The sequence below is a fragment of the Pseudomonas veronii genome (assembly GCF_001439695.1).
In the GTDB taxonomy this organism is placed as follows: domain Bacteria; phylum Pseudomonadota; class Gammaproteobacteria; order Pseudomonadales; family Pseudomonadaceae; genus Aquipseudomonas; species Aquipseudomonas veronii.
Genome location: NZ_JYLL01000032.1, coordinates 1 through 56,024, shown reverse-complemented (window position 1 = coordinate 56,024; position 56,024 = coordinate 1). Strand labels below are relative to the sequence as shown.

Here is a 56,024-nt window from a genome sequence, read left to right as displayed (position 1 = left end):
TGGAAATAATATCTGTAAACAATAGGCAGCTGACTCCAGGCTCAAGCTCTCGGGTCGGGAAGCCATCAATCCGCCCTCCTATTACTAGAATTTTTATTGGCTTAGCGCTATACCCGGTAAGCTCATGCCGATACCGAGTTGCTTGCTGGTAATCCGCAAAGCTCAAAGGATGCGAGGGACGCTTAAACTCGATCAGTAAGAACTCCCCCAGCAGGCTTTCATTCAACAGCAAGTCTGGACGGGTCGTGCCTAGCGCTCCGGAGTACTTCTGTTTCAGCAGCTCCTCAATCTGCCGTTTCAAAGTGATATTGGAACTAAAGATCGTGAATGCAGCACCCAAAATCCAAAGATTTACTTCTATAGCTTTGTGTACCGTTGACTCAAGGCAGCCTTCATTTCGGACTAGGCGCTCCAAGTCATCCAAGAACTGCAGTCTGGCTTTAGCTTGGTCGACCAGAACGGCCATGTCGGCAAGGCCAAAGCTCTCCAGCGCATCAGCAAGGTTAACGATATCGCCGCGATTTGCTTCAGCGAGATGCTCGATGATAGAGCGGTATTCGGTACGTTCTACGGCCTCAAGAACGACAAATGCGAGAGCCTGTACCTTGTGGGCAGGTTCGTCGTAATACTTTTTCAAAACCTTCTTGATTGCTCGATCTGCAAACTCGCGCTTGTGCTGGGGCAGTTTTTCCAATCGGCCGGCGACCGCTTTTTGCAAGCGAGCATGCGCCATCCGCATTTCCATACCGTGTGTAGAGCGGAAAGCCTCAACCAAATTTGCCTGCACGAAGGTGACGATCTGTAGGTAAGCCTCGCTGTTTTCGATTACCGAGTCCCAACCGGCAGTTACATAGTCCATCAGCCCGTCAGCTTCGACCTCGCCATACAGCTTTCTCAGCAGACGAGCAGGAATCTCATCACTGTTCTCCAAGCCAAAATAACTAGGCTTACCGACTGCCTTTCCTTCCACCATCAAAGTAATGCCGGGGCGTCTCAGACCACTTTTCTTTTTGCTAATGGCAAAACGAAGAGTTGCATCCCCCGCATCAGGAAACGTACCTTGCACCTCAGTGAATTCGCCTTCAAGATCATCAATGCCCAGCGGTTTACCATTGATGATAATTTTGAAGTCCTTCTGCCGACCGTACTCCATGATCAGTTCTTGGCGTAGTCGATCAGCACTTGGGTAACGTAGCCCTTGACGAAGATGCGTCAGTGTCACGCAGGTTCCATGATCTTCGAAGCTGCATTCGCTCACCTCAAGTGGTAGCGTCAAGTGCTCAATATCGGACGCCGACTCAAGGTCCTCAATACCAAGCGTGAACGAAATCTGTTGGCCACGGGCCATTGTGGTGAGACGCATCACCGAAGCGGACATCAACCCAGCAAATTTTCCGATCCCTTTCTTGCCTTTGATCGGACGCCGTTTTTTTGAGGTACGTCCATTAGTCCGCATCCGTCGATCAGATGCAATTTTCAAATAATGAGACTCAAGCTCCCGGCGAGTCATCCCGTTACCATCGTCGCGTATAACAATAGGGCCATTGGTCAATGGCTCAGGTAGTTCGATAACCACCTCTTCTGCATCCGCATCCCATGCGTTATCAACCAACTCTTTAAGAGCTTTTTCTGTCGTCGAGTAATCTTGGCTGAGCAACGTTGCCAGTCGGGAGTCAACCTGAAAATTTGCTTGCTGCATCTCGCATTCCATCATGGAAGGTTGTCGGCCCCGAGCACATCAACGATTTGCACGAATGGCTGTTTCGGCTCATTCTACACGGGGATGGCCTAATAATGGCTCGCCGCGTAGGGAAAGAAGTCCCTGCAATGTCGCCCCCTCCCGAGCCCCTCCCCCCGCCCGATGCATATCAACGCTGAAAGCGATTGAATTACTACGCTGCCGGCCTTCATGCTTTGCGCTGTAAAGGCGTCTGCGTTGGTTTAGAACTGAATGACCCGTTGATTCAGAAACGAGGAAGGAACCTACCCGAGGCAGGAGCCGTATGCGGTAGTTCCGCATGTACGGATCTGTGCGGGGGGCGGCAGGTAACTGCCGTCCCTACCGCGACCAACAATGTGCACGGACGAGGCGTACTTCAGATGGCAAAAATCAGGCGGGATGCTACTCGGCTGCGTCGTAGTCAAAGGCACATGCGAATAGGGCCTCTGTAGCCGCATAGTTCCCATAGCGACCTTGGGGACGTCCGCTCTCAGAAATCAGGTGTAGATGTTTGCGGGCACGGGAACCTACGACGTAGAGCAGTTTGTTAGCGGAATCCAAGCTTGCTGCCTCAGTGAAATGAGGCACCATCCCCTCAAGAAGGCCGAACGCGATGACCACATCGTACTCGGCACCTTTTACACCGTGGATCGTCGAAACGGTGATACCTGTCCGCTCGCGAAATACCTTCCTGAAGAAAGAGATGTCGTTGATGTACGGGGCTCCGTCCTTTTGGAGCCTGTCGATCCGAGATTGTGAGCTGCGAAAGAACGCATCGCGATGCTCCACCAATGCGGGGAAACTATTCAAGGCTACACCGAGTCGTTCAAGCAGTGCGGTGAAGGCTTGGTCAAGGTAGGCAATCCCATCCATCTCGGAGATTGAAATTGCGTTGCATTCCCTCAACAGGAGCCGCTGCGTCAGACGCGATGTATCAACGCCAAGATCAACCAAGTCGCTGATCACATCTCTTGCCCATCGCATGCGGCGAACAAGCATCTTCGGCGATGACTCAGTCAGGATGATTTTCGAAACTTTGAACCAGAAATTGTCTATATCGTTGCTAAAGGGGACTAAACCAGGGCCGTCAAACTGTTGATCCGGAAGCATCCGTACTAATTGACGCGTCGTCGATGCCAATAAAATCCACCATGGGGCTAGCACGCAGATCTCCTCAGGTGGATACCCTGCAGCGAGGCTTGCCTGGATCAGTCGTACTAGCTCGTCATGCAAATCGGGGAGTGTTACGTGCTGGTTGTACGAAACCTTGCTCGGAAACGACGCATTCGATCCTGCGCTCTCGATTGATGTCGGATAAACGTTGAAATTCAAGAAATGGGAAATGATCCTCTTGCTCGAACGGTAATTTCGGGTAAGTGCCATTTCTCTTATCGGGATGCCAGCTTTAGCACGAAAATCAGCCACCGGAATTGCGTAGCCACCGAGCGAGCCGTAGATAGCTTGGTTCGGATCGCCGACGATGAAGGTCTTCGTTCGCCCTGCTCCGGCACGCAAAATAGCAGTAAGAAGACCATACTGAATTTGCTTCGTGTCCTGATACTCGTCTACCAGAACATATGAGAAGACCGAAGCGAGAATCGATGCAATTTGCTTTTGATCGCGCATTAGTATCTGCGCATACCAAAGGATCAGCTCGAAATCGATCTGACGCGCGTCCGTGAGTTCGCGAAAATACTCGCCAAGAATTTTATGGAGTGTCTCATGCTTCCAAACATCTTTGCAGCCTAGGTGATAGCCCGTTTCGCTGAAGTAGTAATCGCAATCCCAGTGGGTGATCTTTGCGTAGGGCGCGCATAGCCGATCAAGCATGAGTTCGCGGTCGTGCTTGTCTAAAACTCGATAGCCGCGGGAAAGTTCTGGAAGGTAGATGCCATATGGCTTAATGATCCACTCGAGGCAAAATGAGTGAATGGTCCCGATCCACAGCTTTGACGTGTCAACGCCGAGATCTTCTATGCGCTCCTGGATTTCATCTGCAGCGCGGTGCGTATAAGTAATCGCCACGACAATCCGCTTGTCCATGCTCCGCGAAAGCTCATAAGCGATCTTATAGGTCAAAGTCCGAGTTTTTCCGCTACCAGGACATGCGATGAGGAATACGCTCGAAGGTTCTTCCACTGCGGCTGACTGCTCCGCGTTCAATTCACGGGGATCCCAGGCAAACATTAGGCAATGCCCGCCATGAACGAATTAATGGCATCGCCTGGTAACGCAAGGGCGACCGCAGCTTTTAGGAACATCAGATCGATTTCGCCGCGTTGGAAGCGCTCAACCTGCCCCCCGAGGAGTGCTAGTCGTGGTTGCCCTGAGGGATCGGCATGGATTTGGCGGGCAACTCGATAGTGTAGGATTCTGGTGAGCAGCAGAGGGGATATGTGCCCATGTGCGAAGTGAATGGCCTGCAGGATGTAGGGAGGGATCGCTACCTGATGGTCCAGTTCTTCGGCGAGCATGATTGCAAACCAGCCTTTCCCTTCATGCTCAGCCATCAACAGTGCACGAAAACCTACCAGATGAGGCTGACCTGATCGAAGGGCCTCCACCGCTTCATTGATAGTGTGCGGCGCTTTATAGATCTTACTCACTGCTCGAACAAACGCTTCCTCGTTGCCCGCTGACACGAGGTCAACTTCAAAGGTGTGTGGTGCATAGTAGACCGAGATCCAAGGGTTTCCAGCGACAAAGGCATCGAGGCCAACCTTGCGTTCGGCGCCAGCTTTTTGGGAACCTATCGCCTTGCGCTTCTTGCTTGCCAGAAATTCAAGGTCAGTTGGCTGCGGCGTCACATCAAAGAAGGTGGTATCAAGGTCAGTGACTATCGCACAGCGCTTGCGGATTCGGAGGTCGTGAAAAAGGACCGCGACGTTTTTGAACCCCGTGCTGCGTATGTTGATGACGCTAATACCCAACTCATCAACGCTCAGCCCTAGCAGCTTCTTCACCAAGACTGGGATCAGTATCTCCTCCGCATCGCCTTCAACGAGCAGCACGCTTTTAGCGAACAGCAAATTGCTACGAACGGCATCCAGATATCTCTGGATGCTTCTCACCTCTGATGGCTCGAGCCCCGTAGCGGGTTGATAAGCCTCGCAATATGAGCCTTGCCGTCCCAGAATGTTGACGTTACTCACATTGCTCACTTCGGAGATGTGGGCCGAATGCGTCGTGTAGATGATCTGGGCATCGCTGTAGGAAATACGGTCGAACAGAGTTTTCTGGATGTGGGTGTGGATGTGCGCTTCGGGCTCCTCTATTAGCAGAAAATTGGCAATGGCAAGCTTCTCGCGCTGATACTTGAACTCAAGGAGTTTCAGCGTCAGGTAGATAAGGTTCGCTCCGCCCAAGCTCAGCTCATGGATACCACCCTCATACCCGTCATCGGTCTCGCCGACGAAGAGGCGCAGCGACTGAAATAATTTTTCTGCTTCGTCTGGTAGGTCAGATTTGATCGAAAGCGAAGCAGGCGAATAGGTTTCTCCGGCCGCATCCTTGATGGTTTCCCGAATGTGGTTACGAACCGACTGCACGTCTTCGAGGCCTTCGATAGAGGCATTCAGGTTCCTGACCATCTCGGTTATGGGAAGCATCGACACTGGATCGATCTCGCCGCTCTTGCTTTTAAGAAGCGTAAACAACGGGTTCGTTCGGTTGTTGTGAAACTCGGCCACGACATCCCGAAGGGCCTGGATGAAGGTCAGTGACACTTCTTTCGTAACCGAGAGAAATCCGGGGACTTTAGCCCCTATCTCAGGAAATTCAGTCTCGGCACTGAAAATACACGTATCGAAATCGCCCACGATCGATTGGTAGACGGAGGGGTCACTGAAATCGGCACCGCTTCTTCCTGTGAACACAGTTTCGTAGTCGTCAATCGTGATGGCATTACGTATTCTCGTAAGCTCTTCATCATCAAAAACATCGAGAGCAGCCAGCTTGAGCCGGATCTCCTTTTTCGGACGGAAGATGAGGTTATAGGTGGCCTTCGCCAGCGGTCCGCCTTCGAGCGCAGCCGTGCCATGAAGGAATAGCGCCTGCACGGCTTCGTCAGCGCTGATCTCTTCGAACTCAACACTGATGATGATCCAGTGGCCTCGCCATTCGCCGAGCGATCGGCAGAAGTCCGATTCCTCCAGTCGATAGGCGGCACGCACCATGGTGTCATCCAGTAGTAGACGGATTGCGCGTAGGATATTGGACTTACCTGCGCCATTCTCGCCGATGATGGTGTTGACGCCCCGCTGAAACTTCAGCGTTGTATTGCTGAAGTTTCGGTAGTTGACCAAAGTCATTTTGGAAATGTGCATAATTCTCCAGAGCGCCAACACTCATAAACAGCCTTGTTCGTTTGTGAGCGATGGTAGCGTGAGGGGGAATGATTTTCCCACAGAAACCGCTTGCAGGCGCCAGCAGTAGGCGCAGCGATTGCGCTGCTTCGCAATAGCTTTATCACATGATTGCAAGTGTTGGGGCGCAGGCCAAAACGTGCTCCAGCTGACGTCATCGTATTCGTCAGGGTTGACGGACATGAAGATTTCCACCGACTCGCCTAGCCCTTGCAAGTGTTTTTCTATTTCCTAAAGAAATTTGCTCGTCCCACAGGAGAAGCTTAATTAGGGCCTCCTGGATAACATTGGGCGGCCATAAAGCCAGGACGCTGACTACTGCAACTCGCATCTTTATATACGCACTGATGTCATCTGCCGAACACTCAACGCTCTGTTCAGTTCCATGGTCATTCTGGCTAGACACCATATAGGTTCTTTGATTCGGTGATGGAACTTGCGAAAAGAAAACTGATGATGCTCGAAAAGCCAGACAGGCCAGGCTAATCTTGAGTTCCTCCAGATTGCGGATCAAGAATGTCGAGTAGCATATTGTCGTGCGATGCGCGTGTTGCCCTGTAGAACATGCACCGAGCTAGAAGGATCCTTTTCATGCTTCGGGCGGAGGCAAGGTGCCTGGGCTCCACAGAGATTGTCGCGGTACTGCCACTCCTGATATCGGTCACCTTTAGGTGGTAGCGCCCAATCAAGCCGTCCTCACGCATGGTGTGGCCTAGGCATTTGAAAGTGAGAGAGGTTTCTGACAAGTTGGTCTCCGATAGCCTAGGCATGGCTAGGGTAGTAGCGGGTACACAGGGCCTTAGTTGATCGAAAAATCTTCAGGGTTACAGCTGTTGTCTACCTGACATTTATTGGCCGGTACCCAAGGACCCTTTGGCTCTACTGCGTCAAGGCGATGTATTGTCAGAACGCCGGCGTAATAACTGCCGGGTACTCCCGGGAAGCCAGCTTTCTCACCGTCTTTGAAGTGGCCTTCATAAATTGGAACGATCTGGCCGTTTTGTGGAGCAAGGCTTACCGAAACACGCCCCGAGGGACTGCAATGAATGATCATTACGGCGTTCGTGCGATGAGCGTTTGCTGACTCGTCAAATACGCGAACGATGTCATGTCCACCAGACTTGCGACAGCTTCTTCCTGGGATGGACGCTGAGACGCCTTCAGCGCTGGTTTCACTGCCCAGGGTCGAAGGCATGTAGAAGTCCAAACTTAGTCCGATCAACGCGTGTTCTGGAAGGGGCGAGAGTCGATCCTCAAAGCTGTTTCGTACGCTGATCAACGCGGGCTCGAGGTTTTTCTTGATTATGTCGGTAGTGGCTTCAAGGCAGGCGCCACCAACTGAGGCGATTACGGCTATGAGGCTTTTCGAAAGACTTTTCTTGAGCACGGGCATTGCTCGCATCCTTGCGTATGTGTGAAAAAGCTCGGTGGGTCAGCCTTAGTACATATCACTCGTGGACGGGGCAATTCGTCGAGTCAACAGTGAGCTTGTTGGTCGCTGAGTTGAACTGAAAGGTACGCCCCTCAACGTAAAGGCCGTTCTTGATAGCATCAATTTCTTCTGCCTGACGCGGCTTCAAGGTGAGGGTCGTAACCTCCCCTTGGTAACCAATCTCTAGGCGAATGTTGTCCAGAAGTAGATTGAGTTCGTCGGCAGTCATGGTTTCGCTCATCGTAATAATTCCTTATGAAAAGGCTGGCGTACTGGGCTCTTAGCTACCTATGAATGGGCATGTTACGGAAGTATTCGCCGATAGCGCTGACAGATCCGGGCTTCAGACCTACATCATCAGTCCAAAAAGATGCCTTCAATGGGATGTCCACATCAAATAGGCAGACGAATTGTTCCTCATCCAAGTCGTAGATGACCTGCTCAACAGATGGAGCAAGCTCCGAGCCAGTCATCGTTTTCCACAACGTGCAACTGGTTCCTTGCTCAAAACGAAGGCCTGGGAACGGTGCGAAGGGAAGGGTGAGTTGATGGCTGTAATAGCCGAACACATCACCTTTCTGGATGGCTCTGACGGCAAGCAAAACCTTGTGCATTGACTCTCCTGTTGAAGTGCATCGTCGAAAAAAACTACGGTACCGAGCTTAACTGAATTGAAGAAAAATAGTCGATTGGCTGGCAGCCTCATTCGGATGTATATCTTATTGATACTGCATGCTTGCAGCAGCCGCTGGTCATGGGGCGTGAAGCCGCCACTTCCCAATCAACTAGCTTGATGCTTGAGGCTGTATTTGACGTTTGAGATTTTGCTTTTCCCGCCAAACCCTCCGATCCAGCGATCTTTGATCGCGCCGGTTGGAGGGTTCAGCCGTTTTTTTCGAGCCACTTCGTTCCACAATCTCATTTTGAATTTCAATAAGCATCAAGCCTTCGTTACCCATCAGTAATCACTTTTCGAGTGCCGCCACATTGTAAGAACGGATCTTGCCGTGGTCATGGCTAGAGCAGTGGCGACACCGGCGACACCGGCGACAACCCACGTCGGACATGCCCTGCAGCGTGGCGACAAAAGTGGCGACAGTCGCCACTTTTTGCACGCTTTGGCCGTGACGCTTGACCGTCTTTTCGAGTGGGTATAAAAATTGGCGCATGGATCGCTGTCGTTGACAGCACCTGCCCAGGTAGCCAGAACCTTCAAGGCTACGCCACTTGCGTGATGGTTCTTCCCCAAGTGCGATTAGCGTCCGGCGGTTCGCACGGTCACTCCCCAAGAGTGATGGATGCCTACTCGACTGATCTGTCCACTGCGGCAGACGATGGACCTACCTCGCTGCGCTGCAGCAACCTCACCTCTCTGCACACCTCGCTGCGCCAGACTGCGCCCGTCTCTTTCTCCTGGAAAGAGACGGGCGCTCGTACCACTGCTGCAAGCCACGTCGTACAAGGCATTGCCGCAACTCTCCTCGTGACAATCGGCCTGACAAATCCGATTCGTCGCCATCCACAACGACACAGCCACTGGTGCCGCAACCTATGGAAAGGCTGCACCTGACTGACAGTCAGGCATGCGCCAGATGTCGATGTTGTTGCCTTCTCTCACCCAGGATCTCTAGGTGCCGAACTCGTCAGTCGGCACAGCCTCCACCCGCCCGCATCTTCGGATGCGTCTAAGGAGGCCAGATTCATGGGTTTATGCCCTCGCTCCCGGTCGTAAGGAGCCGTGCGTTCCGCGTCAGTGAACACCTCACAGGCCGCAGGGGCCTTGATCCCTGATAACACTCAACATCCGTGGCGGGACTACGTGAGGGCAACCAGCAATGAACGAGGAGAGGGCCCATGCAGCAGTTAGATCCGAAGCTTGAACAACCACGACGACCTCGACCGCTGATTGAGTCGAATCCCGTCGCCCAGGCTTATCCGGTGCAGGCACTGGGTGGAATTCTTGGGCCTGCGGTAGAGCGCATGGCCGAGGTCATCGGCGTGCCCCAAGCACTGGCCGCACAATCGATGTTGGCTGCCTCGGCTCTGGCCACTCAAGGTCATGCGGGCTTACAGCTCGACGGGCGCAGTTATCCGCTGTCGCTGTACCTGATCACGGTGGCCGCGTCAGGGGATCGTAAAACGGCGGCAGATCGATGTGCATTGCTGCCAGCACGGCAATGGGAGCGTGAGCAGTGGCAGCGCTATCGCGAACAACTTACCCGGTACCGTGCCGCACAGCGACAGGCGCAGCGTATCAAGCCTGCCGATCCTGAGTCCGCGAACGGAATGTCACTCGAAGCGGAGCCCTCAGCCCCTCGGCTGATCACCACGGACCCGACTATCGAGGCCCTAGTGAAGGGGCTTTGTCATGACCTGCCTAGCATGGGGCTGTTCTGTGATGAGGGTGGACAATTCCTCGGTAGCAGCACCATGAGTCGGGATAACCGCTTGAAAGCGGTAACAACCTTGTCGTCACTCTGGGATGGCAGTCCGATAGATCGCGCGCGCTCCATGGCAGGTGAAAGCCTGCGAGCCTATGACCGACGCGTGAGCCTGCACCTGATGTTGCAACCGTACTTGGCCATACAGTTACTAAGTGATCCGTTGCTCCAGGGGCAAGGCATCCTCGGACGCTGCCTGATGACCTGGCCCACCAGCCTGGCTGGACAACGTAGCTATCAGGCTGTCGACTTGTCGAAAGACGCCGTCCTAAAGCGATATCACCACCGCCTTTCGGCCCTGTTTCATAAGCCTTGGTCACTTTCCGCTGACGGTGCTCTGCAGCTGTCACCGCTGACCCTCAGTCCGTTGGCCCGCCGTCGCTGGATTGATTTGCATGATGCTATCGAAGCTCAGCTGGGGGAGTTTGGCGAGCTGGCCAGCGTACGGCCCAGCGGATCAAAGGCCGCCGATAACCTGCTGCGCGTCGCCGGCATTCTTGCAGTTGTGGAGGAGAGCAGCGCCGTGGAGGTCGACCATATCCAGCGTGCCTCCGCTTTAGTCGGCTACTACCTCACCGAGATCCAGCGCCTGACTGAGCAGGAGCCAGTGTGTCGAGTAAAAGAGGAGGCAGACCGGCTGCTGCGATGGCTACAGGTCAAAGATTGGAAGCGTTTCAGTATTCGTGAATTGAATCGCAACGGTCCCCGCTTTGCCCGCAAGAGCAGTCGTCATGCCGCCAAGCTGCTGGTCGAGTTGATTGATCATCAGTGGCTCATCACCGACGGCCACACCTTCGAGGTGCGCCATGTTCAATCTTGATGAAGCGCTGCGCAACCATCTGGCTCAGCGCGAAAAGGAGCCGAAAGCGCAATTTGTCGCCGCTACTGTCGCCACTTTGTCGCCACGCTCAAAGCCAAGCAGGGCAAGGGATGTCGCCGCTGTCGCCGGTGTCGCCACCACCCGTAAAACTATCACCTCGACGACAGCCATCATTCAGTTGTTGAAAGAGCAGGGCGTGCATCTCTACGTCACTGACAACACGCTGTGTTTTCGCCCGACTGATTGGGCTCAGTTCGCGATTGTAAGTGCGCACTGGCGAGCCCTTTTGCATGATCTCGCGGCAGTCGATCAGGAACAGAAAAATGGCTCGGGTCGGTAAGCGAGCGGGGCGCAATTTCGGCTTCGGTCGCCAGCTTAGCTATGCTGGACCGCAAGCACTGAAAGACCTGTTTGGCGACGGCCATTTTGCTACCGTCAAAGCCCATAGTGATCGCTGGCAGGCGTTCGTGCATTGGTGTCGATCCGATGAAGGGCCGAGGGTCAACGACGCGCGCCAGATAGACCGCGAGATCCTCATGCGGTACGCCGTCCACGTGCGGGAGCAGGTTGATCAGGGCAACGTCGGCATTGCCACCGCGCAGAACCGACTGTCCAGCGTGAACCGAACGATGGCCGCGCTGCGCGGTGATCAGTACGTCAAAATCCCGAGTCCGAGTAAGGCGCTTGGCTTGCAGCGCTCAAGCGTGCGTAGTGAGGCTCCGCAAGGCCAAGACCGTGCGCAGGTCGAGTTGATCGCGCGGACTCTGTCAGATCGTCAGCAATCGAGGGTGAGTGCCATTGTGCTCCTCGCCCGTGAGACTGGTATGCGCCTGCGCGAAGCGATCCTGGCCGATCTGCCCCGACTGCAACGTGAGGGTCGGCAACTGGGCAAGATCAACATCCAGGATGGCACCAAAGGCGGTCGATCAGGCGCATCGGCACCGCGCTGGATTACGGTAACGGATCAAGTTCGCGATGCCCTGGATTGGGCCAGCGCGAACTCACCCAATGGCAGCCGGAATTTGTTGGCGCCCGACGAAAGCTACAAAGACTTTATGCAGGTAGTTGTGCGACCGGCACGGGACATTCTGCATGAGCATGGATTGAAAGGTTTTCATGAGCTGCGGGCGGCTTACGCCTGTGAGCGCTATGAGCAACTGACCGGCTTCTCCGCGCCCATCAATGGCGGTCGTTGTCATCGAGAGGATCGAGCACTCGATCAGTGTGCACGCCAGCAGATCAGCCACGAGTTGGGGCATAACCGCATCGACGTTGTGAGTGCCTACATCGGAGGTCATCGATGAAGTCCGAGTTCGATATGGAGTTGTTTTTGAGCCCTCTGCTTAAAGGTGCGCATGCCACGCGGCAGCGGCACATCAGGCAAGCAGAAAGGATGCACGAGGCGATTCGTGAGCGTTGGGGTTGCGCGACGCCCTGGTCCTGGAGAGAAAAGCACGTGAGATGGTTTCTGAAGCACTACCTGCGATGCTCAGCTCCAGCTACCGTCTACTATTACGAGTTAACAACAGCGCTAATTCGTAGGCGGTGTGAAAGTATTAAAGCTGACAGTCAGCTCAATTTGGATAAATGCTCACCAAGCTGTGGCATCCCGCAACCTAAATGGTCGACTTCAAGCTAAGCCTATCAGGACGCTCTGCGGACTCTCTTCACTGGGCAAGAAGCTAAGAGGCCGTAGTTTTATACGGCTCTGATATTTCCTGTTCAAGCCCGTCAAGATAATCGGCGTACCACTGCATCATTGTCGTACGTTGCTCCAGGTACTGAGCCTTGTTATAGATCCCTCGGACACCTGACGGCTTGTGACTGAGCTGGGCTTCAATGTGGTCCGCTGGAAAACCGTGCTCGTTGAGTACGGTGCTTGCAATATGACGGAAGCCATGTCCGGTCTGTCGTCCTTCGTAACCAAGGCGCCTTAGCGCCATCAGAAAAACGGTATCGCTGCGAGGCTTGGTTCGATCACTTCGACCAGGGAACAGCAATGGGTACGCTCCCGTGATTTTCCTTAGTTCAGTAAGAGCGCTTAGTGCCTGCTTGCAGAGTGGTACAAGGTGTTCACGCCCTTTTTTACGGCCTTTGCGTTCAACGGGGATGGTCCAAAGCCGTTTGTCAAAGTCGAACTCAGCCCAGTATGCCTCTCGAAGCTCGCTGGGGCGGACAGCCATGAGAGTAAGCAGTTGGAGGCCAAGCTGGATATCCCTGGCGTGTGGGTATGATCGTATTGCTCTGAGCAGTGCGGGAAGTTCTTCCAGGGAGACATGGGCGTAGTTCTCGGCCTTTCCCGATGACAGAAATTTATGAACCCCCTCTAAGGGGTTGTTCATCGCCCTGCCGGTTACGCGAGCCAGGTCGTAGATGTCTTTGCAGTAAGCCCTCACGCGACTCATCTGCTCGAGGATTCCCTGACGTTCGAGCCCTCTCAAAAGCTCCATCCATTCCATCGACATGATGGAGACATAAGGACGTTTTCCGACAAGAGGGAACACGTGGCGTTCCAAGGCTCCAAGGACTCTTTTTGCTGTGCCGACATCCCAGCCAGCCAAGCGAGACGTATGCCATTCACGAGCCAAGACTTCAAAGGTTTCGTTTGTTGCTGCTATCTCCGCAGCTTTTCTAGCTTTCTTGGAGGCTATCGGATTTTTGCCTTCTGCTGCATCCGATCTCAATTCAGCAGCTTTTTGCCGAGCAAGGGCGCCGCTGACTTCTGGGTAACCGCCAAGCCCGAGCCACGACCATTTGCCGTCGGGCTTCTTATAGCGCAACTCCCACGACTTCTGCCCGTTAGGCTTTACTCTGAAATACAGCCCCGAGCTGTCTAGCTCACGGTAGGCCCCCGCTTCGGGAGCGAGATTGACTAGTGCGGTATCGGAGAGAGGACGGCGTTTAATATCGCTGCGTTTCACTCGTGTATGCCTCCAGTTCAATTTTTATTGAAGCATACATGGAGGCATACAAGATGTGAAGGATGTAGGTGGACCAGCTTGGACGTCCAGATACAAGAAAGCCCGCACGAGGCGGGCTTCTTGAGGTAATTTATAGACATCCTTGGATCTCTATAAATCGGTACTTGGTGGCTACACAGGGACTTGAACCCCGGACCCCAGCATTATGAATGCTATGCTCTAACCAACTGAGCTATGTAGCCAAGTGGCGCGCATTATTCGCGGAGAACGACAAAGCGTCAAGCGTTTTTATTGAATTTTTATCTACGCTTTCAATTGTTTAACGAAAAGCCCTGGTTGGGCCGACGGGTGGCAGGGGGATTTGCAGGTCTTTATGGCACGCCCCGGTCTCCCACATTTGATCGGCGTTGGCTGTCAGGACGTGCGGGGCATGCAGTCGATGGAGCGGTCGATCACGGTCTTGGCCATTTCCAGCAGGTGCCACACGGCGTGGATCTTGGCGCGGTCGTGGGGGGGCAGGTGGTCGCCGCAGTCCAGCACGGTGGCCGAGGCGCTGTGGATCAGGTGGGCGATGTAGAGCTGGGCGTCTTCGAAGCTGAGGTGTTCGTTGACGGCGAGGCAGTCGCTAGGCGGATCGGGGAGTGCTTTGGTCATGGTGTAGCTCCTATTGAACGAGAGAGCGACCCCCCACGCTGCTAAACGAGGGGTGGTAGCTGTACGCGGGTTAGCAGACCGGTCAATAGGAAAACCAGCGCACCCGAAGGCGCCCCACGCACAGCCACCATAAGCGGTGACATGAACCATGCGTCTATTGAAACGGGCTGCTAAACCCGATCACTGATTCCAGTGACGGATCGAAGACTAGCCAGCGGTTTCCACAGGCACAAGGCGCCGGGGATTGTCTAGGAAACATCCTTCAAATTAAAGCGATCCACCCTGCTGGCCTTTTACAAAGCGTGACCGCTACAGTCGTTAGCTCCCTAACGGGATAGCCTTGCCATGGGCAAAAGTGGCACATTGTCGCACCTGCACCTGTGCATTCCCCCGCTGTACGGAACCCTCTTATGGCTCTTAGCAATTCCCCCGCCGCCGGGCAGACCAGCCCGCTGGTCATGCGGATCATCGGCGCGGTGGCGCTGGCGCATTTGATCAATGACTTGATCCAGTCGGTGCTGCCCTCGATCTACCCGATGCTCAAGGCCAGCTATGGCCTGACGTTCACCCAGGTCGGGCTGATTACCCTGACGTTCCAGCTCACCGCGTCGCTGTTGCAGCCGTGGGTGGGTTATTACACCGATCGGCATCCCCAGCCGTTTCTGTTGCCGTGCGGGATGGTCTGCACCCTGGTGGGGATTGTGATGATGTCCCAGGTCGGCAGCTTCCCGCTGATTTTGCTGGCGGCGGCGTTGATCGGGATCGGTTCGTCGACTTTTCACCCCGAGGCGTCCCGCGTGGCGCGGCTGGCGTCGGGTGGGCGCTATGGCCTGGCGCAGTCGACGTTCCAGGTCGGCGGCAACGCGGGCTCGGCGTTCGGCCCGTTGTTGGCGGCGGCGATCATCATTCCGTTCGGCCAGGGCAATGTGGCCTGGTTCGGCCTGTTCGCGGTTTTTGCGTTGGTGCTGCTGTATGCGATCAGCCGCTGGTATCGCACGCACTTGAACCTGTTCAAGCTCAAGGCCGGTCAGGCGGCGACGCATGGCTTGTCGAAACGGCGCGTGATGGCGGCGCTGGTGGTGCTCGGGCTGCTGGTGTTTTCCAAGTATTTCTACATGGCGAGCATCACCAGTTACTTCACGTTTTACCTGATCGAGAAGTTCGACCTGTCGGTGGCCAGCTCGCAGTTGCACCTGTTTCTGTTCCTCGGCGCGGTGGCGGCGGGCACGTTCTTTGGCGGGCCGATTGGCGACCGCATCGGGCGCAAGGCGGTGATCTGGTTTTCGATCCTCGGCGCGGCGCCGTTCACGTTGTTGATGCCCCATGTGGACCTGTTCTGGACCAGCGTGCTCAGCGTGATCATCGGCTTTGTACTGGCCTCGGCGTTCTCGGCGATTGTGGTGTACGCGCAGGAGTTGGTGCCGGGCAATGTGGGGATGATCGCCGGGGTGTTCTTCGGGCTGATGTTCGGGTTTGGCGGGATCGGGGCGGCGCTGCTGGGGCACCTGGCGGACAGTCACGGCATCGAGTACGTGTACCGCTTATGCGCGTTCTTGCCGTTGTTCGGGCTGCTGGCGATCTTGCTGCCGCGCACGAAAAAGGTCTGATACGGTTGGGCAGATATCCCTCTCGCCCAACGGTTGCCAGCTAGGCTGGACTACGGTTGCAACGGGTTGCGGGTGGCGCGCTTGAGGTGTTCGCGGGCCCGGGACAGGCGTGAACGCACGGTGCCGATGGGGATGTCCAGGGCGTCGGCGGTGTCCTGATAGCTGCCGTCGGTTTCCAGCGAGGCGTACAGGGTTTTGCGCATCTCGGTGGGCAGGTCCTTGATGGCGACCAGGGTTTTTTCCAGGCGGCGGTTGACCTCGAACTCCCAATCCAGGTTCTGGCTGTCTTCCTGGCCGTGCCACAGCGCTTCATCGAATTCGCAATGCACCGGTTTGGCGTACATGCGCCGGAAGTGGTTGCGGATCAGGTTCTGCGCAATGCCGCACATCCAGGTGCTAAGGGTTGCCTGGCCGCTGAAACGCTCCCTGCTGCGCCAGGCCTCCAGGTACGTCAACTGCAGAATATCGTCCGCATCTTCCGGGTTGAGTACGCGCTTGTGGATGAAGCGCCGGAGTTTTTTTTGCTGGTCGTCCGTCAGGTGGAGCATGAATTGAGGCGAGTCGCCAACAAAGTGAGCTAAAGCACCAATAGGGATATCCATGATTTTTTCCTCAGGGTGGGCGCGATCGAAATGGTTTCGATGGGAACCCCTTTAGCACCGGCTGTGCCAAACAGAAAAAAATCGCAACTGGTTGATTTATATAAATAAATATTTTTTGTTCTGAGGGTTTTGTGCGGTTTCTTGCAAAAGCCCAGGCGGGTTTGTGCCGGTAATTTCAAAACACCGCAGAGGGGAAATTTGTTGGAACCGTAAAGCCAGCGTTTGCCACATAGGGACACAATCTCTTTGTCCTGGCCTGCCCCATGAAAGTCGAATCGATCAACGATGTGCAACCGCTCCAACGCGTGGACCCACCCCGCGTCAGCCCTGAAAAAACAGCGGCCGTGGCGACGGGTTTCGATGAGGTTGCGCAGGTTTTCAATCAGGAAGTCGCGCTCAACAATCAAGCGTTGAACCGGCGCTCGATGGGCCTGGCGGTGCCTGCCGTCGAGCAGCTCGTGCGGCTCTATGATCAGCTTGGCCATCCGGCCCAGGAGACCATCGCGTCCATGGCGCGCCGGGTGCGTTCGCAACTGGCGCACAACGTCAGCGCGGACAAGTGGCTGGCGCTGACCGGCGGCGACCCGGCGCGGGCGTTCGTGGTGCTCAAGTATGTGGCCGCGCAAGCCGAAGCCCGCGCCGCCGACGTGGCCTTGGCGCAAGAGGCGATCGATCGGTTGCAGGTGCGCTACAGGGGCGAGATCCAGGCCGGCCTGAACATTGCCGCCGTGCTGGAGCAGGCCGCCGGCGACCCGCAAGAGCGTCAGGCCGTGCGTGGGCTGTATTACGCCAGTGTGGTCACGCGCCAATCCCTGACTTCGATGATGCAATCGTTGTTGGGGCTGTTCGGCGGGGACCGCTTCGCAGACGGCCTCAACGTGATGCGCCGGGCCCTGGCCGATGACATCGCCGCCCACTCGCCTTCGGTGCCCACGGCGCAGTTGCGCACGCTGCTGTTGGGGTTGCAAAGCTGCGCTCAGTTGGGCGGGGCGTTAGCCAATTGCCAGGCATTGCTGCAGCGCCTGAGCACCGATCAGGACTCGGTGAGTCTGTTGCAGCGCCTGTTGGGGTATACCGCCACGGGTGTCGATTCGGGCGAGGTATTGCGCCTGGCCGAAGACCTCGGTGGCGAGCTGGCGAGCGGCCAACTGGTGTCCCTCAACGCCCTGTACCCGGTGATCCAGCGCCTGCCGCAGACCTTGTGGCGTGACAACCGGGGGCGCCAGGAGGCGCTGCACAAATTCTTGTTGGTGATGGACGAGTTCGCGCGCGTGGAGCGGGGCAGCCCCCGCATTGCCGGCGAGTCGAGGGGGAACGCATGACGGTGCTGGCGACCATCAACGCTGCGTTGCTCAAGGTGGCGCGGCGTGCCGAAGTCTTGGGCGCGGTGGTGGTCATGGCCATTGTGTTCATCTTCATCGTGCCGTTGCCGACCTGGCTGGTGGATATTCTGATCGCGCTGAATATCTGTATTTCCTGCCTGTTGATCGTGCTGGCGCTGTACCTGCCCGGGCCGTTGGCGTTCTCTTCCTTTCCTTCGATTCTGCTGCTGACCACCATGTTTCGCCTGGCGCTGTCGATTGCCACCACGCGCTTGATCCTGTTGGAGCAGGACGCGGGCGATATCGTGGAAGCGTTCGGCAACTTCGTGGTGGGCGGCAACCTGGCAGTGGGGCTGGTGATTTTCATGATCCTCACGCTCGTCAACTTCCTGGTGATTACCAAGGGCTCGGAGCGGGTGGCCGAAGTGGCGGCGCGCTTCAGCCTCGACGCGATGCCGGGCAAGCAGATGTCCATCGACAGCGATCTGCGCGCCGGCTTGATCGACGGCGGCCAGGCCCGCGACAAGCGTGAACAACTGGGCCGCGAGAGCCAGTTGTTCGGCGCAATGGACGGCGCCATGAAGTTCGTCAAGGGCGATGCGATTGCCGGGCTGGTCATCGTGGTGATCAACCTGTTGGGCGGGTTTTCCACCGGCATGTTCCAGCACGGCATGAGCGCCGGCGATTCGATGGCGCTGTATTCGGTGCTGACCATCGGTGACGGCCTGATTGCGCAGATCCCTGCGCTGCTGATCTCCCTGACCGCCGGCATGATCATCACCCGTGCGGCGCCGGATGGGCGCAAGGGTGCCAATAACATGGGCGCGGAAATTGCCCGGCAGATGACCAGCGAGCCCAAGAGCTGGATGATCGCGTCGGTGGGCATGCTGGCTTTCGCCGCCTTGCCTGGCATGCCGACCGTGGTGTTCATCCTCATTTCGCTGATGACCGGCGCCCTCGGTTATTACCTGATGCGCCAACGCCAACGCGAGGAACAGCCCGAAGCCGAAGCCACCGAGGCGGTGCGCCCCGAGGACAACGGCGACGAGGATTTGCGTGGGTTCGACCCGTCGCGGCCCTACCTGTTGCAGTTCTCCCCGGTTCTGCAAGGCTCGCCAGAGGTCACGGAACTGATCCACGGGATCCGCCAGGCGCGCAACGCGATGGTGGCCCATATCGGTCTGACGCTGCCGCCGTTCGAGGTCGAACTCGATGCCTCGCTGGCCGACGATGAGATGCGTTTTTGCGTTCACGAAGTGCCGATGATCAAGGCGTCGGTGGTCACGCTCGTCGCGGTGGAGCGCAAGGCGCTGGCGTCCGAGCCGGCCCACGCGGTGCCGGGGTTGCCCGAGCGCGACGAGCAGGACTGGCTCTGGCTGCCGCCCGACGATCCGCTGCTGGATGACCCGCAGTTGGAACGCTTCAGCGCCACCAGCCTGATCATCGACCGCATGAAGCAGGCCATGATGCTCAGCGGCCCTCAGTTTCTCGGGATTCAGGAGAGCAAGGCGATCCTCGGCTGGCTTGAGCACAACCAGCCGGAGCTGGTGCAGGAGCTGCAACGGATCATGCCGCTGTCGCGCTTCTCGGCGGTGCTGCAGCGCCTCGCGGGCGAAGGCGTGCCGTTGCGTGCCGTGCGCCTGATCGTCGAGTCGCTGATCGAGTACGGCCAGCATGAACGTGAGCCGGACGCCTTGGCGGACTATGCGCGCATCGCCCTTAAATCGCAGATTTTCCACCAGTACAGCGAGGCGGACGGCCTGCATGCCTGGCTGTTGTCGCCGCAGACCGAAAACGTGCTGCGCGAGGCACTGCGCCAGACCCAGACCGGGGTGTTCTTCGCCCTCGATAACGACAGCAGCGCTTCGCTGATCAACCTGCTTAACCAAGCGTTTGCCGTGCGGCCCAAAAGCAAGCGCGTGATGTTGGTCGCCCAGGATCTGCGCAGCCCCTTGCGGACCTTGCTGCTGGAAGAGTTCAGCCATGTGCCGGTGCTGTCGTTTGCTGAGCTGGGAAGTGCATCGAAGGTCAAGGTGCTGGGGCGCTTTGACCTGGGCCAGGACGAACTGATGCGAGGAGCGGCAGCATGAGTGCAACGTACATACCCACGCCAGGGAGGGCTTGCTGATGTTTGAACTGCGCGTGTTGGAGGGTTTGAATCAGGGCGCTGCGTTGCCGTTGTTTGGCGAGCAGTGGAGCCTGGGTTGTCACACGGACGCCGACCTGCTGCTGACCGACGCCGGGGTGGTCGAGCATCATGCGCGGCTGCGGTTGATCGACGGGTTCTGGTCGGTGCAGGCGGAAGCCGGGCTGTTGCAAAGCAGCACCGGGCAGGCGCTGGCACAGATCGCCGACCTGGCGCTCAATACGCCTTTTTCGCTGGGCAGCATTCGCCTGTGCGTCGCCTTGGCCGACCAGCCTTGGCCCCGGGCGGCGGTCGCGCAGGTCACGCCAGCCGCCGAGCCGCGCCAGGAGGCGCCGCCCGCGCTGGTGCTGTCGTCCATCCCGCCGTTTCAGCAGAAGCGCCTGATCAGCCTGGTGCTGGTGTGTGCGGTCATCATTGTGGCGGTCGGCATGGCGTCCACCGGCGAGCATGAGGCCCAGGCGTCGTTGATGCCCGTCGAGCCGCAAAAGCCCAACCTCGGTTCGCCGCTCGAGGTGCGTCAGCAGTTGCTCAAGATGCTCGGCGAGCGCGAGCTGGACCATCGCGTCGGCTTGCAGGTGATCAATGGGCAGATCGCCCTCAATGGCGATGTGTCCCAGGAAGAGGTCGAACTCGTGGCGCGCATGCTCAGCCGCTTTGCTGAACAGTTCGATACCGCCGTGCCGGTGATCAGTCGTGTACGGGTACGTGACAGCATCCTGCCGTTCAAGATCTTGCAGATCGTCGGCGGGCCGAGCGGTCATGTGGTGTTGGAACACGGCGACCGTTTGTTCGTCGGCGATGAAGTGGATGGCCTGCGGCTGGTGCTGATCGACAACAGCAAGGTGGTGTTCGACGGCGCGCAACGCTATGAGGTGCGCTGGTGAGCGGCACGGTGCAGGAGCGTCTCGACGCGTGGCAATTGATTCAGTCCCAGGGCCTGGCCCGTTTCGCGCCGGTGTCGATGCGCGGGCGTATCCAGCGTGTCAACGGCATGCTGTTGCAGTGCCGGCTGCCCCAGGCGCGTATCGGTGATCTGTGCCAGGTCGAAAAAAAGCCTGGCGATTACATGCTGGCCGAAATCATCGGGTTCGATCAGCAGGATGCGGTGCTCAGTGCCCTGGGCAATCTGGAGGGGGTGCGCGTCGGCGCCGCGGTGGAGCGCCTGGGGGTGCCGCACCGGGTGCGGGTCAGCGACGAGCTGTTGGGCCAGGTGCTGGATGGTTTTGGTCGGCCGATTGCCGGCGAGGGCCCCAGTGCGTTCGTCGAGGCGGATACGCCCGACGCGACCACGGTGTTGTGCGAGGCGCCATTGCCCACGGAGCGCCCGCGCATCAGTCGCGCGTTGGCCACTGGCGTGCGCTCGATCGATGGCTTGCTGACGTTGGGCGAGGGCCAGCGCGTCGGGCTGTTCGCCGGCGCCGGTTGCGGCAAAACCACGTTGTTGGCCGAGATCGCCCGTAACGTGGAATGCGATGTGATTGTGTTCGGCCTGATCGGTGAACGGGGCCGCGAATTGCGCGAGTTCCTCGATCACGAACTGGATGACCAGTTGCGTGCCAAGGCCGTGCTGGTGTGCGCCACGTCCGACCGCTCCAGCATGGAGCGCGCGCGTGCCGCGTTCACGGCGACGGCGCTGGCCGAAGGTTTCCGGCGCAAGGGCAAGCGGGTGTTGTTGCTGATCGACTCGTTGACCCGTTTCGCCAGGGCCCAGCGTGAAATCGGCCTGGCCGCCGGCGAACCGTTGGGCCGCGGTGGTTTGCCGCCGTCGGTGTACAGCTTGTTGCCGCGCTTGGTGGAGCGCGCCGGGTTGACGCGCGAAGGCGTGATCACCGCGATCTACACCGTGCTGATTGAGCAGGACTCGATGAGCGATCCGGTGGCCGATGAAGTTCGCTCGCTGCTCGACGGCCATATCGTGCTGTCTCGCAAGCTGGCCGAGCGGGGCCACTACCCGGCAGTGGATGTGCTGGCCAGCCTTTCGCGAATTTTGAGCAACGTTGCCGAGCCTGGGCACATCCAGTCGGGCACGGCGTTGCGCCGCCTGTTGTCGGCTTACCAGCAGATCGAGTTGATGCTCAAGTTGGGCGAGTACCAGCCCGGCAACGATGCGCTGACCGATCTGGCCGTGGACAGCCGCCAGGCGGTGGATGACTTCCTGCGCCAGGACCTGCGTGAACCCTCGCCCATCGCCTCGACCCTGGATCACCTGATGGAGCTGACTGCCTATGTCCCTTTCTGAAGTATTGCCGAGTGACATCGACACCTTGCGGCGCTTGCGTCGATACCGCGCAGACCGCGCCGAGCGGGCGCTGCGCGAGGCCAAGCGGGCGCATCAAACGCTGGTCGCGCATATCCAGCAGGCCCAGGAGACGCTGGAGCAAACGCGCCAGGAAGAGGCCCGGCAATGCGCGCAACTGTTGAGTGAACACCAGGGCCAGGTGGTGACCTTCAAGGCGCTGAAAACCTGGAGCGCCAAGGAGCAGCACTTGTCGGCCGGCACCCGCCGCGAAGAAAGCCAGTTGAAGACCCTGCAAGGGCAACGCGAAGAGCAGGCGGTGCAGGTCGGCAGTGCGCAAAAGCACGTGACCTTGTGTCTGCGCCAGGTGGAAAAAATCCAAGAACTCTCCCATTTACTCGCGCAGGAACCGCTATGAACCACGTTTCAGTCAACCCGTCTGAGCGCCAGTACCCGCTTGAGTTCTGGGGCGACCGTGTGCCGGCAATCGACGCGCTGGCGCCTTGGGAGCAACGGCTGTTTGCCCAGTTGTTGAATGATGACAGCGACGACGCGAGCCAATGGCAGTTCCTGGCCGGAATCAAGGCTTCGGGGGAAACCGCCAGGGTCGATGCGTTGAGCGAGCAATTGGTTTCGCGGATGGACGGCGTGTCGCAGTGGCCGCTGACGGCGGTCTTGTATTTGCCGCACCTGGGGCGGATCGACAGCAGCATCGGCCGAGAGCAGGGCGCCTGGAGGGTTGAGTTGCGCGCCGAGCGAGAGGGCACGACGCGCTGGCTCAGCGGGGTACGGCAACAGTTCGAGCAAAGGCTCGCCGCGAGCCTGGCACGGCCGGTCAGCGTGCATTTGGCACATACGGCGCTGGCATGATGATGCCCTCCCTGGCGTTACCCACGGTCAAGGGCGATGTGGTGGCGGCCCGGCAACGGTTGGGGCGCGGATTGCGCATGTCGTACCAGGTTGGCGAGCTGCGCGGAGAGTTGCGGCTGGAACCCGGGGCGGCCCCCATGGGCGTCCAGCCGCTCTGTTTCGAAACAGCCTGCGGCGTATTGGGGTTCAGTGAGCCGGGGCCGCAATTCAGCTTGCTGGGCGAATGCCCGGTGACGTTGGCGCAGGCGGGCAACGATCCGGACTCCTGGTTCTGGGCCCTGTTTCAACATCATTTGAGTGCCCAGGTGCGGGCGCTGTTGGGGCATCTGCGGCTATTGCCCTCTGCCCGGCCGTTGAACTTCGGTTGCCGGTTGTGCGTGACGCTCGGCGCTTCCCACGTGGTGGGCTATCTGTGGCTGTCGACCGAGAGCTTTCTGGCGTTGTGCGAGGCCGGGCCGTGGCGCCGCATGGCCAGCCCGATGCCGACGCGTTTTCAGTTGGCGCTGCCCGTGACGATCGGGCGCCTGCGCGTGCCCCTCAGCCAATTGCGCGGCCTGCGCGCCGGCGATGTGCTGATGTTCGAGCAGGTGTATTTCCAAGCCCATGGCAACGGCCATGTGCAGGTCGGCAGGCAACGCCTGTGCGTGTTTATTGATGATGAATCCGGGCCTGTCTGCCTGACCCTTACTTCGATCGAGGAAGCGCCTTTGGAAGAGGATTTCGCAACACCGCCCTATGCAGGGCATGAAGACGACACGCCGGTGGTGGATGTCTTCGGGCATGAACCGTTCGACGAACTGAGCATGGCGCTCAATGTGCGATGCGGCACGCTCAACCTGACCCTCGGCGAGCTGCGCAACCTGGCGCCCGGCGCGGTGCTGGGCATTTCCGGGTATGCGCCGGGCATGGCCGGGTTGTATTACGGCGACCGCCCGCTGGGCGTGGGGCAATTGGTGGAGGTGGACGGTCGCCTGGGGTTGCAGATGTCTCGTGTGATTTTTTCCCGATGAGTTTTCAAGGCGTAGACCCGATTGTCCTGGCCGTGTTCGTGGGGGCCTTGTCGTTGATGCCCATGCTGTTGATCGTCTGCACCGCGTTCTTGAAGATCGTGATTGTGCTGATGATTACCCGCAACGCGATCGGTGTGCAGCAGGTGCCGCCCAGCATGGCCATCAACGGCATCGCATTGGCGGCGACGCTGTTCATCATGGCGCCGGTGGGCTATGAGATCGCGGAGGTCGTCAAGGTATCGCCCCTGGACTTGAGCAACGTGAGCACGCTGCAACAGACCGGGCTTGAGGCGGTGCAGCCGTTGCGGACGTTCATGGTGCGTAACAGTGACCCGGACATCCTCACCCACCTGCTGGAAAACACCGCGCGCATGTGGCCGCCGGCCATGGCGCAGGAGGTCCAGCGCGAAGACCTGATCCTGCTGATCCCGGCGTATGTGTTGTCGCAGTTGCAGGCGGGGTTCGAGATCGGCTTCTTGATCTACATACCCTTTATCGTGATCGACCTGATTGTCTCCAACCTGCTGCTGGCGCTGGGGATGCAAATGGTCTCGCCCATGACCATTTCCCTGCCGCTCAAATTACTGCTGTTTGTGATGGTGTCCGGCTGGTCGCGGCTGCTGGACAGCCTGTTCCTTTCCTATCTCTGAGCTGCCTATGGAACCGATCGTACTGTTCAAACAGGGCATGCTGCTGGTGGTGGTGCTGACGGCGCCGCCGCTGATTGTCGCGGTGATCGTGGGCGTCCTGACGTCACTGATCCAGGCGCTGATGCAGATACAAGACCAGACGCTGCCTTTCGGCGTCAAGCTGGTCGCCGTTGGCGTCACGTTGGTGGTGACCGGGCGTTGGATTGGCCTGGAGTTGGTCCAGTTGATCAACCTGACGTTCGACATGATCGCCCGTTCGGCCTTGAATTGAGGCGTGCCCATGCTGCTCTATCTTGATTTACTGCCAAGCCTGCTGATTGGCATGGCACGCATCTACCCCTGCGCTTTTCTGGTCGCGGCGTTCTGTTTCCAGCACATTCGCGGCATGCCCAGGCACGCCGTGGTGATGGTCATGGCGTTGATGCCCGCGCCGGGTATTCATGCGGCGCTGATGGGGCAGGAACTCTCCGCGATGATGTTGGGCGCGCTGGTGCTCAAAGAGGCGATCCTGGGCGTTTTGCTGGGGGTGTTGCTGTCGATGCCGTTCTGGATGTTCGAGTCGGTCGGGGCGCTGTTGGACAACCAGCGCGGGGCTTTGGCCGGCGGTCAGCTCAACCCGTCGCTGGGCCCCGACGCCACGCCGATCGGGCATTTGTTCAAGCAACTGGCGATTTTTTTATTGATGGCCAGCCTGGGCCTGGGCGCACTGACCCAGGTGATCTGGGACAGCTATCTGATCTGGCCGCCGACCGTGTGGTTTCCGTTGCCGGCGGCCAATGGCCTCAGTGTGTTTGTCGAGTTGGTCGGCGACACCTTCACTCACATGATGCTGTACGCCGCGCCCTTTATCGCCGTACTGCTGTTGCTCGAGTTCGGCGTGGCACTGTTGGGGATCTACAGCCCGCAACTGCAGGTGAGTACGCTGGCCCCGCCGATTAAATGCCTGGCCGGCATCGGTATTCTGCTGCTGTATTTCGCCCTGCTGCAGGACTTGATCGTCGGGCGCATGGCGCTGCTGAGTGACCTCAAGCATTCCCTGGGCCTGCTGTTCAAGGGGCCTTTTACATGAGTGACTCAGGGGAAAAGAAACACCCCGCCAGTGCCAAGAAACTGCGTGACCAGCGCAAGAAAGGCCAAGTCGCGCAGAGCCAGGACGTGGGTAAGTTGCTGGTACTGACGGCCTTGAGTGAGATCGCCTTGTTCACGGCCGACACCAGCATGCAGCGCTTCCAGCAGATGATCGCACTGCCGCTGGCGCGCATAGGGCAACCCTTTGCGCGCGCCCTGGAAGAAGTGCTGACGGAGGCGCTGGTGTTGTTTTTCTCCTTCGGCCTGCTGATGGTCGGGGTCGCGATCGGGGTGAAACTGATCAGCAGCTGGATGCAGTTCGGCTTGCTGTTCGCCCCCGAATCCCTGAAGTTGGACTTCAACCGGTTGAACCCGCTCACCCAGCTCAAGCAGATGTTCTCCGCCCAATCCCTCATGAACTTGTTGATGGGCATCGGCAAGTCATTGCTCCTGGGCTTGATACTGTACGTGGTGATTGGCCCGTCGCTGGGGGCCCTGATCAACCTTGCCAACAGCGATCTGCAAACCTACATCCTCGCGCTGATCACACTCTTTCGGCACTTGTTGCATGCGTGTCTGGGGGTGCTGCTGGTGCTGGCGCTTATCGACCTGACGTTGCAGAAGTACTTTTTTGCCAAGCGCATGCGTATGACTCAGGTCGAGGTGGTCAAAGAGTACAAAGACATGGAGGGCGATCCCCACGTCAAGGGCCAGCGGCGCTCGTTGGCTTATCAGTTGGCCCAGGAAGAACCCAAGGTCAAGCTGCCCAAGCTGGAGGAGTCGGACATGCTGGTGGTCAACCCGACGCACTTTGCCGTCGCGTTGTATTACCGCCCCGGCCAAACGCCGCTGCCGAAACTGGTGGCCAAGGGCACGGACGCGAATGCGCGTAAGCTGATTGATCGAGCCAAGGCGGCGGATGTCCCGGTGATTCAATGCGTATGGTTGGCGCGCACGCTGTACGAGGCAAAACTGGGGGCGGGCATTCCGCGCGAGACCTTGCACGCGGTGGCGTTGATCTACCGTACCTTGCGCGACCTCGACGATGAGGCCAAGCGTGAAACCCTCGAGTTGCCGGAGCTGGAGCAGCGCTGATCAGCGGTTGGCAAAACCATCCAAGGCGTCGAGGTCGGCCAGCGACAGCATTCGGCTGAGGACTTGATCCACGGCCTGAAGCTCGGCGGGCAGGGCGTGCCAGATCACCAGTGCGCCCTGGGCATCGAGGTAGATATAGCAGCCATCAAATACCACTGCCTGATCGAAACGGCGTTCCAGCACGCGTTGCAGTTGCCCGGCTTGCAAGGCCGCCTGGCTGATGTGCAATGCCAACCCCGGGCGGGCGTTGGCGTGCCGTGTGTGCAGGGCGATGCCCAGGCACAACGGCAGGTGAGCGGCATCGCCGCTCACCAGGCTATCGAAGAATGCCTGCCGATGCCGCTCATCGTCCGGCACCCTCCCGGCGTTCATCGTTCCAGCGACACCGTTTGATAGTCCGAACGCTCCCCGGCCGGGCCGGGTTCGACGCGCATGTGCGGCGGCCACCAGATCACCAATTTATCGCTGGTCGATTGTGGGCGTGAGCAGGAGTCCCCTTTGCAGGTCGGGGTGCAACCGCTGATGAACAACGCGGTAATCATCAGGGTGGCGCACAACAGTCTTGGCTTCATGGCGTGGTCTTCCGGGTTGGCGTGAGCAGGGACGGGCGCGGCACACTCAGGTGTTCATCCTTCACCACCGGGCGCATGGCGATGAACACTTCGGCTTCTTCGCCCGGCTTGAGCCAGGCGCGTGGCCAGACGGTGACCGCCAGGGTCTCGGAGTTGCTGCATTCTTTTTCATCGATGCGGACGTTGCGCTTGTACTGATTGCGCAGCACCACCACCGCCACGTTGAACTGCGGGCCGGCGTACCACTGGCTGCGCTCGGTATTGAGCGCCAACAGCTCGCGAGGGGTACACAACGTGTTCAACGCCAGCGGCATCGGTGCGGCCTTGAAGGCTTTGGGCACTTGCCCGCTGACCAGATGCGCCAGGATGCTGGTGATGTCGCTGCGGTTGATCACCGGCTGATGTGGGGCCAAGCGCCGTGCCAGGGGTTTGAGTGCGGCCTGCAACTCGCTCTGGTCGGCCTGCGGCAAGTAACGCGATGGGTCGGACTGATCGCCGATCACGCGCGGGGTGAGAATGAACAAACGTTCGCGCCGGTTGTTCTGGCGTTCCGTCGAAGAGAACAGCGCTTTGCCCAGCAACGGAATGTCCCCCAGCAAGGGGATCTTGTTTTGCTTGTCCGCGCTGTTCGTTACATGGAAACCGCCCACCACCAGGGAGCGTTTTTCCGCCATGACGGCCTGGGTGCTGACCTTGCCCCGACGCACATCGGGGCCGATGCGTTCGGGGTTGGACTCGTCGAAGTTACCGTCTTCGATGTCCACCGCCAGGTGGATCTGATGGCCACCGCGGCTGGTGATGACGCGAGGCACGACCTGGAAACTGGTGCCGACGGTGATCGGCAGGATGGTCGCGTTCTCGCTGCCGGCCGTCAGGTACTGGGTGCGGTTGAAGTCGATCACCGCCGGTTGGTTTTCCAGGGTGAGCACCGATGGGTTGGAGACCATGGTTGCCAGCCCGCGCGCTTCCAGGGCGCGCACGTCGGCGTAAAAGCGGTCGCGGTTTTCGATCGACAATTGTGATGAGGTGCCGGGCGCCATGTTGACCCCGCCGCGGAAGCGACTGTTTTGAAAGCCCCAGTTGACGCCGAACTCACGTAATTGGGTGCGTTCGATGTCGAGGATGATGGCGTCGATTTCCACCAGTTTGCGCGCCACGTCGAGCTGACTGATCAGCTCGCGGTACATCCCCTGACGCTCCGGCAGGTCATAGATCAGAATCGCGTTGTTGCGCACATCGGCCTCGACGCGGATTCGGCTGGGGTTGACCGGCGCCCGCGACGTCAGCGCTATGCCGGCGTCCACCGGCCCGGTTGGCGCGGGTGTGCCGAGCATCTGCCCCAGCAGCGGGTTGCTCAGGCGCGGGAACGCCGGCGTCAGGGGCGCGGGCTGGGACTGCGCGGGGGAGCGCTGAGTCATGCCGGTGAGCATCGCGGGATTGCGTGGGTCGAGCAGCCCGCGCAGCATGGTAGCCACGCCGGGGATGGTGATTCTTTCGTTGCGGTATTCCATTTGGCGGTCCGCGGCGTTGGCGAACTTGAGCGGATAGCTCAACACGCTCTGCTTTTCGTCCGGTGAACGGCGCTGGCTGCTGAACTGCTTGATCTGTTCGATATAGCGCCGGGGGCCGGAGACCAGGACGACACCGTCCTCCGGCAATTCGCCCCAGCCGAAACGACTGTCGAGCAGGCCGATATCGGTCAGCGCCTGCTTGAGGTCGGCAATGGTTTCGGACGACACCTCCAGGCGTGCGGACTCTTGCTGATCGAGGGTGCTGATGTGCAGGGTGTTGTTGTAGAGATACCACTGGAAGCGGTGTTCAACGCCCAGCCTGTCGAGCAGCGACTGCGGGGTATTGGCGCGTATCTTGCCGTTGACGTTGCCCTCCAGCAGGCCCTCGATCTGGAGTTGGGTGCCGAAGGTCTGGGCAAAATCTTCCAGGACTTCACGTAACGGCTTGTGCTGGGCTTCATAGGCGTATGCCGTGTTCTTCCATTCGGCGGGGATGGCGGCGAGGGCGCCTGGCGCCGGGGCCAGCAAGCAGGTCAGGGCGATCAGGCACCGCCAATCGGCGCGTCTGGATGAAGTTTCGGGCGGGTCAATGCGCAAGCTGTCGCGCTTGTGGATCTTGTTATGCATAGAAGCTTCTCTGATTAGTACAGCAACGAACGTAGGGAGGTGGGGTTGCGTCGAGGCGCCGGTCTGTGGAGGCGCGCGACGGTGGCGCGCCAGGTATCGCGTTGGTTGAGCAGGGACTCGAGGCAGAGCTGCAGCTGCTGTTCGTCGTGCTTGTCATGCAGGCAATGCATCAGCCAGAGCGCGCCACTGGCCGGCGCCTGGGCGAGAGCGCCTGGAAAGTGTTCCAGGCTGACCTCGCCCAGTCGCAGCCAGCTCAGCAGCAATGATTTGTCCGGGCGAAGTGGCGTCAACTGGACACTGAGCAACAGGCTGTTCGAACAATGACGCAGGATAATTTCGTCATTGTTTTCGAATAACCTCAATTCTCCGGAGCCGCGTTTCAAACACTCGGCCAGCAGCGCGTTCAAGTTACTGACCGCTGTCCAGGCCTGACTTCAGGAGCATATGTTTGACGCGGGCATGCTCATTGAAGACGTATTCGGAAGTTCGATGCTTGGCGACAAGATCGAAAAAAAAGGCAAGGTCTTCTTCAGACCCGGAATTGGTTTCTGCGGCGAGGTTGAGGTCACGTTTAACCTCCCTTGCGTCGTTTAAAAGCCGATTGCTGTAACCGTCGTAATAGTTCATGGATTCACTCCGTTGGGATGTTCTCCTTTTTGGTTTGTATTTCGAATTGGTTCCATGTGCGGCAATTTTTATTTCATGAAGTGTGTTTAAAACCCGTTGTCTGAAGGGCTGTCATCGGGCTTCATGAAAATATTGATCAAGGACGTCCAGTCAATCCGGAAGTCCCCTTCTTCGGTGGTCAATATGAGCGATTGCAGTTTGATCGTATCGTCGGCGCGCAGTGTCCAGTGCGTGCTGCCGCGGTTGGTCAGGCATGCCCGCACCGCCTCCAATTCGAGCGGGTGGCAAACCAATGTTGCCTTCACCGCTGGCACATGGCTCGCCAGTAATTGCTTGATCAGGGCGGCCATGCGTTGGGGCGCGGGGGTGTCTTCAAGCAGCAGGTGAATCGCCTGGTTGGCGATCGAGGTGGCGTATTGTTCAAGGCTGTCGCACAGGGCCTGACGCTCGATTTCCCAGCGTTTGAGTTGTGCATTGGCACGTTGCCATACTTCAACGCTGACTTTTTCCAGCAGCGCTTCACGTTGGGCGTGTGCCGTCTTCAGCAACTGCCTGGCCTCGGCTTTTGCCTGGTCCACCACATTGCTGGCCTGGGTATAGCTCGCCAGTGTTTCGCAAGAGATCAGGCTCCCCGGCAAGGGCGGCGCGCCCCCGGGCGAGCTGATTTTATATCGGCATAACATCGTTAATCTCCGTGCCCCTCTGAGGCGGCAGCGCTACTGTTCCTGTTCATCGCGCCAATGCGCCACGCCACCGCATGCCAAAGGGTATCGAGGCGGCTATGGGAGTCGCCGAGCGACAGGGCTTTTTCGTCCAGATCCAAAATGCGCCGGCGCGCAAAGCGCAACCGGATGCGCTGCCAGGTGGCCGGCGTGACCCAGGCGCGGAGCAATTGCAGCGGGTCATTATCGGGTTGCACCATATCCAGGGGCAGGGCCTTGGCCAGCCTGTTGCACCACTGTCGATGGTTGTCATCGAGTGCGGTGGCATAGGCGGGACGGCAGATGCCGTCAATCAGGGCGAGCCCCAGGTCGAGTTGATCCGTGGGGGCGAGTGCCAGTTGCAGAAGTGCGGGGTCGGGCATTGGCGGCAGGCAAGGGGCAACGCCATAAGGCGTGCCCGTGACGACCTGCCGGCTGCGGTGCAGCTCATTCAGCGCGGCGTGTTGAACGGGGGCTTTCCAGTCTTCGTGGGCACACAACCAGGGCGCGGACCACCATTGGGCCCATGAGAGATTACTCATTGCGGGCCTGGACAGGCGCATCCGGGGATGGGCCGTCTGACAGCGCGTCTGCGGCTCTTTGTGTGCGTTTATGCCAGAACATGCCCGCCGCGATCATCAGCGCCAGGGCGATCAGCCCGAATGTCACACTGGCCCGCCAAAAACCGATGTCATCTCCCGGAACCAGGAACGGCCCGAAGTAAGCCAACCGTTGCTGCTCTAAGTAAGCGGTTGCCGGCACGAAGACGACCGTCAGTTTTTGCGGGTTTTCCACCGCGGCGGTCATCCCCGGAATACTGCTTGCAACCATCCTGCGCACCCGGGCCCTGATATTGTCGGGGTCGAGTCGCGGGTCATGCTTGATGAACACCGAGGCGGAGGCGGGTTGTACCGGTTCCCCCGGAGCGACGCGCTCGGGCAGCACCACGTGTACGCGAGCCACGATGACGCCATCGATGTTCGACAGCGTGGTCTCCAGCTCCTGGGACAGGGCATAGATGTAGCGTGCTCGTTCTTCAAGCGGCGTGGAAATAACCCCCTCTTTGCGAAAGGTGTCGCCCAGCGTCGCGCGCGCGACCCGCGGGAGGCCGGCGGCCTCCAGCGTTCGCACAGCGCGGCCGATATCGGTTGAGTTGACCACCACCACAACGCCATCTTTCGCGGGAACCTTGGTGGCGCGGATATGTTTGTCCGCCAGTTCCGCAACGACCTCATTGGCCTCTTGTTCGGTTAACTGACGATGAAGTTCGACACGGTCACTGCAGGCATTGAGCAAGAATGAGAGCGACAGGATTACTAGGATAAGCCACGGGCGAGTCATGTTGGCCTACTGGAGGTTGCTGATTTTATCGATGCACTGCGCGGTTTTACCGACGCTCTTCGACAACATGTGCGTCAGCAGGAGTGCGTCGGAAAGTTGCCCCGGATATTTTCGCGCCTCTTCCAGTTTGTTCTTGCTGCTTAATGCCCGCAGGCTTTTGGTCATACGCTCAGTCATGGAATTGAGCTTGCCTGCGGCTTCGGAAAGCACATTCGGTGGCAGCGCATGATCGACCGCGGTATTCGCAACTGGGGAAGGCATGAGCGTTGAGTTGAAAAAGCTGACATCGGTGGCCGAGTGGGAGGCCTCCTGTATGCCCGAGGTGCCAGGGAGTTGATTGATTTCAGTCGTGCGGATGCTGCCTATCATCATGTTGCCCTGTCAGATAAGGGTTAGAAGATGAGCGTGTATATGACAACGCTCGTGGCGGTATGGCCTTCCCGGCATCGACTGTCGAGAAGGCCAGCAAGCGTTCAGCTATTACAGGCGGAGCATGTCAGCGGCTGCTTTAATACCGTTGGTATTAGCGTTCTCTGCTGCTTTATATGCGTTTTTTACGCCATCTTTGCGCTTCTTTGATTCTACAGCCTCCATACCAGCATCTGCCTCATCAGCAGACATATTGTTGGCGTCACCGCCACCATAGGAGGCGCCAGAATACGAGCCAATCGAACCGATAGTCATGTTGTTTTCTCCGTGCTTGACGTTAGTTTCACTGGAGTCAGCGATACATCAAAAGACGCTGTTGCACACCTGTATCGCTGTTCCATGACTTATGTGGCTAAACGGATTCATGCGTTCCATATGTTGCGGGAAGGTATGTTTCAAAAGATGTTATTGCGTTAACAGGGGCGGCACCCTGTTTCAGTTGAGTGATATTCCCAAATGCTTTATTCGGTGGTACAGCGTTCGCTTGGCGACGCCTAAAGCGATTGCCACACTGTCCACACAGTGGTCGTGTTGACGAAGCGATTCTTCAATCAACGATTTCTCCATCTGTTGCAATCGTGTCTTCAGGTTCAATTCAAGTTCATGTCGGTTGATCACCGCGGTGGATAACGGCGGCAGGCCCAACACGAAGCGCTTGGCCGTCGAGCGCAGTTCGCGCACGTTGCCCTTCCACGGGTGGCACAGCAGTTGTTGCAATAACTGCTTGCTAGGGGGCGACGGCGCGGCGAGCCGGAAGTGATCGGCCTCTTGCTCAATCATGTCCAGGAACAAGGGAATGATCCGCTCTCGCCGATCCCGTAAGGCTGGTAGGTGGATATTGACCACATTCAGACGGAAGTAGAGGTCGCGTCGGAAAGTGCCTTGCTCGACCATTTCGTGCAAGGCGTGCTGGGCCGAGGCGATCACACGCATGTCTACCGGGATAAATCGTGTAGACCCCAGGCGTTCGACCCCGCGTGATTCCAGTACACGTAACAGCTTGGCTTGCAGCGACAGCGGCATGCTGTCGATTTCGTCGAGGTATAGGGTGCCCAGATGAGCGGCTTCGACAAACCCCGCGCGAGATTGCATGGCGCCCGTGTAGGCGCCGCTGTTGACGCCGAACAGTTGGCTTTCGGCCAGGGTTTCCGGGATGGCGGCACAGTTAACTGCAACGAAGTTTCCTTTGCGACGAGACAGCTGATGGATGCGTTGCGCCAACGTATCTTTACCTGTGCCGGTTTCTCCCAAGAGGAGAATATCGATATCGAGAACGGCCGTATTGTTCACGGTCGTTTCGATGGCCGGGCAATCGCTAAAGGTCATGTCCGTTATAAGAACGTTTTCGCAGAGCGTCGACATCGTGTTGTGCTCCGATACTGTTGCCACGTCAGGGAGGGCAATTAACCTATGGGCCGGCACGCAGTTAAACAGGAAAGCTTAGTGTTGTCATGATGCGCTGCTTGAGCTGTAGAGTCGCTCGGGTATTTGAATCGCAAGAACTATAAAGTTGCAAGCGCTGCTCGGGGTAGTTGCCCGTGGTTGGTGTAAGATAAATCTTAGAGTGATGAGGAATAGTTGGGATGTTTGATGAGGGTGCAGTTATGTTGCGGTGTGTGTTCTAGAATTCTCGTTATTTTATAATGTGTGGCGATGTTTCACTATCTTGATGCATCGCCCTTTATAGTTCGGCTTCTACCGCAATCAACGTTTGCACGTTAAATCAGCCAGCTAGACAGCCCACTGCCCGCACAAAAACCCACCAGGGCTGGACCCCCTCACCCCGCACATGGATAGCCATTAAAAAAAACAGCCCTTTGGCACCGATAACATCGTTTCTCGGGCGCACGGGTTTTCAATATATTGGCCGCCAGATCCGATTAATGATTCAACATTCACCACTCTCAGTGCGAGTAGTCTTAATGAACAATAAACCTGACAGCACAAGGCTTGAAAATGCCGGAGCGGGGACCCGGGCGGTCTGGGGTGGGGAGCAAGTCAGGCACCCCTACAATGCCACTCAAACACCTATCGTGGTCAGTGCCGCTTACGGTTACGACGACATCGACGTCTGGTACGACGTTGCTCTGGGCAATGCTCCGGGCTTTATCTACAGCCGCATGAGCAACCCGACGGTCGAGACCCTCGAAGCCAAAATCCGCGAGTTGGAACATGCTGAGTCCGCCGTGGCCTTCAGCAGTGGCATGGCGGCGATCAGCAGTGTGCTTTACACCTTCCTGGCCCACGGCAATCGTGTGGTGTCCACTAAGGACAGCTATGGCGGAACCAACAAGATTTTCGAAGAGTTCCTGCCGCGCATGGGCGTCGAGGTGACCTTGTGCGAGACGTTCGATCACGAGGAGATCGAGCGTGAAATCGCCAAAGGCTGCCAGTTGGTGTACCTGGAAACACCGACCAACCCGACCCTGAAAATCCTCGATATCCAGCGTCTGGTGGCTGCGGCCAAGCGCGTCGGTGCCGTGGTGGTGGCGGACAACACCTTTGCCACGCCGCTGAATCAAAACCCACTGGCGCTGGGCGTGGACGTGGTCATCCACAGCGCGACCAAGTTCCTCAGCGGTCATGGCGATGTGCTCGGCGGCCTGGTATGCGGCAGCGAATCGTTGATGGCCAAGGTTCGTCATTACCGGGAAATCAACGGTGCGACGCTCGATCCCTTCTCGGCCTACATGATCATCCGCGGCATGAAAACGCTGGTGCTGCGCCTGCGTCAGCAGCAACACAGTGCCCGTGCCCTGGCAGAGTTCCTCTGCACCGAACCGTTGGTGGCGTCGGTGAATTATCCCGGCTTGACCAGCCACCCGAACCACGCTGTGGCGTGTGCGCAAATGTCCGGTTTCGGTGCCATCGTCAGTTTTGTCCTGGTCGGTGGCATGGACACGGTCAAGGTGCTGTTGCCGCGCCTGCGCTTTGCTCACTGCGCGGGCAATCTGGGCGCGGTGGAAACCATTTACGGTCCGGCGCGGACCACCAGCCATGTGGAGAACACGCTGGAGGAGCGTCTGGCCCTGGGTATCTCCGAAGGGCTGGTACGCGTCTCCGTCGGCATCGAAGACACCGATGATTTGCTCGACGATCTGCAGCAGGCGTTTGCCTTTGTCAGGCATTCACGGGATGAACAGCTACCAGCAAGCAAACAGCCCTCAATCAATGAAACATGCACTGAGGTAGCCAGTTGAAGTTTTAACGTTACTCCCTCACGACAGGGCCGTTAGTGAGGCGTTCATGAAGCGGAATAATAATAAAACCCAGTGGCGACATTTTTTGACTCTGCCCAGTAACTCAGCGCAGACGTTAATGCGTGCCCCGCCAACTTTCATGAGAACAACCATGTCCATACAAGAACAGCAAATCAACCCGCGTGCCAGTTTCAAACAGGAAATGCAGACGCGCCATATTGTCATGTTGGCATTGGGCGGCGTGATTGGTACCGGGCTGTTTCTCACGTCCGGATACACCGTTAACCAGGCCGGTCCGTTAGGTGCGGTCATTGCTTACATCATCGGCGCCCTCATGGTCTACATGGTCATGATGTGCCTGGGCGAGTTGGCGGTGCAGATGCCGGAAACCGGCTCCTTCAGCACCTACGCCACGCGCTTTCTTGGCCCAGGTACCGGCTACACCGTGGCCTGGCTGTATTGGCTGACGTGGACCGTGGCCATCGGCTCGGAATTCACCGCCGCCGGTATTCTTATGGTGCGCTGGTTCCCGGACACGCCGGTGTGGATCTGGAGTGCGCTGTTCGCTGGCGTGGTGTTCCTGACCAACGTGATCTCGGTGCGTTTGTTTGCCGAGACCGAGTTCTGGTTGTCCTTGATCAAAGTAGTGACGGTGGTGGTGTTCCTGATAATCGGCGGCGGGGCGATTCTCGGCCTGTTGCATATCGATCAGGCGCACAGTGCCGGCCTGGGTAACTTCACCCGCGAGGGCTTGTTCCCCACCGGTTTCATGTCGATTGCCATGACCCTGTTGGCGGTGTCCTTCGCCTTCTCCGGTACGGAGTTGATCGGTATCGCTGCCGGTGAAACCAAGGACCCTCAGCGCAATGTGCCGCGGGCCATTCGCACTACCGTGTTGCGTCTGGCGATCTTTTTCGTCGGCACCATTTTCGTCCTGGCGACGCTGTTGCCCCGCGAGCAGGCCGGTTTGGTGGAGAGTCCGTTCGTCACTGTATTTACCTACATCGGCATTCCTTACTCCGCCGACATCATGAACTTCGTGATCATCACGGCGCTGTTGTCTGCGGCCAACTCCGGGTTGTACGCCGCTTCGCGGATGCTCTGGACCTTAAGCGATCAGGGACACCTGCCTAAGCAGTTCTCTAACCTGACCCGCACGGGGACGCCGTTGAATGCCATCGTATTGAGCATGTTCGGCGGCGGTGCCTCGTTGCTCAGTAGTGTGTTTGCCGCTGACACCGTCTATCTGGCGCTGGTGTCGATTTCCGGGCTGGCGGTAGTGGTGGTGTGGATGAGCATCGCCGCGAGCCAGATCGCATTCCGCCGTCACTATGTGGCCAATGGCGGTGATGTCCGCGACCTCAAGTTCCGCGTCCGGGGTTATCCGTGGGTACCTCTGGGAGCGCTGGCCTGCTGCAGCCTGGCCTGCGTCGGGATCGCTTTCGACCCCGAGCAGCGGGTGGCGCTGTACTTCGGTTTGCCATTCATCGCCTGGTGCTACTTCGTGTATTACATTACCCGCAAGAGCCGCGAGCGACGCTTGTCGCTTGCCCCCTTGGCACAACCGTCCGATGCATTCTAGGCAGGGTGGGCAAGCGTGCTCGGTGCGGGGGGCGTCAATGAGGTCCAGACCATGAAGCAAAAGCCGTTACCCCCATTGAACTGGCTGCGGGCATTCGAGGTGTCTGCCCGCTGTCTGAACTTTACCCACGCCGCCGAGGAACTGTTTTTGACCCAGGGCGCGGTCAGCCAGCAGATCCGCCAATTGGAAAGCCATCTGGGGGTGGCGCTGTTCAAGCGCTTGCCCCGTGGCTTGGGGCTGACCGAGGAAGGCCAAGCCTATCTGCCGGTGGTGCAGGATGCGATCACTCGGCTGGCGGTGGGGACCAACGAGATTTTTGGCCAACACAAACGCCGACCGATCAAGGTGCGTGGCAGCCTGGCGTTTTTCGTACATTGGCTGGCGCCCAAATTGGTCGACTTTCGTCAGGCTCATCCCCATGTCTACATCCGCTATATCAGCAACATTTGGGTCAAGGAGCTGGATGGCGAAGACGATATGGAAATTCGTTGGGGTCATGGTCAATGGCCCGGCCTGGTCTCGCAACGCCTGACCTGGGACACCTTGTTTCCGGTCTGCTCGCCCGCCCTGATGGCGCGCTCGCCGCTGAAGGTCGCGGCCGACGTGGCTCACCATCCGTTGCTGCACGTTCTGGGTTACGAAGAGGGCTGGGGTTACTGGTTGAACATGGTCGGAGCGGACACCGTCGATTCGTCGACCGGCATGCAGTTCGACACGCTGATCTGCACCTTGCGCATGGCCGAGTTGGGGCAGGGGATTGCCCTGGCCCGCTCCTCGATGGTCGACGAGATGCTCCAGGACGGGCGTCTGGTTGAACCCTTCGCCCAGCGCATCGAAGCCAGCGAATCGTTTTATCTGGTACGCGGTTCGGGGGCCGACCAGCATCCCGATGCGGTCATGTTTTCTACCTGGCTGGTCGAGCAGGCACATCGTTACAAATGAATGGCCGGAGTCAACCATGCACTATGTGAGTACACGAAGTTCGGCCATGCAGGTCGATTTCGAAAAGGTCGTGTTATCCGGTATTGCCGAGGACGGCGGACTGTTCGTGCCCTTCGAGTTGCCGCTGTTCGAACCCCAGGACATGGCCAATTGGTCGATCTTGCCGTATGACGAACTGGCCTATCGGGTCATGAGTCCGTTTGTGGGTGGGGCCATCCCTGAGGTGGATCTCAAGCGCATGCTCAAAGAGGCGAGCAGCCGCTTCAGTCATCGCTCCGTGGCGCCCTTGCATCAGGTCGACCGCAACGAGTGGGTGCTGGAGCTGTTCCACGGACCTACCCGTTCCTCGAAGGATTTTGCCGCCCAGTTGCAGGCGCAGTTGGTGCAGTATTTTCTGCACAAACGCCAGCGACGCGCGGTGGTGCTCGGGGCTACCAACGGTGATACCGGGCTGGCGGCCATCGAGGCGTTCAAGCACTGTAACGACACCGTCGTGGTGGTGCTCTATCCGGCATCCGGCGTACCACAGAATCAGTTGCAGCATCTGCAGGCGGTGGCTCACCCGAATGTCCACACGTTCGCGGTCAACGGTAGCTTCGATGAGTGCCAGACCATCGTGAACCGGCTGTTCCGGCAGTGGCCATGCACGCAGCACGAGGCAGTCAGTTTCAACTCCAGCAACTGGGTCAGTGTGTTGGCGCAACTGGTGTTTTATTTCCACGCCGTGCTGCAACTGGGAGGCGCTCAGCGTCTGATTGGTTTCAGCGTGCCCGCCGCGAGTTTTGCCGAGGTATATGCCGGTTACATTGCGCAGAAAATGGGCCTGCCGATCACCCAGATGATCGTTGCGACCAATCAGAACGACGCATTGCATCAGTTGTTTCTGAAGAACCACTACTCCAGGTTGCGAACCAACAAGACGTTGTCGCCGGCCATGGACCTGTCGATTTTTTCCAACCTTGAACGTTTCCTCTGGGAGCTCTACGGGCATGACGATCAGGCGGTGAGCGCGCTGATGGCAGCGTTCGAATCCAGCGGCGAGATGACCATCGCCAACGAGTTCTGGTTGCAGGCGCGGATGATCATCGACTCCTACGCGGTCAGCGATGACGAAACCCTGCAGGAAATGACCTCGCTGTACCGTGACACCGGTTACGTCATTGATCCTCACACCGCCACCGGCGTCCTGGCAGCTCGACTGTACCGCCGCAGCCTGGTCGCGCCGATGGTCACCCTGGGGGAAATCTCACCGGCCAAATCTACCGTGCTGCTCGGCGAGCTGGGGATCGGTGCGCCGGCGCAACACAGCCCGCTCGCGGAGCAGGGATCGGCACAGCATTACCGGATTCAACCGGACGACCTCGACACCATCCATCAGCTGCTCGGCGCGCTGTGACGGCGTTGCCGCAGGAGGTCAAGTGAAGCGCATTCTGGACCCGCTCGATGAACGTATCATCGCTGAGCTGCGGCTCAATGCCCGGGCGGCCCACGCCGAGCTGGCGACCAAGGTCAATCTGTCGCGCAATGCCGTGCGCCAACGGATCGAACGGCTCGAGCGCGACGGTGCGATACAGGGGTATACGGTGCGAACGGGGGAGGGGCGACAAGCCTCTTCGAGCATCAATGCGGTGATTTTTGTCTATCGCTACGACCGCATGCGCGGCGCGGATGTGCTGCAGGCTTTGCGGGCAATACCGGAAGTCATCGAGTGCGATGTCATGAGCGGCGAGTTCGACCTGATGCTGCGCGTCGGCGCTGCGAGCCCGGAGCGGGTGCATAAGGTCTGGAATGAAATCTCCGCGCTGCCGGGCGTGGAAAACACGGTGACTTCATTCGTTTTATCGTCTGTTGTCTAGCCGGTTTTTTGCTGTGAAAAAGTCAACTTCGGTTGGCTTTTTTTATGCCCGGACGCTTTGCCCAGGCACTGGTCAAAACGCCCATGAAATAGAGCAAATTGGCATATTTCACTGCCCAGGACGTGTCCCTAATCTAGTGCCCAACAACCCATCACCCAGATCAAGGACAATAAAAAATGACTGAATACAAACTGGCGCTGGTCGGCTTCGGTGGTGTCAACCGGGCGCTGGCTCAGCTGATTGCCGAGCGTAACGACAGTTGGAAAAACGAACTGGGTTTTACCCTGAAAATCGTCGGCGTCACTGATCTGTTCCTCGGTTCGGTGATCGGTCGCGACGGGTTGGATGCCGCGTTGCTGGCCAATCTTCCAGCGGTCAAGGGCGCTTTCGCGCAACTGCCGGGGGGCGAAGCCGTAGCCCTCAACGAAGCGGTGATCAAGGCGTCCGGTGCGGACATCATTGCCGAAGCGACCTTTACCAACCCGGTGGATGGTGAGCCGGCTACTTCGTTCTGCCGCTGGGCGCTGGAGAACGGCAAACATGTGGTCACCACCAACAAGGGACCGATTGCCCTGCACGGTGGCGAGCTGAAAGACCTGGCCCAGCGCAATAACGTCGTCTTTGAATACGAAGGTTCGGTGATGAGCGGCACACCGGTGATCCGCCTGGCCAGGCAGTTGCTGGCGGGCAGTTCGGTTGTCGGTTTCGAGGGGATTCTCAACGGCACGTCCAACTTCGTCCTGACCCGCATGGAAGGCGGCCTGGGTTTCGCCGAGGCGGTCAGTGAGGCGCAGGCATTGGGGTATGCCGAAGCCGACCCAACGGCGGACATCGAGGGGCATGATGTACGTCTGAAGGTGGTGATTCTGGCCAACGAGTTGCTGGACGCCAAGCTGAACGTCAACGATGTCAGTTGCAGCGGTATTTCCTCACTCGGCCTTGGCGACATCGAAAAAGCCCGGCAGGACGGAGCACGCTGGAGGCTTATCGGCGCGGCCACGCGTCATGCCGATGGTTCGGTCAGTGCCAGTGTCGAGCCGCGCCTGTTGAACCATGATCATCCGCTGGCCGGTATCTGCGGCGCCACCAATGCCGTGTCGTTCGCCACCGATCTGCTCGGCGCTGTGACGGTTTCGGGGCCGGGAGCTGGGCGCACGGAAACAGCGTTTGCGTTGCTGTCGGACATCATCAGCATCCATCAGTCTGTTGCGCACAACTAGGAGAACGCCTGTGAAACTATCGAGTCTTGCGCTGGCTGCCGTGGCGCCGCACATCGAAGTCTTCAACCCCTTTGACGGGACTGTTATCGGGACCGTAGCGGATGTTTGTGCATCGCAGGTGCCGCAGTTGCTGGTGCAGGGTCGCAGCGGTGCGCAAGCCTGCGCCGAACTGCCGCGTCATCGTCGGGCACGCATTCTCGAACAGGCCGCCTTGCACATCGAACGCGATGCCCCGGCATTTGCCCGGCTGATTGTCGACGAAGCCGGCAAGACCCTCAAACAGGCGGAAAAAGAGGTCAAACGCTGCGTCAACACCCTCAAGCTTTCTGCCGAAGAGGCCAGGCGCAATGCCGGGGAAGTGGTGCCTTTCGATGCCTATGAGGGCTCCGAGTCGCGCCAGGGCTGGTTCTCCCGCGAGCCGCTGGGCCTGATCGTCGCGATCACCCCGTACAACGATCCATTGAATCTGGTGGCGCACAAGCTCGGTCCGGCCATTGCCGGCGGCAACGCGGTGATTCTCAAACCGTCTGAGCTGGCGCCGTTGTCGGCCATCAAATTGGTCTCGTGTCTGGTTAAGGCCGGGTTGCCCGAGTCGGTGGTCACCGTCGCCACCGGCGGCGCGGAACTGGGCAAGGCCTTGGTCGCCTCCCGTGAGGTGCGGATGATTTCCTTTACTGGCGGCTTCGTCACCGGCGAGCAGATTGCCCGCACGGCCGGCCTGAAGAAGCTCGCCATGGACTTGGGCGGCAATGCGCCGGTGATCGTCATGGCGGACTGCAACCTTGCGGCCGCCGTCGACAGTTGTCTGTCCGGGGCCTTCTGGGCGGCGGGACAGAACTGCATCGGCACTCAGCGCCTGCTGATCCAGGCGTCGATCTACGCGCGTTTTCGCGAGCACTTCGTCAGCCTGGCGCAGAAACTGGTGACCGGAGACCCATTGCTTGCCAGCACCGACATCGGCCCGATGATTACCCCCCAAGCGGCGCAGAAGGCCGAGCAGGTGGTCAACGAAGCGTTGGAGGAGGGCGCCAGGTTACTTTGCGGCCACCGGCGCGAGGGCTCGTGCTACGCCGCGACCGTGCTGGAAAATGTCGATCATGCCAGTCGCCTGTGGCGCAACGAAGTGTTTGCCCCAGTGGTCGTGTTGCAGCCTTTCGAAACCTTCGATGAGGCCATCTCGTTGGCCAATGAACCCGATTACAGCCTGCACGCGGGTATCTTCACCAATGATCTGGCGACGGCGATGAGTGCGGCGCGGCGGATCGAGGCGGGTGGCGTGATGATCAACGATTCGTCCGACTATCGTTTCGATGCCATGCCGTTTGGCGGCTCCAAGTACGGCAGCCTCGGCCGGGAAGGGGTGCGCTTTGCCTATGAGGAAATGACCCAGCCCAAGGTGGTGTGTCTGAACACCCTGGGTTAAGCGATTCAAGGCAAATTAAATCAGGTCGTTTGGCATTGGGAAGGTCTGGTCACCCGCCCAATGCCTTTTTCTAGCGTTAGCCATGCATTTATTGCCGAGAGTTCAGATCGAATGGCTCGCTTGCCTTCAAAGCGCCCACAAAAAAGCCGCGAATAAACGCGGCTTCTTTGATTCCGACAACGCTTACACGTTGAAACGGAAGTGCATCACATCGCCGTCCTTGACGATATATTCCTTACCTTCCAGGCGCCATTTACCGGCTTCCTTGGCACCGGCTTCACCCTTGTACTGGATGAAGTCGTTGTAGGCGATCACTTCGGCGCGGATAAAGCCTTTTTCGAAGTCGGTGTGGATCACGCCGGCGGCCTGTGGCGCGGTGGCGCCGACCTTGACGGTCCAGGCGCGGACTTCTTCGACACCGGCGGTGAAGTAGGTCTGCAGGTTGAGCATTTCGTAACCGGCGCGGATCACGCGATTCAGGCCAGGCTCTTCCAGGCCCAGAGCCTCGAGGAACATGTCTTTTTCTTCGCCGTCATCGAGCTCGGCGATTTCCGCTTCGATCTTGTTGCACACCGGAACCACGATCGCGCCTTCTTCGTCGGCGATGGCCTTGACCACGTCGAGCAGCGGGTTGTTCTCGAAGCCGTCTTCGGCGACGTTGGCGATGTACATCACCGGCTTGGTGGTCAGCAGGTGGAAGCCCTTGACTGCGGCCTTCTCGTCAGCGCCCATGGTCTTCATCAGGCTGCGTGCCGGCTTGCCCAGGGTGAAGTGGGCGATCAGCTGCTCCAGCAGGCCTTTCTGGACCACGGCGTCCTTGTCGCCACCCTTGGCGTTACGCGCGACTTTCTGCAGTTGCTTCTCGCAGCTGTCGAGGTCGGCGAAGATCAGTTCCAGGTCGATGATCTCGATGTCGCGTTTCGGGTCGACGCTGTTGGAGACGTGAATCACGTTCTCGTCTTCAAAGCAGCGGACCACGTGGGCGATGGCATCGGTTTCGCGGATGTTGGCCAGGAACTTGTTGCCCAGGCCTTCACCTTTCGACGCACCGGCCACCAGGCCGGCGATGTCGACGAATTCCATGGTGGTCGGCAGGATGCGCTTGGGGTTGACGATCACCGCCAGGGCGTCCAGGCGTGGGTCCGGCATCGGCACGATACCGCTGTTGGGTTCGATGGTGCAGAAGGGGAAGTTCTCCGCCGCAATACCGGACTTGGTCAGCGCGTTGAACAGGGTGGATTTGCCGACGTTGGGCAGGCCGACGATGCCGCAATTGAATCCCATGGTGTTTCCCCTCGGAAAAGAGTCAGGCCTTCTGGCTGTGCAGGTTTTTCATCGCGCGGTTCCATTCCCCGGCGAGGATATCCGGCAGCACGCCGAGGGCAAAGTCGATGCAGGCATCGAGTTTTTCCTGTTCGGCGCGTGGCGCACGACCCAGGACGAAATTTGAAACCATACTGGCAACGCCTGGGTGGCCAATGCCGAGCCGCAGACGGTAAAAGGTATTCTGATTGCCCAGCTGCGCGATGATGTCGCGCAGGCCATTGTGCCCGCCATGCCCGCCGCCTTGCTTGAGCTTGGCAACGCCGGGAGGCAGGTCCAGTTCGTCATGGGCCACCAGGATTTCTTCGGGTTTGATCCGGAAGAACCCCGCAAGCGCCGCGACAGCCTGGCCGCTGCGGTTCATGTAGGTGGTGGGAATCAACAGACGAACATCCTGACCCTGATGCGAAAAGCGTCCGGTCAGGCCGAAATACTTGCGATCGGCCACCAGGTTTACACCTTGGGCGTGGGCGATGCGCTCAACAAAAAGGGCCCCCGCGTTATGCCGGGTCTGTTCGTATTCTGCGCCTGGATTTCCCAGGCCAACGATCAGTTTAATGGCAGTCACGACAGGGGCCCTTCCTTTGGAGTTGTGGATAACAATGCCGACCTGAGTGCGGCGAAAGTGGACGACAAGGGATCATTTACTCAAGAGTAAACGTCGCGTTATCGCCCGCTTTCTCGCTACGTTTCGGTCCGCGATGTTTCCTCAAGCTCCGGCAATACAGAGTGAATTACTCTGCAGCGCCTTCTTCAGCTTCTGGAGCAACGCGTGGAGCGTGAACGTTGGCAACCGCTTTGTCATCACCGTGAACCAGTGCGACAAACTCAACGCCTTTAGGGGCTTTGAGGTCGGACAGGTGCAGGATTTCGCCGATTTCCAGAGCCGACAGGTCGACTTCGATGAACTCAGGCAGGTCTTTCGGCAGGCAGGTCACTTCGATCTCGGCAACAACGTGCGAAACTTCGCCGCCTTTTTTGATCGGAGCTTCTTCACCAACAAAGTGCACAGGCACGACGGCGGTCAGTTTCTGGCCGGCAACGACGCGAACGAAGTCAGCGTGCAGCACGTGGCCTTTAGCTGGGTGACGTTGCAGGGCCTTGATGATGACGTTCTGCTTGGTGCCGCCGACGTTCAGCGAAATGATGTGGCTGTAGGCCGCATCGTTTTCCAGCAGTTTGGCAACTTCTTTGGCCAGCATGCTGATGGATTCAGGGGCTTTGTCGCCACCGTAAACTACAGCTGGAACCAGGCTTGCGAGACGACGCAGGCGGCGGCTCGCACCTTTCCCCAGGTCGGAACGCACTTCAGCATTCAGAATAAATTCGTTCATGTTGTATCTCCAAAATAACCACATTCGCCCCAGCGTTTGCGACCAGCGCTAAAGGCGATATGGGCAAAAAAGCCCCGCCCCGACAATATGCCGGGGCGGGGCGCTTTTCGTCAGTGAGGTGATCCGAAGGTTTGACCCTTAACGGAACATCGCGCTGATCGATTCTTCGTTGCTGATGCGGCGAACCGCTTCGGCAACTACCGGTGCGATATCCAGTTGGCGGATACGCGGACAGGCTTGAGCTGCAGCGGACAACGGGATGGTGTTGGTCACCACCAGTTCGTCCAGCATTGAGTTCTCGATGTTCTCGATCGCTCGGCCCGACAGCACAGGGTGTGTGCAGTAGGCGAAGACTTTTGCCGCACCGTGCTCTTTCAAGGCTTTCGCCGCGTGGCACAGGGTGCCGGCGGTGTCGACCATGTCATCAACCAGAATACAGGTACGCCCTTCGACATCACCGATGATATGCATCACTTCAGAGTGATTGGCTTTCTCGCGGCGTTTGTCGATGATCCCGAGATCAACGCCCAGGGATTTGGCGACAGCCCGTGCACGCACGACGCCACCAATGTCCGGGGACACGATCATCAGGTTTTCAAAGCGCTGGTCTTCGATGTCATCCACCAATACGGGGGAGCCGTAGATGTTATCTACCGGAATATCGAAGAACCCCTGGATTTGGTCAGCGTGCAGGTCAACCGTGAGAACACGGTCGATGCCTACCACGGTGAGCATGTCAGCCACGACTTTCGCGCTGATAGCCACACGTGCGGAACGCGGACGGCGATCCTGACGGGCATAACCAAAGTAAGGGATTACAGCTGTGATTCGAGTCGCTGAGGAGCGGCGGAAGGCATCAGCCATCACGACGAGTTCCATCAGGTTATCGTTGGTCGGAGCGCAGGTCGGCTGGATAATGAAGACGTCTTTACCGCGGACGTTTTCATTGATCTCGGCGGTAATTTCGCCGTCGGAGAATTTACCGACAGAGATGTCACCGAGAGGGATATGCAGCTGACGAACAACACGTCGAGCCAGATCGGGGTTGGCGTTCCCCGTAAAGACCATCATCTTGGACACGCGCAGTACCTAGAGGCTGAGGGTAACCTGGATGAGTAAAGGAAAATGGCAGGGGCGGCTGGATTCGAACCAACGCATGGCAGGATCAAAACCTGCTGCCTTACCGCTTGGCGACGCCCCTGTATCTGTTGCAACGAGTACCCAGTACTCGGTTCCTTTTAGAGCAGACTTTGCAGCTTGCGATGCAACATCGAAACGTTGCTTCCTTTCGCTACAAACCCTGTAAGGGTCTCTGTAAGAAGGGCCGAGACTTTATCAGCTTCAGCTTTGTTTGGGAAGCCCCCAAACACACAACTTCCAGTGCCGGTTAATTTTGCTTCGGTAAATTTACCTAACAAATTCAAAGCGTTACGTACTTCTGGATAACGCCTTGCTACAACCGGTAAGCAGTCATTTCGACTGTTTCCCTTGGGAACGGGGCGCACTTTAATGGGAGGAGAGTTACGTGTCAACAGTGGATCTGAAAAAATTTCTGCTGTACTTACAGATACTTGCGGGACAAGCACGACATACCAAGGCTCTTCGGGGTTTTCCGGGGTGAGTTTTTCTCCCACGCCCTCGGCAAAAGCCGCGTGCCCACGCACGAAAACCGGGACGTCGGCGCCCAGTGTCAGGCCCAGTGCGGCCAGGCGATCGAGGTCCCAGCCGAGCTTCCACAAGTGGTTCAGGCCCAGCAGTGTGGTCGCGGCATTCGAGCTGCCGCCACCGATGCCGCCGCCCATGGGCAGGATTTTATCGATCCAGATGTCGATGCCCAGGGCGCAACCCGATTGCGCCTGAAGTTTTTTCGCGGCCTTCACGATCAGGTTGCTGTCGTGGGGCACCCCTTCGAATTCGGTGTGCAGTCGGATCACGCCATCGTCGCGCACGGCGAATGTCAGTTCATCGCCGTAGTCGAGAAATTGAAACAGCGTCTGCAACTCGTGGTAGCCGTCTTCGCGGCGTCCCAGGATGTGCAGCATCAGATTGAGTTTGGCCGGGGAGGGCAGGGTCAGTTTCTCTACGGTCACGTTATTGCCCCAGCTTGCGTGGTTGCCAGTCCTTGATCACCAGCGTGATATCAAGGTCGGTGCCGTGCAGTTTGATCCGCTCGGGCAGCCAATAACCGCTCTGTTGCACGTAGCTCAGGTATTCGACCTGCCAGCCGTCCTGCTCCAGGGAGGCCAGGCGGCTGTCGCCATTGAGGCTCAGGCGGCTTTTGCTGTCGGGGGCGGGCAAGCCGCGTACCCACCAGACCAGGTGCGACACCGGCAGTTTCCAGCCGATCTGCTCTTCCAGCAGCGCCTCCGGGGAGACGGCTTCGTAGCGACCCTGGTTGGCCACTTCGAGGCTGACTTGCCCCGGTCGGCCGGTCAGGCGGGCGGCGCCGCGCCCCAATGGGCCGGACAGGCGGATATCGTAGTAGTCCTGGCGTTGCAGCCAGAACAAGGTGCCGCTGCCGGAATCTTTCGGCGCGCGTACCCCGACTTTTCCTTCGATCTGCCAGCCATCGATGCTGCTGAGCTGGGCCTTGTGCTGTTTCCATTGCGCCGGGTTGCCCTGGCCCTCAACGGATTCGCGGGCACCGAAGCCCGCGCAACCGGCGAGCAAGGCGATGAAGCTGAAAACGATAAAGTGGCGCAAGAACATAAACTTAAAGGGTCTCGGAACCGGTCAGGCGCTTGATGGTGCCGCGCAGGATGGGGCTTTCGGGTTGTTCCTTGAGGAACTTTTCCCAGATTTGTCGGGCTTCGCGCTGTTTGCCATTGGCCCAGAGCACTTCGCCCAGGTGGGCGGCGACTTCCTGGTCGGGGAAGCGCTCCAGCGCCTGGCGCAGCAGGCGCTCAGCCTCGTCCAGGTTGCCCAGGCGGTAGTTCACCCAGCCCAGGCTGTCGAGTACGGCCGGGTCTTCCGGGTTGAGCTTGTGGGCCTGTTCGATCAGCACCTTGGCTTCGGCGTAACGCGTGGTGCGGTCGGACAGGGTGTAGCCCAGGGCATTGAGCGCCATGGCGTTGTCCGGGTCGCGCTTGATGATCAGGCGCAGGTCTTTTTCCATCTGCGCCAGGTCATTGCGTTTTTCCGCCTGCATCGCACGGGTGTAGAGCAGGTTCAGGTCGTCGGGGTATTGCAGCAAGGCTTGTTGCAAGACTTTCCAGGCGCGCTCGGCCTGATTGTTGGCCGACAAGGTTTCGGCCTGGATCAGGTACAGCTGGATCGCGTAGTCCGGTTCCGCCTCGCGCGCCGCGACCAGGCGTTTTTCCGCCTCGTCGGTGCGCCCGTTGCTCATCAGGATGTCGGCCTGGCGCAACTGGGCGGGCAGGTAGTCGTTGCCGGGGCCGACCTTGGCGTATTCGAGCAGGGCGGCCTGGGGGTCGTTGTTTTCTTCGGCGATGCGGCCGAGGTTCAGGTGCGCCGAGTCCACATGGCTTTCGCGCTCGATCAACTCTTCCAGATAGCCCTTGGCCTCGTCCCAGGCCTTGGCTTCCAGGCACACCAGCGCCAGGGAGTAGCGCAATTCGTCATCGTCCGGGTATTGCTGGACCAGGTTGGCGAACTGCACTTTGGCGTCCTCCATGCGGTCCTGCTCCACCAGCGTGCGCGCGTAAGTCAGGCGCAGGCGCTTGTCGTCCGGGTACTTCTTGATGCTTTTTTCCAGCAGCGGAATCGCTTCCTTGCCGCGATTGAGGTTCTGCAACAGGCGTGCGCGCAGCAGGATCGGCGCGATCTCGCCTTCTTCCGGCGGGTTCTGTTCCAGCAGCTTCAGCGCGGCTTCGGCTTCGTCGTCCTGCTGCAGCAGCAAGGCCTTGCCGAACACGAGCTGGCTGTTCTTCGGGTGTTTTTGCAGCAGGCGGTCGAAACTCTTCATCAGCCCGTTGCGCGTGTCCTGGTCGGTATCGGCCGCCGACAGCGCAAGAAAGTCGAAATGCGTGTCGCCCTTGCCCTGCAGGACTTTCTCCATATAGGTCATGGAGTCGTCGTAGCGCCCCGAGCGCGCCAATTGAATGGCTGCCGCCCGTTGTGCCTCCAGGTCGTCCGGCGCGTTTTTCGCCCAGATCAGCGAGGTGTCCAGCGCAGCCTGGTCGGCCCCCAGGTACTCGGCGATGCGAAACGCCCGCTCCGAGATGCCCGGATCTTGCGTATTGATGGCCTGGGTCACGTAATTATCCAGCGCAATATCGAAACGATTGCGCTGGCCGGCCAGTTCTGCGGTCAGCAGGCTGTACACCGTATCTTCAGTGAACGAGGAGTAAACCTTGGGCTTTTCAGGGGCTGGGGTGCTCTCTTCCACCGGCGGTGTACCGTCGGTCGACACGGGGGCCATGGCCTGGCAGCCGTTGAGGAAGACAAAAGCGAGGAGCAACGCGGAGGATCTATTCATATAGGAAGAGGACGACTAACCTGCGGTCGGATCATCATGACACAAGCCTTCGGCCAAACATAACCGAGTCTCAGTGGATGCCTTTATAGGCACAACGTATAGGGACAATAGACGACGGTGGTTGTTCTGAATCTATCGAAGTAGGACAATTGTCGGCTTCCCGACATCATCAGCGATATTGAATGGCCTTCCTCGCACTCGGTATTAACCACAAGACTGCCTCCGTAGACGTGCGCGAGCGCGTGGCGTTTACGCCTGAGCAGTTGGTTGAGGCCTTGCAGCAGCTCTGCCGACTCACCGACAGCCGCGAAGCTGCGATCCTTTCCACCTGCAATCGCAGCGAGCTTTATATAGAGCAGGAGCATCTTTCAGCGGATGTCGTGCTGCGCTGGCTGGCCGATTACCACCATTTGGACTTCAATGACCTGCGCGCGAGCGCTTATGTGCATGAGGACGATGCGGCAGTTCGTCACATGATGCGTGTGGCGTCCGGTCTCGATTCGCTGGTCCTGGGCGAGCCGCAGATCCTCGGCCAGATGAAATCCGCCTACGCCGTGGCGCGTGAGGCTGGCACCGTGGGGCCGCTGCTGGGGCGCCTGTTCCAGGCCACGTTCAATTCCGCCAAGCAGGTACGCACCGACACCGCCATCGGGGAAAACCCGGTGTCCGTGGCGTTTGCCGCCGTCAGCCTGGCCAAACAGATTTTCAGCGACTTGCAGCGCAGCCAGGCCTTGCTGATCGGTGCCGGCGAGACCATCACCCTGGTCGCCCGTCACCTGCACGACCTCGGCGTGAAGCGTATCGTGGTGGCCAACCGCACCCTGGAGCGTGCCAGCATCCTCGCCGAACAGTTCGGCGCCCACGCCGTGCTGCTGGCCGATATCCCGGCCGAGCTGGTGCGCAGCGACATCGTCATCAGTTCCACCGCCAGCCAGTTGCCGATCCTGGGTAAAGGCGCGGTAGAAAGCGCGCTGAAGCTGCGCAAGCACAAGCCGATCTTCATGGTGGATATTGCCGTTCCCCGGGATATCGAGCCTGAAGTCGGCGAGTTGGACGACGTTTACCTGTATAGCGTCGACGATCTGCACGAAGTGGTCGCCGAAAACCTCAAGAGCCGTCAGGGCGCAGCCCAGGCCGCCGAGGAAATGGTCAGCGTCGGCGCCGAAGACTTCATGGTGCGCCTGCGCGAACTGGCGGCGGTGGACGTGCTCAAGGCGTATCGTCAGCAGGGCGAACGCCTGCGCGACGAGGAGTTGAGCAAGGCCCAGCGCTTATTGGCCAATGGCGGCAACGCCGAAGACGTGCTGATGCAACTGGCCCGCGGCTTGACCAACAAGTTGCTGCACGCTCCCAGCGTACAACTGAAAAAACTCACTGCCGAAGGCCGCCTCGATGCGCTGGCCATGGCGCAGGAACTCTTTGCCCTCGGTGAGGGCGCGTCAGATAGCTCTTCGGATAAAAAACCGTAATGAAAGCGTCACTGCTCAACAAACTGGACGTGCTCCAGGACCGTTTCGAAGAACTGACTGCGTTGCTCGGCGACGGCGAGGTCATCTCCGATCAGGCCAAGTTCCGCGCTTATTCCAAGGAATACGCCGAAGTTGAGCCCATTGTGCTCACCTATCAGAACCTGTTGAAAGTACAAGCCGACCTGGAGGGCGCCCAGGCCCTGCTCAAGGACAGCGACCCGGACATGCGTGAAATGGCCGTGGAAGAAGTCCGTGAAGCCAAAGACAAACTGGCCGAGCTCGAAGGCGACCTGCAACGCATGCTGCTGCCCAAGGACCCCAACGACGGGCGCAACGTCTTCCTCGAAATCCGCGCCGGCACCGGCGGCGACGAGGCGGCGATTTTCTCCGGCGACCTGTTCCGCATGTACTCGCGGTATGCCGAGCGGCGTGGCTGGCGCGTCGAGATCCTGTCCGAGAACGAAGGCGAACACGGCGGCTATAAAGAAGTCATCGCCCGCGTCGAAGGCGACAACGTGTACGGCAAGCTGAAATTCGAGTCCGGCGCGCACCGCGTGCAACGGGTGCCGGCCACCGAATCCCAAGGCCGTATCCACACCTCGGCGTGTACCGTGGCGGTGTTGCCCGAGCCGGACGAGCAGGAAGCCATCGAGATCAACCCGGCGGACCTGCGCGTCGACACCTACCGTTCATCCGGTGCCGGTGGTCAGCACATCAACAAGACCGACTCGGCGATCCGCATCACGCACTTGCCGTCGGGCATCGTGGTTGAATGCCAGGAAGAGCGTTCGCAGCACAAGAACCGGGCGCGGGCCATGTCCTGGCTGTCGGCCAAATTGAATGACCAGCAGACCAGCGCCGCCGCCAACGCGATTGCCAGTGAACGCAAACTGCTGGTGGGCTCGGGCGACCGTTCCGAGCGCATCCGCACCTACAACTTTGCCCAGGGCCGGGTCACCGACCACCGGGTCAACCTCACGCTCTACTCCCTGGACGAGATTCTCGCCGGTGGCATCGACGCGGTGATCGAGCCGTTGCTCGTCGAATACCAGGCCGACCAATTGGCGGCGATAGGTGAATAAATGACCATCATCGCCAGCCTTCTGCGCGCCGCCGACCTGCCCGACTCGCCCACCGCACGCCTGGACGTGGAGCTGTTGCTCGCGGCTGCCCTGGGCAAGTCCCGCAGCTACCTGCACACCTGGCCGGAAAAAATCGTCAGCAGCGAAGCCGCGCTGACCTTCGCCGATTACCTGCAACGCCGCCGCGCCGGTGAGCCGGTGGCCTACATCCTCGGCCAGCAAGGTTTCTGGAAGCTGGACCTGGAAGTCGCGCCCCACACGCTGATCCCGCGCCCGGACACCGAACTGCTGGTCGAGGCGGCCCTGGAATTGTTGCCCGCCACGCCGGCCAAGGTGCTCGACCTCGGCACCGGCAGCGGCGCCATCGCCCTGGCCCTGGCCAGCGAGCGCCCGGCCTGGCACGTCACCGCCGTCGACCGCGTGCTCGAAGCCGTGGCCCTGGCCGAACGCAATCGCCAGCGCCTGAACCTGCACAATGCCACTGTGCTCAACAGTCATTGGTTCAGCGCGTTGCAAGGCCACACCTACGACCTGATCATCAGCAACCCGCCCTACATCGCCGCCAACGATCCGCACCTGGCGGCCGGCGACGTGCGTTTTGAGCCGGCCAGCGCGCTGGTGGCGGGCCATGATGGGTTGGACGACCTGCGGCTGATCATCGCCGAGGCGCCGGCCCACCTCAACGCGGGCGGTTGGTTGTTGCTGGAACACGGTTACGACCAGGCCGCGGCGGTGCGTGACCTGCTGCTGAGTCAGGGCTTTGAAGGCGTCCACAGCCGCATCGACCTCGGCGGCCACGAACGCATCAGCCTGGGGCACCGGCCATGCTGAGCGACCAGGAGCTGTTGCGCTATAGCCGACAGATTCTGTTGAAACAGGTCGACATCGACGGCCAATTGCGCCTGAAAAACGGTCGCGCCTTGATCGTCGGCCTCGGCGGCCTGGGCGCGCCCGTGGCGCTGTACCTGGCGGCGGCCGGGGTCGGCGAGTTGCATCTGGCGGATTTCGACACCGTCGACCTGACCAACCTGCAACGCCAGATCATCCATGACACGGACAGTGTCGGCCTGAGCAAGGTCGATTCGGCCATCCGCCGTCTGACCGCGCTCAACCCCGAGGTCAAACTGCTCACCCATCGCACTGCGCTGGATGCCGACTCCCTGGCCGCGGCAGTGGCGGCGGTGGATGTGGTGCTCGATTGCAGCGACAACTTTTCCACCCGTGAAGCGGTCAACGCCGCCTGCGTGGCCGCCGGCAAGCCGTTGGTCAGCGGCGCGGCGATCCGTCTGGATGGGCAACTGTCGGTATTCGACCCGCGGCGCGCCGACAGCCCGTGCTACCACTGTTTATACGGGCACGGCAGCGACACCGAACTGACCTGCAGCGAAGCCGGCGTGGTCGGCCCGCTGGTCGGTCTGGTCGGCAGCCTGCAGGCCCTGGAAGCATTGAAGTTGCTCGCCGGTTTCGGTGAGCCCCTGGTCGGACGCTTGTTGCTGATCGATGCCTTGACCACGCGTTTCCGTGAGTTGCGCGTCAAGCGCGATCCCGGTTGCAGTGTGTGTGGGGCGCAGCATGGTTAAGGATGCACCGATCGGTGTGTTCGACTCCGGTATCGGCGGGTTGACGGTGCTCGAGGAAATCCAGCAACTGTTGCCCCATGAGTCGCTGCTGTACGTCGCCGATTGCGGGTACATCCCCTACGGCGAGAAAACGCCGGCCTTTATTTGCGAGCGTTTACACCGGGTTGCGGCGTTTTTCCGCGAGCGCGGCGCCAAAGCCTTGGTGATTGCCTGCAACACAGCGACCGTTGCTGCCGTGGCCGACTTGCGCAAGAGCTACCCCGACTGGCCGCTGGTGGGGATGGAACCCGCCGTCAAACCCGCCACCGCTGCGACCCGCAGTGGCGTGGTCGGCGTACTCGCCACCACCGGCACCCTGCAAAGCGCCAAGTTCGCCGCGTTGCTCGACCGTTTCGCCACCGATGTGCGGGTGATCACCCGGCCGTGCCCAGGCCTGGTGGAACTGATTGAAACCGGCGACCTGGGCAGCCCGGCCCTGCGCCAGTTGTTGCAAAGCTATGTCGAACCGTTGCTCAGCGCCGGCTGCGACACCATCATCCTCGGTTGCACCCACTACCCCTTCCTCAAGCCGCTCCTGGCGCAGATGCTGCCCCCCGGCATCAGCCTGATCGACACCGGCGCCGCCGTGGCCCGCCAACTCAAGCGCCTGCTCGGCGAACGCGATCTGCTGGCCGCCGGCACTCCGGGCCCTGCCCAGTTCTGGACCAGCGGCGATGTGTGTCATCTAAGAAATATCCTACCGACACTATGGAAACATCCCGGAGTTGTGAGAAGCTTCGGCTCGTGAAAATTTCGTCAAAATTCGCCGTTAGACGCTGAATTTCTGACAGTGAGTCGGCTTCTATAAGCGAGATTTCCCTGTGTAAAAACCTATAACTTCGTTCGGAAAGGATGTTTCTTATGAAGCGCTTGTTCTGTTTGGCCGCGATTGCGGCCGTTGTGGTGGGACACTCTTTTTCGGCGCAGGCCGCCGGCCTTGAGTTTGGCCTGGGGGCCACCGGTGATTCGACGCTCACCTATCGATTGGGGCTGACGTCGGATTGGGATAAGAGCTGGATGCAGAGCGACGTCGGTCGCCTGACCGGCTATTGGAGTGGTGCATACACCTATTGGGAAGGTGATCACCGTGCAGGCGCGAGCAGCCTGTCGTTCTCCCCGGTATTTGTGTATGAGTTCGCCGGGGAATCGGTAAAGCCTTACATCGAGGCCGGGATCGGGGTGGCGGCATTCTCCCGCACGCGGTTGGAAGACAACAACCTCGGCCAGGCCTTCCAGTTCGAAGACCGCCTGGGTTTCGGTTTGCGCTTTAACGGCGGGCATGAAGTGGGCATTCGTGCCATGCACTACTCCAACGCCGGGCTCAGCGACCATAACGACGGCATCGAAAACTACTCGTTGCACTACACGATGCCGCTGTAACTTCAGAACCCTGCAAAACCCTGTGGGAGGGGGCAAGCCCCCTCCCACATTGAGATATTTGTCGGCCTGAGATCAGCGGTAAGCGGTCGCAATCCGTTCGCGTTCGGTGGCATCGAAAACTACTCGTTGCCCTGCAAAACCCTGTGGGAGGGGGCTTGCCCCCTCCCACATTGAGATATTTGTCGGCTTGAGATCAGCGGTAAGCGGTCGCAATCCGTTCGCGTTCGGTGGTATCGAAAACTACTCGTTGCCCTGCAAAACCCTGTGGGAGGGGGCTTGCCCCGGTACAGACCGGAGACATCCTTTACGTTTGAAACCGGAGACATCGTTTACATGTATTAATCATGGCCAGGAGGTAACTGGCCATGTCATGGAATCGAGAGTCCCCTA

56 protein-coding genes, 2 tRNA genes and 1 pseudogene (1 of these 59 running past the window's edge) are annotated in these 56,024 nt (G+C 58.9%); 29 read left to right on the top strand and 30 right to left on the bottom strand.

All coding sequences use genetic code 11. From position 1 onward, the window contains the following. From TU80_RS26340 to TU80_RS26315, 6 genes are all read right to left on the bottom strand, one after another. Positions 1 to 1,699, bottom strand: partial view of an ATP-binding protein gene (locus TU80_RS26340; RefSeq protein ID WP_032902224.1) — the 5' portion only. 68 nt of this gene lie to the left of the window's left edge; the window shows 1,699 of its 1,767 coding nt (coding positions 1-1,699); the start codon lies at positions 1,697 to 1,699; the stop codon falls past the left edge of the window. Between the two features lie 423 nt (positions 1,700 to 2,122). Further along, on the bottom strand, positions 2,123 to 3,907 hold the full coding sequence (locus TU80_RS26335; protein ID WP_032902225.1) for a UvrD-helicase domain-containing protein: 1,785 nt from the start codon (positions 3,905 to 3,907) through the stop codon (positions 2,123 to 2,125). Further along, a complete protein-coding gene (locus tag TU80_RS26330; protein WP_032902226.1) occupies positions 3,907 to 6,045 on the bottom strand; it encodes an ATP-dependent nuclease in 2,139 nt (712 codons plus the stop codon). Before TU80_RS26330 ends, TU80_RS26335 begins: the two co-directional genes overlap by 1 nt. An 838-nt stretch (positions 6,046 to 6,883) precedes the next feature. After that, the gene (locus TU80_RS26325) at positions 6,884 to 7,477 is read right to left on the bottom strand and encodes a hypothetical protein (protein WP_198717101.1); all 594 of its coding nucleotides are present in this window, start codon (positions 7,475 to 7,477) and stop codon (positions 6,884 to 6,886) included. Between the two features lie 55 nt (positions 7,478 to 7,532). Continuing rightward, on the bottom strand, positions 7,533 to 7,757 hold the full coding sequence (locus tag TU80_RS26320; RefSeq protein ID WP_032902227.1) for a hypothetical protein: 225 nt from the start codon (positions 7,755 to 7,757) through the stop codon (positions 7,533 to 7,535). A 43-nt stretch (positions 7,758 to 7,800) separates the two neighbouring features. Then, complete coding sequence (locus tag TU80_RS26315) at positions 7,801 to 8,130, bottom strand: hypothetical protein (RefSeq protein ID WP_032902228.1); 330 nt, start codon at positions 8,128 to 8,130, stop codon at positions 7,801 to 7,803. A 1,240-nt stretch (positions 8,131 to 9,370) separates the two neighbouring features. Here TU80_RS26315 and TU80_RS26310 point away from each other — a divergent pair. The 4 genes and pseudogenes from TU80_RS26310 to TU80_RS33565 all read left to right on the top strand — a co-directional run. Next, entirely contained in the window at positions 9,371 to 10,777 is a 1,407-nt protein-coding gene (locus TU80_RS26310) for a YfjI family protein (protein ID WP_032902229.1), read from the top strand. Continuing rightward, positions 10,764 to 11,117 (top strand): hypothetical protein, encoded by a 354-nt coding sequence (locus TU80_RS26305; protein ID WP_033896927.1) that lies wholly within the window; start codon positions 10,764 to 10,766, stop codon positions 11,115 to 11,117. The genes TU80_RS26310 and TU80_RS26305 overlap by 14 nt, the downstream gene beginning before the upstream one ends. Further along, entirely contained in the window at positions 11,101 to 12,081 is a 981-nt protein-coding gene (locus TU80_RS26300) for an integrase domain-containing protein (protein ID WP_033896929.1), read from the top strand. The genes TU80_RS26305 and TU80_RS26300 overlap by 17 nt, the downstream gene beginning before the upstream one ends. Then, positions 12,078 to 12,323, top strand: a pseudogene (locus tag TU80_RS33565) (hypothetical protein); the annotation flags it as partial. The gene TU80_RS26300 and the pseudogene TU80_RS33565, both read left to right, overlap by 4 nt. A 136-nt stretch (positions 12,324 to 12,459) precedes the next feature. Here TU80_RS33565 and TU80_RS26295 read toward each other — a convergent pair. The 3 genes from TU80_RS26295 to TU80_RS26285 all read right to left on the bottom strand — a co-directional run bounded on the left by TU80_RS26295 (position 12,460) and on the right by TU80_RS26285 (position 14,352). After that, positions 12,460 to 13,698, bottom strand: coding sequence for a tyrosine-type recombinase/integrase (locus TU80_RS26295; RefSeq protein ID WP_032903968.1), 1,239 nt, complete (start codon positions 13,696 to 13,698; stop codon positions 12,460 to 12,462). A 165-nt stretch (positions 13,699 to 13,863) separates the two neighbouring features. Then, positions 13,864 to 13,940 (bottom strand) — tRNA-Met (locus TU80_RS26290). A gap of 172 nt (positions 13,941 to 14,112) precedes the next feature. After that, positions 14,113 to 14,352: a hypothetical protein gene (locus TU80_RS26285; protein WP_057005750.1), complete on the bottom strand. Its 240-nt coding sequence runs from the start codon at positions 14,350 to 14,352 to the stop codon at positions 14,113 to 14,115. Between the two features lie 410 nt (positions 14,353 to 14,762). On the opposite strand from TU80_RS26285, the gene TU80_RS26280 reads away from it, so the two are divergent. Beyond that, positions 14,763 to 15,959, top strand: coding sequence for an MFS transporter (locus TU80_RS26280; RefSeq protein ID WP_046384781.1), 1,197 nt, complete (start codon positions 14,763 to 14,765; stop codon positions 15,957 to 15,959). Positions 15,960 to 16,009: 50 nt separating this feature from the next. Here TU80_RS26280 and TU80_RS26275 read toward each other — a convergent pair whose 3' ends face one another. Continuing rightward, positions 16,010 to 16,561, bottom strand: coding sequence for an RNA polymerase sigma factor (locus tag TU80_RS26275; RefSeq protein WP_026139726.1), 552 nt, complete (start codon positions 16,559 to 16,561; stop codon positions 16,010 to 16,012). Then, positions 16,537 to 17,046 (bottom strand): hypothetical protein, encoded by a 510-nt coding sequence (locus TU80_RS33560; protein ID WP_234427156.1) that lies wholly within the window; start codon positions 17,044 to 17,046, stop codon positions 16,537 to 16,539. Before TU80_RS33560 ends, TU80_RS26275 begins: the two co-directional genes overlap by 25 nt. On the opposite strand from TU80_RS33560, the gene TU80_RS26270 reads away from it, so the two are divergent. From TU80_RS26270 to sctU, 11 genes are read left to right on the top strand one after another with little or no spacing between them, the layout of a single operon-like run. Further along, on the top strand, positions 17,020 to 17,883 hold the full coding sequence (locus TU80_RS26270) for a TyeA family type III secretion system gatekeeper subunit (protein ID WP_231589991.1): 864 nt from the start codon (positions 17,020 to 17,022) through the stop codon (positions 17,881 to 17,883). The genes TU80_RS33560 and TU80_RS26270 overlap by 27 nt on opposite strands. After that, positions 17,880 to 19,973: a type III secretion system export apparatus subunit SctV gene (gene sctV / locus TU80_RS26265; protein WP_017844429.1), complete on the top strand. Its 2,094-nt coding sequence runs from the start codon at positions 17,880 to 17,882 to the stop codon at positions 19,971 to 19,973. Before TU80_RS26270 ends, sctV begins: the two co-directional genes overlap by 4 nt. A gap of 37 nt (positions 19,974 to 20,010) precedes the next feature. Then, positions 20,011 to 20,913, top strand: a complete 903-nt coding sequence (locus TU80_RS26260; RefSeq protein WP_046384779.1) for an FHA domain-containing protein — start codon at positions 20,011 to 20,013, stop codon at positions 20,911 to 20,913. After that, positions 20,910 to 22,268, top strand: coding sequence for a FliI/YscN family ATPase (locus TU80_RS26255; RefSeq protein ID WP_046384778.1), 1,359 nt, complete (start codon positions 20,910 to 20,912; stop codon positions 22,266 to 22,268). The genes TU80_RS26260 and TU80_RS26255 overlap by 4 nt, the downstream gene beginning before the upstream one ends. After that, the gene (sctO, locus tag TU80_RS26250; protein ID WP_057005748.1) at positions 22,255 to 22,683 is read left to right on the top strand and encodes a type III secretion system stalk subunit SctO; all 429 of its coding nucleotides are present in this window, start codon (positions 22,255 to 22,257) and stop codon (positions 22,681 to 22,683) included. The genes TU80_RS26255 and sctO overlap by 14 nt, the downstream gene beginning before the upstream one ends. Next, complete coding sequence (locus TU80_RS26245) at positions 22,680 to 23,135, top strand: type III secretion system HrpP C-terminal domain-containing protein (RefSeq protein ID WP_046384776.1); 456 nt, start codon at positions 22,680 to 22,682, stop codon at positions 23,133 to 23,135. Before sctO ends, TU80_RS26245 begins: the two co-directional genes overlap by 4 nt. Then, entirely contained in the window at positions 23,132 to 24,145 is a 1,014-nt protein-coding gene (locus tag TU80_RS26240) for a FliM/FliN family flagellar motor switch protein (RefSeq protein WP_057005747.1), read from the top strand. The genes TU80_RS26245 and TU80_RS26240 overlap by 4 nt, the downstream gene beginning before the upstream one ends. Then, positions 24,142 to 24,795 carry a type III secretion system export apparatus subunit SctR gene (sctR, locus tag TU80_RS26235; protein ID WP_046384774.1) on the top strand — a complete coding sequence of 218 codons (654 nt, stop codon included), beginning with the start codon at positions 24,142 to 24,144 and terminating at the stop codon, positions 24,793 to 24,795. The genes TU80_RS26240 and sctR overlap by 4 nt, the downstream gene beginning before the upstream one ends. A gap of 7 nt (positions 24,796 to 24,802) precedes the next feature. Further along, complete coding sequence (gene sctS, locus TU80_RS26230; protein WP_017844422.1) at positions 24,803 to 25,066, top strand: type III secretion system export apparatus subunit SctS; 264 nt, start codon at positions 24,803 to 24,805, stop codon at positions 25,064 to 25,066. A 9-nt stretch (positions 25,067 to 25,075) separates the two neighbouring features. Next, positions 25,076 to 25,864 carry a type III secretion system export apparatus subunit SctT gene (gene sctT / locus TU80_RS26225; RefSeq protein WP_017844421.1) on the top strand — a complete coding sequence of 263 codons (789 nt, stop codon included), beginning with the start codon at positions 25,076 to 25,078 and terminating at the stop codon, positions 25,862 to 25,864. Further along, positions 25,861 to 26,958, top strand: coding sequence for a type III secretion system export apparatus subunit SctU (gene sctU, locus TU80_RS26220; protein WP_046488028.1), 1,098 nt, complete (start codon positions 25,861 to 25,863; stop codon positions 26,956 to 26,958). Before sctT ends, sctU begins: the two co-directional genes overlap by 4 nt. Here the strand turns inward: sctU and TU80_RS26215 are convergent, their stop codons facing one another. From TU80_RS26215 to TU80_RS26165, 11 genes are all read right to left on the bottom strand, one after another. Continuing rightward, positions 26,959 to 27,330 (bottom strand): hypothetical protein, encoded by a 372-nt coding sequence (locus tag TU80_RS26215; protein WP_017844419.1) that lies wholly within the window; start codon positions 27,328 to 27,330, stop codon positions 26,959 to 26,961. Then, positions 27,327 to 27,530: an HrpT family type III secretion system protein gene (hrpT, locus tag TU80_RS26210; RefSeq protein WP_057005746.1), complete on the bottom strand. Its 204-nt coding sequence runs from the start codon at positions 27,528 to 27,530 to the stop codon at positions 27,327 to 27,329. Before hrpT ends, TU80_RS26215 begins: the two co-directional genes overlap by 4 nt. Next, a complete protein-coding gene (sctC, locus tag TU80_RS26205) occupies positions 27,527 to 29,668 on the bottom strand; it encodes a type III secretion system outer membrane ring subunit SctC (protein ID WP_057005745.1) in 2,142 nt (713 codons plus the stop codon). The genes hrpT and sctC overlap by 4 nt, the downstream gene beginning before the upstream one ends. A gap of 14 nt (positions 29,669 to 29,682) precedes the next feature. Further along, on the bottom strand, positions 29,683 to 30,030 hold the full coding sequence (locus tag TU80_RS26200) for a type III secretion protein (protein ID WP_226926247.1): 348 nt from the start codon (positions 30,028 to 30,030) through the stop codon (positions 29,683 to 29,685). 46 nt (positions 30,031 to 30,076) lie between these two features. Beyond that, complete coding sequence (locus tag TU80_RS26195) at positions 30,077 to 30,295, bottom strand: hypothetical protein (protein ID WP_026139725.1); 219 nt, start codon at positions 30,293 to 30,295, stop codon at positions 30,077 to 30,079. An 86-nt stretch (positions 30,296 to 30,381) separates the two neighbouring features. Then, positions 30,382 to 30,978, bottom strand: a complete 597-nt coding sequence (gene sctL, locus TU80_RS26190; protein ID WP_017844414.1) for a type III secretion system stator protein SctL — start codon at positions 30,976 to 30,978, stop codon at positions 30,382 to 30,384. 2 nt (positions 30,979 to 30,980) lie between these two features. Then, complete coding sequence (locus TU80_RS26185) at positions 30,981 to 31,538, bottom strand: hypothetical protein (RefSeq protein WP_046488039.1); 558 nt, start codon at positions 31,536 to 31,538, stop codon at positions 30,981 to 30,983. Then, positions 31,531 to 32,337 (bottom strand): type III secretion system inner membrane ring lipoprotein SctJ, encoded by an 807-nt coding sequence (gene sctJ, locus TU80_RS26180; RefSeq protein WP_046384769.1) that lies wholly within the window; start codon positions 32,335 to 32,337, stop codon positions 31,531 to 31,533. Before sctJ ends, TU80_RS26185 begins: the two co-directional genes overlap by 8 nt. Positions 32,338 to 32,343: 6 nt before the next feature. After that, the gene (locus TU80_RS33555; RefSeq protein ID WP_232925850.1) at positions 32,344 to 32,706 is read right to left on the bottom strand and encodes a hypothetical protein; all 363 of its coding nucleotides are present in this window, start codon (positions 32,704 to 32,706) and stop codon (positions 32,344 to 32,346) included. Between the two features lie 111 nt (positions 32,707 to 32,817). Further along, on the bottom strand, positions 32,818 to 33,021 hold the full coding sequence (locus tag TU80_RS26170; protein WP_017844410.1) for a hypothetical protein: 204 nt from the start codon (positions 33,019 to 33,021) through the stop codon (positions 32,818 to 32,820). A 180-nt stretch (positions 33,022 to 33,201) separates the two neighbouring features. Then, entirely contained in the window at positions 33,202 to 34,128 is a 927-nt protein-coding gene (locus TU80_RS26165; RefSeq protein ID WP_017844409.1) for a sigma 54-interacting transcriptional regulator, read from the bottom strand. 560 nt (positions 34,129 to 34,688) lie between these two features. Here TU80_RS26165 and TU80_RS26160 point away from each other — a divergent pair. The 7 genes from TU80_RS26160 to TU80_RS26130 all read left to right on the top strand — a co-directional run bounded on the left by TU80_RS26160 (position 34,689) and on the right by TU80_RS26130 (position 42,989). Then, positions 34,689 to 35,966, top strand: a complete 1,278-nt coding sequence (locus TU80_RS26160) for a cystathionine gamma-synthase family protein (RefSeq protein WP_046384767.1) — start codon at positions 34,689 to 34,691, stop codon at positions 35,964 to 35,966. Positions 35,967 to 36,117: 151 nt separating this feature from the next. Continuing rightward, entirely contained in the window at positions 36,118 to 37,548 is a 1,431-nt protein-coding gene (locus TU80_RS26155) for an amino acid permease (RefSeq protein WP_046384766.1), read from the top strand. 51 nt (positions 37,549 to 37,599) lie between these two features. Continuing rightward, positions 37,600 to 38,490, top strand: coding sequence for a LysR substrate-binding domain-containing protein (locus TU80_RS26150; RefSeq protein WP_046384765.1), 891 nt, complete (start codon positions 37,600 to 37,602; stop codon positions 38,488 to 38,490). Between the two features lie 16 nt (positions 38,491 to 38,506). After that, positions 38,507 to 39,886 (top strand): threonine synthase, encoded by a 1,380-nt coding sequence (gene thrC, locus TU80_RS26145; RefSeq protein WP_046384764.1) that lies wholly within the window; start codon positions 38,507 to 38,509, stop codon positions 39,884 to 39,886. 22 nt (positions 39,887 to 39,908) lie between these two features. Beyond that, complete coding sequence (locus TU80_RS26140; protein WP_046384763.1) at positions 39,909 to 40,346, top strand: Lrp/AsnC family transcriptional regulator; 438 nt, start codon at positions 39,909 to 39,911, stop codon at positions 40,344 to 40,346. Positions 40,347 to 40,522: 176 nt separating this feature from the next. Next, complete coding sequence (locus TU80_RS26135; protein WP_057005744.1) at positions 40,523 to 41,566, top strand: homoserine dehydrogenase; 1,044 nt, start codon at positions 40,523 to 40,525, stop codon at positions 41,564 to 41,566. Positions 41,567 to 41,576: 10 nt separating this feature from the next. Further along, positions 41,577 to 42,989, top strand: coding sequence for an aldehyde dehydrogenase family protein (locus TU80_RS26130; RefSeq protein WP_046384761.1), 1,413 nt, complete (start codon positions 41,577 to 41,579; stop codon positions 42,987 to 42,989). Between the two features lie 183 nt (positions 42,990 to 43,172). Here the strand turns inward: TU80_RS26130 and ychF are convergent, their stop codons facing one another. The 8 genes from ychF to TU80_RS26090 form a co-directional block, all read right to left on the bottom strand. Next, positions 43,173 to 44,273 (bottom strand): redox-regulated ATPase YchF, encoded by a 1,101-nt coding sequence (gene ychF, locus TU80_RS26125; RefSeq protein WP_046384760.1) that lies wholly within the window; start codon positions 44,271 to 44,273, stop codon positions 43,173 to 43,175. Positions 44,274 to 44,295: 22 nt separating this feature from the next. Then, positions 44,296 to 44,880, bottom strand: a complete 585-nt coding sequence (pth, locus tag TU80_RS26120; RefSeq protein ID WP_017844407.1) for an aminoacyl-tRNA hydrolase — start codon at positions 44,878 to 44,880, stop codon at positions 44,296 to 44,298. Between the two features lie 166 nt (positions 44,881 to 45,046). Beyond that, a complete protein-coding gene (locus TU80_RS26115; protein ID WP_017844406.1) occupies positions 45,047 to 45,646 on the bottom strand; it encodes a 50S ribosomal protein L25/general stress protein Ctc in 600 nt (199 codons plus the stop codon). A 138-nt stretch (positions 45,647 to 45,784) separates the two neighbouring features. Next, positions 45,785 to 46,726, bottom strand: coding sequence for a ribose-phosphate pyrophosphokinase (locus TU80_RS26110; RefSeq protein WP_017844405.1), 942 nt, complete (start codon positions 46,724 to 46,726; stop codon positions 45,785 to 45,787). Positions 46,727 to 46,772: 46 nt separating this feature from the next. Beyond that, positions 46,773 to 46,847: transfer RNA gene (locus TU80_RS26105), tRNA-Gln, on the bottom strand. A 37-nt stretch (positions 46,848 to 46,884) separates the two neighbouring features. Beyond that, complete coding sequence (gene ispE / locus TU80_RS26100; protein WP_186354582.1) at positions 46,885 to 47,688, bottom strand: 4-(cytidine 5'-diphospho)-2-C-methyl-D-erythritol kinase; 804 nt, start codon at positions 47,686 to 47,688, stop codon at positions 46,885 to 46,887. A gap of 49 nt (positions 47,689 to 47,737) precedes the next feature. Beyond that, positions 47,738 to 48,355 carry a lipoprotein insertase outer membrane protein LolB gene (gene lolB, locus TU80_RS26095; protein ID WP_046488043.1) on the bottom strand — a complete coding sequence of 206 codons (618 nt, stop codon included), beginning with the start codon at positions 48,353 to 48,355 and terminating at the stop codon, positions 47,738 to 47,740. Between the two features lie 4 nt (positions 48,356 to 48,359). Continuing rightward, positions 48,360 to 50,084: a tetratricopeptide repeat protein gene (locus TU80_RS26090; protein WP_046384758.1), complete on the bottom strand. Its 1,725-nt coding sequence runs from the start codon at positions 50,082 to 50,084 to the stop codon at positions 48,360 to 48,362. Positions 50,085 to 50,266: 182 nt separating this feature from the next. Between TU80_RS26090 and hemA the strand changes: the two genes are divergently transcribed. The 6 genes from hemA (at position 50,267) to TU80_RS26060 (ending at position 55,634) form a co-directional block, all read left to right on the top strand. Continuing rightward, entirely contained in the window at positions 50,267 to 51,553 is a 1,287-nt protein-coding gene (gene hemA, locus TU80_RS26085; protein WP_017844401.1) for a glutamyl-tRNA reductase, read from the top strand. Next, the gene (gene prfA / locus TU80_RS26080) at positions 51,553 to 52,635 is read left to right on the top strand and encodes a peptide chain release factor 1 (protein ID WP_017844400.1); all 1,083 of its coding nucleotides are present in this window, start codon (positions 51,553 to 51,555) and stop codon (positions 52,633 to 52,635) included. Before hemA ends, prfA begins: the two co-directional genes overlap by 1 nt. Then, entirely contained in the window at positions 52,636 to 53,466 is an 831-nt protein-coding gene (gene prmC / locus TU80_RS26075) for a peptide chain release factor N(5)-glutamine methyltransferase (protein ID WP_057005743.1), read from the top strand. Beyond that, positions 53,460 to 54,215 (top strand): molybdopterin-synthase adenylyltransferase MoeB, encoded by a 756-nt coding sequence (locus TU80_RS26070; protein ID WP_057005742.1) that lies wholly within the window; start codon positions 53,460 to 53,462, stop codon positions 54,213 to 54,215. The genes prmC and TU80_RS26070 overlap by 7 nt, the downstream gene beginning before the upstream one ends. After that, the gene (gene murI / locus TU80_RS26065; protein WP_046384756.1) at positions 54,208 to 55,002 is read left to right on the top strand and encodes a glutamate racemase; all 795 of its coding nucleotides are present in this window, start codon (positions 54,208 to 54,210) and stop codon (positions 55,000 to 55,002) included. The genes TU80_RS26070 and murI overlap by 8 nt, the downstream gene beginning before the upstream one ends. A gap of 113 nt (positions 55,003 to 55,115) precedes the next feature. After that, positions 55,116 to 55,634: an acyloxyacyl hydrolase gene (locus tag TU80_RS26060; RefSeq protein WP_046384755.1), complete on the top strand. Its 519-nt coding sequence runs from the start codon at positions 55,116 to 55,118 to the stop codon at positions 55,632 to 55,634. Positions 55,635 to 56,024 lie beyond the last annotated feature (390 nt).

Coding starts and splice junctions, on each gene's coding strand:
- thrC (WP_046384764.1), top strand. CDS start 38,507: ATGCACTATGTGAGTACACGAAGTTCGGCCATGCAGGTCGATTTCGAA.
- TU80_RS26305 (WP_033896927.1), top strand. CDS start 10,764: ATGTTCAATCTTGATGAAGCGCTGCGCAACCATCTGGCTCAGCGCGAA.
- sctS (WP_017844422.1), top strand. CDS start 24,803: ATGGAACCGATCGTACTGTTCAAACAGGGCATGCTGCTGGTGGTGGTG.
- TU80_RS26070 (WP_057005742.1), top strand. CDS start 53,460: ATGCTGAGCGACCAGGAGCTGTTGCGCTATAGCCGACAGATTCTGTTG.
- sctU (WP_046488028.1), top strand. CDS start 25,861: ATGAGTGACTCAGGGGAAAAGAAACACCCCGCCAGTGCCAAGAAACTG.
- TU80_RS26170 (WP_017844410.1), bottom strand. CDS start 33,021: ATGACTATCGGTTCGATTGGCTCGTATTCTGGCGCCTCCTATGGTGGC.
- TU80_RS26260 (WP_046384779.1), top strand. CDS start 20,011: ATGTTTGAACTGCGCGTGTTGGAGGGTTTGAATCAGGGCGCTGCGTTG.
- lolB (WP_046488043.1), bottom strand. CDS start 48,355: ATGTTCTTGCGCCACTTTATCGTTTTCAGCTTCATCGCCTTGCTCGCC.
- TU80_RS26165 (WP_017844409.1), bottom strand. CDS start 34,128: ATGTCGACGCTCTGCGAAAACGTTCTTATAACGGACATGACCTTTAGC.
- TU80_RS26335 (WP_032902225.1), bottom strand. CDS start 3,907: ATGTTTGCCTGGGATCCCCGTGAATTGAACGCGGAGCAGTCAGCCGCA.
- sctC (WP_057005745.1), bottom strand. CDS start 29,668: ATGCATAACAAGATCCACAAGCGCGACAGCTTGCGCATTGACCCGCCC.
- TU80_RS26310 (WP_032902229.1), top strand. CDS start 9,371: ATGCAGCAGTTAGATCCGAAGCTTGAACAACCACGACGACCTCGACCG.
- TU80_RS26330 (WP_032902226.1), bottom strand. CDS start 6,045: ATGCACATTTCCAAAATGACTTTGGTCAACTACCGAAACTTCAGCAAT.
- TU80_RS26300 (WP_033896929.1), top strand. CDS start 11,101: ATGGCTCGGGTCGGTAAGCGAGCGGGGCGCAATTTCGGCTTCGGTCGC.
- TU80_RS26215 (WP_017844419.1), bottom strand. CDS start 27,330: ATGAACGCCGGGAGGGTGCCGGACGATGAGCGGCATCGGCAGGCATTC.
- TU80_RS26185 (WP_046488039.1), bottom strand. CDS start 31,538: ATGAGTAATCTCTCATGGGCCCAATGGTGGTCCGCGCCCTGGTTGTGT.
- TU80_RS26240 (WP_057005747.1), top strand. CDS start 23,132: ATGATGATGCCCTCCCTGGCGTTACCCACGGTCAAGGGCGATGTGGTG.
- TU80_RS26325 (WP_198717101.1), bottom strand. CDS start 7,477: ATGCCCGTGCTCAAGAAAAGTCTTTCGAAAAGCCTCATAGCCGTAATC.
- TU80_RS26195 (WP_026139725.1), bottom strand. CDS start 30,295: ATGAACTATTACGACGGTTACAGCAATCGGCTTTTAAACGACGCAAGG.
- prfA (WP_017844400.1), top strand. CDS start 51,553: ATGAAAGCGTCACTGCTCAACAAACTGGACGTGCTCCAGGACCGTTTC.
- TU80_RS26150 (WP_046384765.1), top strand. CDS start 37,600: ATGAAGCAAAAGCCGTTACCCCCATTGAACTGGCTGCGGGCATTCGAG.
- ispE (WP_186354582.1), bottom strand. CDS start 47,688: ATGCTGCACATCCTGGGACGCCGCGAAGACGGCTACCACGAGTTGCAG.
- TU80_RS33560 (WP_234427156.1), bottom strand. CDS start 17,046: ATGGCCAAGCTGATCATAGAGCCGCACGAGCTGCTCGACGGCAGGCAC.
- TU80_RS26320 (WP_032902227.1), bottom strand. CDS start 7,757: ATGAGCGAAACCATGACTGCCGACGAACTCAATCTACTTCTGGACAAC.
- TU80_RS26285 (WP_057005750.1), bottom strand. CDS start 14,352: ATGACCAAAGCACTCCCCGATCCGCCTAGCGACTGCCTCGCCGTCAAC.
- TU80_RS26115 (WP_017844406.1), bottom strand. CDS start 45,646: ATGAACGAATTTATTCTGAATGCTGAAGTGCGTTCCGACCTGGGGAAA.
- sctV (WP_017844429.1), top strand. CDS start 17,880: ATGACGGTGCTGGCGACCATCAACGCTGCGTTGCTCAAGGTGGCGCGG.
- hrpT (WP_057005746.1), bottom strand. CDS start 27,530: ATGAAGCCAAGACTGTTGTGCGCCACCCTGATGATTACCGCGTTGTTC.
- TU80_RS26315 (WP_032902228.1), bottom strand. CDS start 8,130: ATGCACAAGGTTTTGCTTGCCGTCAGAGCCATCCAGAAAGGTGATGTG.
- sctT (WP_017844421.1), top strand. CDS start 25,076: ATGCTGCTCTATCTTGATTTACTGCCAAGCCTGCTGATTGGCATGGCA.
- ychF (WP_046384760.1), bottom strand. CDS start 44,273: ATGGGATTCAATTGCGGCATCGTCGGCCTGCCCAACGTCGGCAAATCC.
- hemA (WP_017844401.1), top strand. CDS start 50,267: ATGGCCTTCCTCGCACTCGGTATTAACCACAAGACTGCCTCCGTAGAC.
- prmC (WP_057005743.1), top strand. CDS start 52,636: ATGACCATCATCGCCAGCCTTCTGCGCGCCGCCGACCTGCCCGACTCG.
- TU80_RS26060 (WP_046384755.1), top strand. CDS start 55,116: ATGAAGCGCTTGTTCTGTTTGGCCGCGATTGCGGCCGTTGTGGTGGGA.
- TU80_RS26090 (WP_046384758.1), bottom strand. CDS start 50,084: ATGAATAGATCCTCCGCGTTGCTCCTCGCTTTTGTCTTCCTCAACGGC.
- murI (WP_046384756.1), top strand. CDS start 54,208: ATGGTTAAGGATGCACCGATCGGTGTGTTCGACTCCGGTATCGGCGGG.
- sctJ (WP_046384769.1), bottom strand. CDS start 32,337: ATGACTCGCCCGTGGCTTATCCTAGTAATCCTGTCGCTCTCATTCTTG.
- TU80_RS26155 (WP_046384766.1), top strand. CDS start 36,118: ATGTCCATACAAGAACAGCAAATCAACCCGCGTGCCAGTTTCAAACAG.
- TU80_RS26135 (WP_057005744.1), top strand. CDS start 40,523: ATGACTGAATACAAACTGGCGCTGGTCGGCTTCGGTGGTGTCAACCGG.
- TU80_RS26160 (WP_046384767.1), top strand. CDS start 34,689: ATGAACAATAAACCTGACAGCACAAGGCTTGAAAATGCCGGAGCGGGG.
- sctL (WP_017844414.1), bottom strand. CDS start 30,978: ATGTTATGCCGATATAAAATCAGCTCGCCCGGGGGCGCGCCGCCCTTG.
- TU80_RS26245 (WP_046384776.1), top strand. CDS start 22,680: ATGAACCACGTTTCAGTCAACCCGTCTGAGCGCCAGTACCCGCTTGAG.
- TU80_RS33555 (WP_232925850.1), bottom strand. CDS start 32,706: ATGATAGGCAGCATCCGCACGACTGAAATCAATCAACTCCCTGGCACC.
- TU80_RS26280 (WP_046384781.1), top strand. CDS start 14,763: ATGGCTCTTAGCAATTCCCCCGCCGCCGGGCAGACCAGCCCGCTGGTC.
- sctR (WP_046384774.1), top strand. CDS start 24,142: ATGAGTTTTCAAGGCGTAGACCCGATTGTCCTGGCCGTGTTCGTGGGG.
- sctO (WP_057005748.1), top strand. CDS start 22,255: ATGTCCCTTTCTGAAGTATTGCCGAGTGACATCGACACCTTGCGGCGC.
- TU80_RS26275 (WP_026139726.1), bottom strand. CDS start 16,561: ATGGATATCCCTATTGGTGCTTTAGCTCACTTTGTTGGCGACTCGCCT.